We start from the raw sequence: 57,671 nt of genomic DNA, 5'->3' as shown, positions 1-57,671 counted from the left end.
GAGAGATAAAAAAATTGAAAGGTTGGCTGATTTACACGAAAGAGAGAGCCAAAGCAAACGGAAAATTTATCGAATGGTTTTTACAAGAAGCTCGTACACTTGGTATCCAATTAGAGCTCAAGATGAGAGAAGATATTTTAATCGGTGTTCAAGACAATCAATTATATGTTTATCCGGCTTCATTACCCGATTTTGCTGTCGTTCGCTGTATCGATCCCTTGTTTTCTAAACAACTGCAATTGGCAGGCGTAGCTGTTTTTAATCCTCCTGAGGTAGCAGAGATTACGAATGATAAAGCACGAACGCATCAATTACTTGCTGAACATAATATTCCAATGGTAGACACAATCTTTACGACAACTGAAAGATTAGCTCATCATGTGCCGTTAGCATATCCATTCATCGTAAAAGATGTGAATGGCCATGGTGGTAAAAACGTATTTAAAGTTGAGAATAAAATTGATTTGCAAGCAGTTTTTAAAAATTTAACTGGAGATATTATCGTTCAAAAGCTAGCACAACAGGGAAAAGATGTCCGCGTCTATGTTCTAGGTAAGGAAATTATCGGAGCAGTATTACGAAGCTCCTCTAATGATTTTCGCTCCAATTATACGCTAGGCGGTAAAGCTGAGATATATGTGTTAAATGAAAAAGAAAGAGCGTTAATTAAGAAAATTATTTCTTTGTTCGACTTTGGTTTGGTAGGGATAGACTTTATTTTTAACGAGAAAAACAACTTTTTATGTAACGAAATAGAGGATGTTGTTGGATGTCGGACATTAAGTACGTTAACGGATATTAATATTGTTCAGCGCTATCTCATTTGGATAAAAAAGATGCTACATCAATAGGGGGAAAGGGTTGATTTCATTGTGGAAGTGTTATGGGAGAAACTAAAGGAAGTAATAACGGCGGTATTACCAATTACAATTATCGTACTTATATTACATTTTACTTTAACGCCGATGGATATAACATTTATACTCCAGTTTTTAATGGGTGCTGTATTAATCATTATAGGGTTAGCCATTTTTCTTTTAGGGGTCGATGTTAGTATTACACCTGTTGGCAAAGAATTAGGAAAAACAATAGCGAAATCTAACAAGATATGGGTTGTAGTTTTGGCTGGTCTTATACTAGGATTTATAATTTCTATCGCTGAACCAGATCTACATATTTTGGCTGGTCAAGTGGAAAATGTGACTGGCGGAGAGATGACCAAGTTAGCTTTAGTTATTATCGTGTCTGTCGGTATAGCAGTTTTGCTTGCAGTAGGTCTGATTAGAATTGTTTATAATTTTCCCTTGTATAAATTGTTAACAATCCTTTATGGACTCGTCTTTTTGTTAGCTATATTTGTTACACCAGACTTTTTAGCAATTGCCTTTGATGCTTCTGGAGCAACAACAGGAGCGATGACCGTTCCGTTTATATTAGCATTATCTATTGGGATTTCAGCCCTTAAGAAAGATAGTAAAGCATCAGAGAAAGATAGTTTTGGACTAGTTGCGATTGCATCTGTAGGAGCTATAATGAGTGTACTTGTAATGAACATAGTAGCGAAATCTGATAAGCTAACAGGCGGAATACCAGAAAATCCAGCCGAAGAAGCTGTCGCAATTTATGTACCATTTATTCATAGTTTAGGCGAAATATCTAGGGATGTTTTGATAGCGCTTACCCCAATTGTAATCATATTTCTTATCTTTCAAAAAATATCCTTTAAATTATCGAAAAATACAGTTAGGAAGGTAATTACTGGGTTCGTTTTAGCGTTTGGTGGTCTTATTTTGTTCCTAGTGGGGGTAAATGCAGGATTTATGCCATTGGGTACAGAAATTGGTGTCTTAATCGCATCATTGGATAGTATGTCCTATCTAATTTGGATTGGTTTTATTTTGGGAGTAGTAACCATTCTAGCTGAGCCAGCAGTTTATGTACTGACAAAACAGATAGAAGAAGTAACGAGTGGCTATGTACAAAGAAAAGTAGTACTTGTAACACTTGCTATCGCAGTTGGCGCTGCAGTTGCCTTATCGATGGTAAGAATCATAATCCCAGAGTTACAATTGTGGCATTACTTACTTCCAGGATATATTTTAGCAGTCGTTCTTACTTATTTTGTACCAAAATTATTTGTAGGTATGGCTTTTGATTCAGGAGGAGTTGCGTCTGGACCAATGACTGCCACTTTTATTCTCGCATTTACACAAGGTGCTGCCTCTAAAATGGAGGGAGCAGATGTTATTATTGAGGGTTTTGGCATGATAGCGATGGTGGCTTTAACACCGCTCATCACGTTGCAAATTCTAGGATTATTGTTTAAATGGAAGTCAAAAAAGGGAGGGCTTGAACATTGAGTCGTAAGAACGAAGCACCTCAGTTTGAATTAATTCATGTCATTGTCAATGTAGGTATTGGAAGTAAGGTAGTAAAAATCGCAAAAAAATGTGGCATCTCAGGTGGCACCATCTATCTTGGTAGAGGTACTGTTCAGAGCAAACTCCTTAATTTATTTGCTATTTCAGATATACGGAAAGAAATCGTTATTATGCTTGCAAACCCTACTGATACGAGAAAGGCGATGGATGCATTATATCGACAATTACATTTAGAGAAATCGAATCATGGTATCGCATTTACTACGGGTGTCTCAATGATTGCAGGTACAAAGAATATTAATAAAGAAAGTAAAGAAGAAAGTATTCAAAGGAGTGAAGGTACCTCTATGTATCAAAATATTATGATTGTTGTAGACAAGGGGAATGCTGAGAACGTAATAGAAGCAGCGAAAAAGGCTGGTTCGAAGGGTGGCACCATTATAAATGCTCGTGGGTCGGGTATTCATGAAACAGCAAAGCTTTTTGCTATGGATATTGAGCCAGAAAAAGAAATAGTGATGATTTTATCTGAGGAGAAATATACAGAACCAATTGTTGAAAATATACAAATTGAATTGGAAATTGATAAGCCTGGTAACGGTATTATTTTCGTGCAAGATGTGTTGCAGACATATGGGATATACAAATAAGTTGCCTGAAGCAGTGAGGTAGCCACTAAAGATAAATTTACTTGTTTGAGTTCAAAAATGAGTTTGGTAATATGCCGAGCTCATTTACCATTTTCTCTTCCCGCCTTTTGAAAGGTAGGTTTGAATGTTTCCTAAAAATACTCTTTCTCAATACTGACAGGGTTCAATGTTTTTAGTAAACTATTAATGGGAGACAGGGGGAGAAAGAGTTTATGAGAAAAATAAAACAACAATGTAAAGTAATTGTTGAGACTAAAATGTTTACGAGAGTGATTATTGCACTCATCGTTTTAAATGCTATCTTAGTTGGATTAGAGACGTATCCTTCATTTGCGAATCGTTATACAGATTGGATTACGATAGCCGATAAAGTGTTACTGTGGATTTTTACAATTGAAATCGCTATTCGCTTCCTAGGAAGATATTCTATTAAAGGGTTTTTTAAAGACCCGTGGAATTTATTTGATGTCGTTATCGTAATGAGTGGACATTTACTAGCTGGTGCACACTATGTAACCGTACTTCGTGTGCTGAGGGTATTAAGAGTTTTACGTGCTGTATCTGTGATCCCTTCGTTAAGGAAGATGGTCAACGCTCTTATTTTAACCATCCCGTCCATGGGAACAATCATGTTACTGTTAAGTATCTTCTTCTATATTTACGCCGTAATAGGAACGATGTTATACGGCTCTATTGCACCAGAATATTTTGGTACACTACACGATTCTCTATTATCCTTGTTTCAAGTCATCACACTTGAATCGTGGGCGAGTGGGGTAATGCGGCCGATTTTAGATGAGGCACCTTCATCTTGGATTTATTTTGTTACGTTTATAGTCTTTGGAGCTTTTGTCATTATTAACTTATTTGTTGGTGTGATTGTTAATAATGTGGAAGAGGCATTTCATGAGGAAAAGCCTACGCCAACGGATATAAAACTCGATGAGGTACAGAAAGAATTGCAGGAGATAAAGCAGTTATTAGCTGAAAAACAGAAAGAATAGAAAACGATACAGAGAAATATAGCGCTAGCGCCAGGACGCCCCGTCAAGCCTTACTTAAGCTTGTCGGGGGTGAACAGGCGCTTTCGCTTTTCTTATTGTCTAGCTCCTGCGCCTACCCCTCGAGGTCTTAAGTAATGCTATTCTGTGGCAAAAAAACGCCACGTCAAGCCTTACTTAAGCTTGTCGGGGGTGAACAGGCGCTTTCGCTTTTCCTATTGTCTAGCTCCTGCACCTACCCCCTCGAGGTCTTAAGTAATGCTATTCTGTGGCAAAAAACGCCCCGTCAAGCCTTACTTAAGCTTGTCGGGGGTGAACAGGTGCTTTCGCTTTTCTTAGGTTAATTGTTGTTCGGCGAATTCTCGATACAAATCATGAGAAGCTATTAATTCCTGGTGTGTTCCTGTTCCCGTAATTCGTCCCTTCTCTATAAAGATAATCTTATCTGCATCTACAATCGTTGATAAACGATGGGCGATGACTAATGTCGTACGACCTTCCATAAGGCGACTTAATGCTTGTTGCACGATTGCTTCCGATTGACTGTCCAAACTAGCTGTCGCTTCATCCATCATTAAGATTTTCGGATTACGCAAGAACGCTCTAGCAATCGCAATTCGCTGTCGTTGACCCCCAGACAGTTTAACTCCTCGTTCACCAACTTCTGTATCTAGCTGTTCGGGAAATTCCTTAATAAATTGGTCAGCATAAGCCATTTTAGCAACTTCCCAAAGCTCGTCATCTGTTATCGATTCTGGATTTTCCAAACCGTATGTAAGATTATCACGTATCGTACCAGCCATCATCGGACTATCTTGTGATACATAACCTAATTGCGTTCTCCACGAACTTTTCGCTAAATCGGTAATAGGTATATCACCGATCGAAATGTTTCCACTTGTTGGCTCATAATACTGTTCAATTAGGCCGAAGACGGTTGTTTTACCACCACCACTAGGTCCACAAAACGCAATCATTTTCCCTGGCGGTACTGTAAAGCTCATATCTTCAATAACCTTCTCTTCGTCATTATATTGAAACGAAACATTTTGAAAATGAAGAGCTTTGTTTGAAATATCAAGTTCTCTTCCCGCAAATGGTTCTTCATCTAAGTCAAGAATGTCAATAATTCGTTCCGTTGCTCCTTTAGCTTTTTGAAGCTGGGTGAAAAACATCGCGAAGGATGTAATTGGAAATGTAATTTGAACAAGGTATAATAAAAATGCAATTAACGACCCCGTAGACATCGAACCATCTGCAACCCGGATTCCTCCATAGCCAAAAATAACGACAACTACGAGCATGTTTACTAAATACATGAGAGGACCAATCATAGCAAAAATTTTAGCCTCTCTTAATCCAAATAAGAAGAGCTCTTTAATATTGTTGAATCCTTTACTACGCTCATGGTTCTCGGCATGTGATGCCTTCATTAATCGAATCTCGCCCAATGTCTGTTGAACTGCGCCCGAAAAATTAGCTGTTTCATCTTGCAGTCCTCTAGATACGGTAGACATTTTCTTCCCAAGAGGCATCAGCACTGCTACCACGAATGGAACAGCAATCAACATTAATAGTGTCATTTTCCAATCCATAATAAGGAGTATAATAACAGCTCCAATAATGGTAATAATCCCATTAATAAATTGAGGAAAATGCTGAGTAATTAAGTCTTTTACAATACTCGTATCATTCACAATTCGGCTGACCGATTCGCCACTTTTATTTTTATCGTAATAACGGACAGGCAAATGGAGAAATTTTACCCACATTGTCTCCCGTAGACGCTGGACAATGGTTTGCCCTACATAGGCGAGTGAGTATGTCGAGAGCCCATCTACTACTGCCTGAATCAGAAAGACAGCAATGATTCCAATGATAAGACCGATATTGATATTATTAGGGTTAAATCCATCTACTACTTCTCTAGTCAATAGGGGAATGGATAGTCCGACAAATGTTGTCAGAATCGTTCCAACCATTCCGATAATCAAAGGTGTTTTTGGTATTCGTATGGAAAAAATCAAATTAAAAAAGGGATTCTTTTTCATGCTTCTCCTCCACCAATACAATTTAATAAATAACTATATGGGAAAATTATACTAGAGTTATTCATCAATGTATAATACGAATCGGTAAACGTTTAGTTTCATAAAGATAACGAATGGTGGACGGTTATAAATGTGTTTGAATCTCCCAATTCTTTTTCCATTGTGTAAATTCACTTGGTGGTAAAGGACGACTATAGAAAAAGCCTTGCATTATATCACATTCATACTTTTTTAGTAGATCAACATGCTTCTCGGTTTCTACTCCTTCAGCAATAGTCCGCATATTAAACTTCTTTGCTAACATTGTAATAATGGAAATCATATCTTGCCCTTCTTTGTCGTGATCCAGATCACTAATAAAAGACTGGTCAATCTTTAAATAATCGAAAGGAAATTTCTTCAAATGGCTAAGAGAGCTATAGCCTGTCCCAAAATCATCAATAGCAATTTTCACTCCAATATTCTTTAGTTGTTGCAAAACTTTCGTTGCGAATTCTTGATCAATCGCCATTGACTCTGTAATTTCCATATGAAGCAGCGATGGATTAATATCTGTTTTTTGAATGATTTTTTCCACTGATGGTATGAAGTTATGATAATAAAATTGCCGAATAGAAAGGTTGATTGCAATTGGAAGAACGATACCTTCTTCTTTCCAAGATAGAATTTGGTTGCATGCTTGTTTGAGAACCCATTCTCCAATCGGGATAATTAAACCAGTCTCTTCGGCAAGCGGTATAAAAACATTTGGCGAAACAGGTCCCAAATCTCTGGAATGCCAACGAAGTAAAGCTTCTGCACCAACAATTTTATTCGTGGTTGCGTCAATTTGTGGTTGATACATGAGAGAGAATTCGTCTTGTTGAATTCCTTTACGTAAGGAAGAATCCATCCGAATATTTCCTAGGGTTTTTTGTTTAAGAGATTCATGGTGAAATTGATAATTCCCTCTTGCTATACGTTTAACATTGTACATCGCGTTATCGGCTTTGCGAATTAATGTTTCCTCATCAATACCATCTAAGGGGTACACACTAATTCCAATGCTTGGTGTCAAAACGATTTCTAATTGATCAATAACATATGGTTCACTTAATTCTTTAATAATTTGCTCAGCAAGTGATTTCGTTTTTTTGATTGTAGTGTCACGTAATATAATGATAAATTCGTCTCCACCGTATCGATAAACTGTTCCACTATTCGGTATGATAGACTTTAGACGGTACGCTACCTTTTGCAGGAGTGCATCTCCATAGGAATGCCCAAATGAATCATTCACTAATTTGAAACGATCCAAATCAAGGAAAAATAAAGAAAAAAAATAAGGCTGATCACTTTCAATCAGTGCATTTAAATCGTAATGAAATTTATGCGGGTTGGATAGACCAGTTAAATAGTCTTGAAAAATCATGTGTTTTAAGCTCTCTTGAAGGCTATATTGCTCGGTTAAATCTTTGCCGATAGAATGAACACCGATAATTTCTCCATCAATTTTCATAGGAATAAGAGTCACATGGATGTAACGTTCCTCCTCGGCACGATTATACATCACTGTTTCATATTGGATAGATTCACCTTCTAAAGCTTTTTGGAAATATTGAAATATCTTTTCTTGTTGTTCCGGTATAATATGGCGAAGAAAAATACTACCTTTCACTTCCTCAAAAGTATAGCCAAGTAATTTTTCTGCAGCTTCATTCATTTTTAAAAAATTTCCATCAATGTCGAATGTGATAACCGAATCAATATTATTTTCAAATAACGAGCGGTACATTTGCTCACTTTCACGGAGTTTTCTTCTCGTTCGTTTTTCTTCTGTACAATCTCTTGCGATACAAATCATTCCAACGACTTCGTTATGGCTAATAACCGGGAATGCCGTCAAATCTAAATAGACAATTTCATCTTGCTTATTAAGAACTCTCATATCTAATCGAACGCTCTCTTTTCGTAAGACGTGTTCATAATGCGCCAACACTAAAGGAACGTCCTCTTCATACACTCGGTCGATAAAATGTGTCCCGAGCAACTCATCCTGTTTATAACTTAAAATTTGTTCATGAATTGGGTTAACATTCGTAAATTTGCCATCCTGGTCCAATTTAAAAATTAAATCAGGATTATAGTCAAACAGTGATTCCAATTGCTTATCTGTCATTGCAAGTAATGCTTCTATTTCTCGTTGATAGGTAATATCTTTAATCAGTGCAATCATATAGGGAGGTTTGTTGCTGGATTTAACATAACTAAGTGTTAGTCTAGACGGTTTTTTTGTGCCGTCTTTATGTATTTGTGTAACTTCGGTATCTGTATAACGAGCTAGGCGAACTTGTTGAATACATAAGGATAAGCTTTGGAGGGAATTCTCTGTTAATAAACTATCCAAAGCCATTGTTTTTAGCTCTGCAACAGAGTATCCGGTTAGCTTTTCTAGTAAGTCATTCGCTTCCACAATTTCTAAACGATCACCAGAATTTACTTTCATAATCGCCATCGGTTCTGGTATTTGGTTCAGCATGTTTAGCAGGTCATGATAGGAAAGATTTTGGTCTTCAGAACTAGAGAAATCCATAATGTTCACTCCACAGAATACATAGTTAGTTATTATTACCCATTAAAGAAGTGGTATGAAACGTTTTAGAAAGAATTATTATTTTTAGTATGCTCTGAAAGGCTAACAGCTATGCTATTTGTATCATCTATTGTAAGAGAGGTATCGTAATGATTTAACGGGAAAATATAGGTCCATGGCATGCTTGTTTTGCTAGGAAGCTGGAGGGGTAAATCTTCAAATATATTTGTAGCGACTTCTTTAGATTCCTTTTTAATTGTAATCATCACATTTCGTAAATCAATCGATTCATCTTTTGTGTTGTGGATAAGCACGGTACATAGTAAATCTTGACGATGGTTAAAGGCAAGTCGATAGGGGATACAGGTTATTGTTTCGCCCATTTGGTTCCGAGTTTTGTTAAAGAGGTCTATCAATTGTTCTTTATCATCAGGACTAATTTGTCTTTGCCAAGCTTCTTGTAATTGAAAAGATTGCATCGTTTACCTCCTATAGTTACGTGACTATACATATTTTATCAGCAGGAGAACCCGGATAGCAAAAGATTGGAATTTTTACTTTTCATTAGGATTTGTCTACAATGAAGATAATGACAGGAGGAATATACTGTGGATAAAAACATTAAATTAATAGCTTTAGATATGGATGGAACATTGCTGAATAATCAGCATGTAGTCTCGGATAGGAATAAGGAAGCAATCCTAGCTGCACGAGACCAAGGAGTAGAAGTGATAATCTCTACTGGAAGGCATTATCAATCTAGTTTTGAAATTGCACGAGAGCTAGATATTCATTACTTAATCACGGTAAACGGAAGTGAAATTTGGACATTAGATGGTGAATTAATTGCTAGGCAAACTCTTGATTCAGAGATTGTAATGAAGCTAATGGAGTTGAAAGAACAGCATGGTACATGGACTTGGTTAGCGTCCGTAGATGAAGTGTTTAGCAATGAGGCTCCCGAAGATATATTAGCGTATGAATGGCTAAAAGTTGGTTTTGATACAGATAATGATCAAACAAAAGAAGAAATCATCCAAACAATTACCGACTGGGGTAACGTAGAATGGTCGAATTCTAGTCCAACAAATATTGAAATAAACGCATTTGGTGTGAATAAAGCGGCTGCTATAAAGAAGGTCTGTGAGCGATTAAATCTCTCTATGGAGCAAGTGATGGCTGCGGGTGATAGTTTGAACGATATTAAAATGATTGAAAAAGCAGGTCTTGGTGTAGCGATGGGCAATGCACAACAAATCGTTAAAGATAAGGCCGATTATATCACGGACACGAACGCAAACGATGGAGTAGCGAAGGCGATTGAAAAATGGGTACTTCGTAAATAACTAGGGAGATGGAGGAAGTAGAAAAAGAGCGTAACGACTATCATTTTTCTAGCTTCCTCTTAAAATGACGAATTTTCTGAAAACTTTGCTTAATTACTTGCAGTTATGTGTTTGATATTATAACTTATTAGGTGTGATTATTTTTTTCATCTGATAGGTACATTTTATTTTATGGTACAATAGGAATGTCAAAGAATGTTAGTCTTTGAAAAAAAGGAGCGTATTAAAAAATGGCAAAACAGCAATTTGGAGTAGTCGGTCTTGCTGTAATGGGTAAAAACCTTGCGCTAAACGTAGAAAGCAGAGGATACTCAGTAGCAGTATTTAACCGTACATATCAAAAAACGGAAGACTTTTTAAATAATGAAGCAAAAGGTAAAAACTTCGTAGGTGCTAAAACAATCGAAGAATTTGTCGAATCATTAGAAAAACCACGTAAAATTATGTTAATGGTACAAGCTGGTCCAGCAACAGATGCAACGATTGCTTCGCTAAAACCATTACTAGATGAAGGTGACATTTTGATTGATGGTGGTAACACATTATTTACCGATACCATCCGCCGAAATCAAGAATTAGATAAATCAGGCATCCACTTCATTGGTACAGGTGTATCAGGTGGAGAAGAAGGAGCACTAAAAGGACCTTCGATCATGCCTGGTGGACAAAAAGAAGCCTATGAAAAGGTTGCGCCAATCTTTGAAGCTATTTCTGCTAAAGTAGATAACGAAGCATGTGTAACATATATTGGCCCTAATGGAGCTGGTCACTATGTGAAAATGGTTCATAACGGGATTGAATATGGTGACATGCAATTAATCTGTGAAGCTTACTTCATTATGAAGCATGTACTAGGCTCTAGTGCAGACGAGCTTCATGAAGTATTCTCTGACTGGAATAAAGGTGAGCTAGATAGCTACCTTATCGAGATTACTGCAGATATTTTCAAAAAGAAAGATGACGAGACTGGTAAGCCGCTTGTAGACGTTATCCTTGATACTGCTGGTCAAAAAGGAACAGGTAAATGGACGAGCCAAAGCTCTCTAGATCTAGGTGTACCTCTACCTGTTATTACAGAATCTGTATTTGCGCGTTTTATCTCAGCAATGAAGGACGAGCGTGTGAAAGCAAGTAAGGTTCTAAGTGGTCCAACAGCCGAGAGTAATCCTTATGAAGGCGATAAAGATGAGCTAGTAGAAGCGATTCGTAAAGCACTTTACATGAGTAAAATTATCTCTTATGCACAAGGCTTTGCACAAATGCGTGCTGCTTCAGAAGAAAATAACTGGGATCTAAATTATGGAGACCTAGCGATGATCTGGCGTGGAGGATGTATCATCCGTGCTCAATTCTTACAGAAGATTAAAGAAGCGTATGATCGTGATCCACAGCTTGATAACTTATTACTAGATCCATACTTCAAGGATATTGTAGAAGGTTACCAAGATTCTCTGCGTAAAGTTATTTCTCTTGCTATGGAACGTGGAATTCCAGTTCCAGGATTCGCAAGTGCGATTGCTTATTACGATAGCTACCGTACAGAAACGTTACCTGCGAACTTACTACAAGCACAACGTGACTACTTCGGTGCACATACGTACCAACGTATTGATAAAGAAGGAGTTTTCCATACAGAGTGGATGGACGACTAATATAAAAACACACAACCTGGCAGCTGCATACATGCAGTCGTCAGGTTTTTTTTTTGGTATAACATGAGTAGACGCTTACGTTCAGTAGTTATTTTAACTTTATCTGTTGTATTGTTGGCTCTTCTAATACTTTACTTTTATCAACGAGTTACATATTCAAATGAGAAAGAATATTTAAATGAGAAGCTAGAACGTACAAATTTATACTTTTATCAAGTACAGCTTGAGAGTTCATTAAGAACCCTTTTAAACTATGTAACAACTCAATCAGCAGAAGAAGTAGACTGGGACGACCATTTAATACAAGAGACTACTTCTGTTTTCCTTGAGCTCGATAGAGGCATTACTAATATGTCTACTCCCAGTAAAATTGGAATTCCCGATGATAATCGAACAGAACTTGAAAACCTACAAGGAATCATTGGAACTATACTTAGTAGTCTTCAAGACGAACAACCTTTAAATATGGCAACGAAAGAAAGAATGATGAATTTTACGCAATCAATCGAAGAATGTGTACATTTTGCCGAACAAGAGAGCTAGGAGCGAGTCACTTCTGATTTGCAATGTCTTAGCAAAGAAATGAATTAAATAAAATTATTATTTGAATAATCCGGATGGAATAAAGGGGAGTTAGTGTTAAAATTAAACTGTAGGATATGAAGTGTCACTATTTGGAACCTTTCGTTTTCTAATACGTATATGTCGTATGGGTAGGAGGGAGTCTATATATGAAGAAAGTATTTGATGTTACACATGAAGGACACCATATTCAAGTGGTTAATACATGGTTTAATGGTGAAAAGTTATACGTTGATGGTAAATTGCAGGATGAAAATTTAGGTCTCGCATTAAGAGCAACTTTGAGAGGAATTCTTAAAGATAATGATCAAATTACAAAAAGTATTAAAGTAAGCCTCGGTGGTACTTTTACAATAAAATGCAAAATTTTTGTAGATAATGTTTTGGTTCATAGTTAATAGATAGTCTTTTATAACGAATTAAATGAAAGAGTAGCTTTAGCTGAATATGTTTGGCTAAGAACATAGGGGAAGCACGAAGGAATTACGTATATATTTCTTCGTGCTTTGTATTACTGAATATTATGGGAAAGGATTGATTGCCCAGCCTAAAACAAACATAACTGCTACAAAAAGTCCTAAATAGAGGCCCAAGCCTATTCCCCATAAACCGAGTGGCCTACTGTTTTTGTTGATGGTTGAAACTGCTCCAAGAGTTATAGTAATCAAAAACCAAAAAGAGGTGTTGTTACCAATCGGTACATTGTATCCCCATAAAAGAAATATATTTAGAATTGCAAAAGGGATTAGTCCTGTCACAATACTTAGCCAACCAATCCACAGGAAAATTCTTTGTTTTAACGTCCCAAATTCCATAATTTCACCTCACCCAATTTCATGTAACGCACTATATTCGAATCTTCCAATGATGCAATTTTAGTCTTTGGTCCGGTAACAACGACACCATATGTTTTGAATCCATTTTGCTCGATGTAACGAATTCGTTCTTCTAATTCAAGATTTTTATGCGACGAGACTCCTTCTGCTATCTCTTCGTAACGTTCGATTTCTTTTAGCATGTTTAGGAAGGTTTCCTCATGCGAAATAGAATCTCGGAACGGGGACCAGAGTGTTGAATCAGGTTGTACAGGATACCCAATTGGAGAGATAACATTACCTTCTTTGCTGAGCATCGTATCTTCTAATCCCGTATAGATAGCAGCCCAGGAAACATCTATATTTTCCATCTCATTAATCACTTCTTCTACTGAATACAAATCAATTAAAGAAATATAAGCTTCAACAACCGTCTCATCTGGTAAACCAGAAAGGACCCGCCACTCCTTTTTACTATAAAATTCAACCTGTTGTTTCGGATGTGCTAACCATTGATTTGTTTCTGTAGGGTACTTTGGATATATTTTTTCTAACTTAGAATTCGTCTCTTTTTTCACTAGTTTATTCAATATAAATTGTAAATCATAGGTCTTGGAAGGATAAAATTCTTCACCAATCTGTTTGTACGCTTCAAATGATAAGTTCATTGAAAAAAGGGAAAAATCCATATCAAATTCCATTTCTTCTAATGTTGTATTTGGTTCTGTAATGTAGAGGGTCTTACTAGCTACATCCATTAACGTGGTTGATTTAGTTCCAAATGCATAATACATATAGGTCAACATGTAACAAGTCGGTACAATGATTAGAAGGACTGTTAAGGTAGAAAATAGTAACTTCCATTTAGATGAATTAATTGCTTTTTTAATAACTTTTGGTCCTTCGTTTGCATGTTTCAGTTTGTCTTTTTTTGCTTTCTGGATTAACTTTTCATAGGAATCCATTCGTTTCCTCCTCAATTAATATTTTGCGTAACTTCTTTCTCCCACGTGCTAAGTGGCTTTTTATAGTGTTTAAATTCAGATTTAAAATATCTGCAGCTTGCTGATTTGTACAATCATGAAAGTCACATAGTAATATTGCTTGTTTTTCAATCGGTTTAATTTTATCCAAGTATTCCAATAACTCTTCGAAGGAATCCTTTTCGACCAAAACGCTTTCCGGAGTATTCTGATCAACTTGATAGAAATCCTCCGTAAATACATACCTCTTATCTTTCCTAGTCCTGTCGATAAAAGTATAGTACCCCACCTTAAAAAGCCAGGGCTTAATTTCTTTTATGTCATTAGTAAGCAATACAATGTGAGCTTTTGTGAAGGTTTCTTGAATCAAATCCTCTGTTTCTGAATGGTTTCTTGTTAATGAAAATAAATAACGATATAAGTCATGGAAATATAATATATATATTTGTTCAAGGTCCATCACTTCCCACCTTTCAAATTATCCACGTATAAAACTCATAAAGAGTTGCAAAAAAGCAAAATTTTATTTGAACGAATTAGGAAGAGTTATTGCATCAAATTAATTATATAAAAATTGTCATAGATTACTAAGTTCGAATTGGCAAAAGAAAAAGAAGTTAAAGAGTAGGCTATGAAGTATTTACGTGGAATATATTAGGATTAATGATGTGATGGTTTATTATTATACTGAAATGTATTACACATAGGTATGTTGGCGATGATAAGTATTACTTGTATCTACAAGTCACTTTCAAAACCGTGTCTACGTATAAATCCTGGAAGCTCTCTTAAAGTTCCTTGAGACTTCCAATCAAAAAATAGTAATAAAAACATTCCACATCGAAATTAAATGACTAGTTTGTCTCTCCAAAGTTGAAAGTATTTTATAACTAATTCAATATAAAAAGTAATTTTAAGATTGTTAAGGAGGAAATTGTACGTGATCATTTTGATCATTATTTTATTATTTGTTTCATTTTTCTTCTCGGGAAGTGAAACGGCACTAACAGCTACCAACAAGATGAAGCTACAAACCAAGGTTAGTAACAATGATGGAAAGGCTAAAAAACTTCTAGAGTTAGTCTCAAAGCCCAGCGAATTTATTACCACTATTTTAATTGGAAACAATATAGCAAATATCTTACTACCAACACTAGTGACAACACTTGCAATTCAGTATGGATTTAACGTTGGACTTGCTACTGCTATTTTAACCGTTTTGATGATTTTTTTTTCGGAAGTGATTCCCAAATCAGTAGCAGCTACATTTCCAGATCGTATTGCATTTCTTGTATATCCTGTAATTCGATTCTTTGTTACCGTGTTTAAACCTATAACATTTATACTTAATTCACTGACGGGTCTTATTACAAAAGCACTCTCCAAAGGTCAGACTAACGTTACATCGATATCGAAAGAAGAATTACGGGCTATGGTCGATATTGCGGATATAGAGGGAACATTCAATCAGTCGGAATCCCATCGTATTAAGGGTGTACTGGATTTCTATAACTTAAATGTAAAAGATGCCATGAAAACACCAAGGGTAGAGATCGTTGCTTTACCAAGTACTGCTTCTTTTGAAGAAGTAAAAGATGTCATTATGAAAAGTCCCTTCTCCAGATATCCGGTTTATAATGAGGATATTGATGATATTGTTGCTGTCTTTCATTCAAAACAACTCATTTTTTGGTCAATGGAACCTGAGAAACCTTTGAAAGCATTTAGCGATACAGATCCATTATTCGTCCATGAATATAACTCAATTGAATGGGTTTTAAATAGAATGACAAAAGAAAAGAAGCATATGGCCATCGTGTTAGAGGAATATGGTGGAACAGAAGGTATGATAACGCATGAAGATGTCATCGAGGCAATGCTTGGTTTTGAAATTGAGGATGAAACGGATCTGGAGGGTGAATCACTCGTCGAAAAATTAACAGATACCGAAATTATTTGTGATGGTAAAATACCTCTTTATCGTTTAAATACAATTTTTTATACGGATATTCCAGAAGAAGAAGATGTTCTTGCGGGTTACCTACTAAAGGAACTTATTGATTTCCCTGTGGAGGGTCAAGTGATAGAGCTAAATAATTTAACGTTTAAAATATTAAAAATTGAAGACAGATCGATTAGAAAGGTTAAAATTATTAAATAGATTATTGGCATATATTTTTGATTTGTGAATAAATTCAAACAAACTATCGGGCGTTAATCCAACAAGAAGGGTTAACGCTCTTTTTTGTCGAATTTATAGTATATAGGAATACTTATAAACAATACCTTCTGACGGATCTACAGGCAGAGTCTCTGAGAATCTTTAAACGAGAAGAGGCTAGTATAATGCGAGATAGAGGTTCGGTAATAATCATAGAAAATGGCAAGGTTGCGTTAATTAGAAGAATTAGAGATGGTTCTGTTTATTATGTTTTTCCTGGTGGAATAGAAAAGGGAGAAACACCGAAAGAAGGAGCTAAAAGAGAAGCATTTGAGGAATTGGGAGTAGAAGTGAGGATCAACGAGTGTATAGCGACAGTAGAATTTAATGGAACTCAATACTTTTTCTTATCTGATATCATAAATGGAACGTTTGGAAGTGGACATGGTGAAGAGTATGCAGATAAAAAGAGAAATAGAGGAACGTATTGGCCAATGTGGGTAGATATAAAAAGATTATCTTCTATTGATGTTAAACCAAGAGAGATTGCTTTAAAAGTTCAATCTTTATTCAAAAGTCCATTTAAAAACTCCAATCTCTAATTTACTTGAGAATGGAGTTATAATTTTTCGGTATGTTCTCTGATAGTTGAAACTATTTCCTCGAACGTGTATTTATGATTAACTACATCTACAGTGAAGTCTTGTTCTTCTTCAATTCCCATTGTCCATTCATAATGATTTATCTTTAAGAAAATGATTAATGAAGCTAAAGCCGTTCGCTTGTTAGCATTGTAAAAGGCATGGTTTTTTGCTATTGATTCAAAAAGTGCAGCTGCTTTTTCATAAATGGAAGGATAAGCATCATCACCAAACACTGACTGTTTTGGGCGATTAATAGCTGATTCAAGCAAATTCGGTTCTTTAACACCCATTGGTTCTTTAGGAGAGTATAGTCGAATTTGTACCGTATTAATAGCAATCACCTGGTTCGTTGTGAGATAGATAACGTTATCCATTATCTGTCCACTAACCCTTTAAACGCTTTATCATGCTCCTTAATGACATCATTTAAGATGTCCATGAATTCAGCATCAACACCTTCAGGAAGTGTGATGTGCTCTTTTTTTCTCAAAACAATATTCCCATCTTTAACTTCAACTTGAACATCGTCACCATGCGCTAATCCAACTTGCTTTAGTATCTCAATAGGAAGAGTAATCCCAAAACTATTTCCTACTCTCATAACTTTTCTCTCAAATTGCTCCAAATAATCACACCCTTGTTATTACTGTTATAACGATTATAACACATCAATAATCTTAGTAAAACCAATAATCACCTTAAACTGGTAAGTGTTGAATTTCATGAACCATATGCGAAATTTAAATAAGTGCACCTTTAGATAGTATCCATTTTTTTGTATTTCTAATTGTTTTCTATTATTGAATCGATAACAAGGAGCTTACTAATGAAACAATATCTCAAACTAATAATTTGTTGCATATTTTTAATCACAGCATGCTCGAACGATTATGAAGAAGTATCAAGAAAGGCGATTTTGAAAAATTCTCCTGATGCTGATTTAATAGAATTAGAAGATGGTACAATTTATTCACATGGTATTGATTGGGTTGAAGAAAGGGAATTCACTAAAGGTGAAAAATTAGGAGTTGTCAAGGAAGGAATGGCAACCAAACTACCTAACGGGGCGATTATTTATAATGTAAAAGAATCCTATCCCGTTATTATTGTGGAATATGAAGATAAAATGAAAAAATATCTAATGAACCAAGGAGAATGATTCCCATTGACCTAAACTAATAGTATTGTTTAATTAGAAGGGATAATAAAATTAATAATAATTACTAATTGCATGTAACTTTGGGAGGTAAAATTGGGTACTGCATTATCGTTTTTATGTATTATATTAGTGGCTTCTGTTCTGCAAACAAGTACAGGTTTTGGATTTTCTATAATGGCGACACCTTTTTTACTAATGTTATTTTTACCGCAAGAAGCTATACAAATAAATATTATTTTATCTTTATTAATTTCAATCTCATTAATATGGAAAATAAGGACAGATATTGATTTCACAATTGTAAAGAAATTGATTATCGGAAGTATAGTGGGGGTACCTTTTGGTATATTAATTTTTATTTCTATTAATATTAATGCTTTCAAAATGGGAGTTAGTATACTACTCCTTGTGTTAACGCTACTATTAATATTAAACTTTAGAGTAAAGCCAACTCCTAATAGGGATTTCATAGTTGGTGGGTTATCCGGTCTCTTAACAACAAGCATCGGGATGCCGGGTCCTCCTTTGTTACTTTATTTTACAGGAACGGATACTGAAAAAGGGAAGCTAAGAGCAACTACTTTAGCATTTTATTTATTTATATATTTTATCAGTCTAATAACTCAAATAACCTTTACAGGTACTAACAAATTAATATGGGAATCAAGTCTATATGCAATTCCTATCGTATTTTTGGGATTGTTTTTAGGTCAAATTATTTTCAGATGGCTTAACCAACGAATTTTCAAAATACTTACATTTATCCTCTTGAGTTTTACAGGTATTTATCTTCTTATCGAAACGCTGAATTCATAATATTGTCATTCTCATACAAATAAAGCAATTAATGTGGAGTAATATCATTAAGAAGAGAGAGGGTTTTGATATTGAAAATGGGTGCAGGTTTATATAAATAGGAGATGGTACTATGGAGACAATTATAGAATGTTTAGGATGCAGATTAGCAAATAAGATCCAACCAAGTAATGTCGTATATGAAAATGATTATGTAATTTGTTTTTTAGACCATGCTCCTTTTAATGAAGGACACACATTAATTTTACCTAAACAACATTTTTTAGATGTAGATGAACTTGACAAAGAAACGGCAAGTGCGATTATGAGTGCTTTTATTCTACTATCAAAAGCGCTGAAGCAGTTATACAAACCTGACGGGATTACAGTTACACAAAATGGTGGTATTTTTAATGAGTTAACTCACTACCATATGCATGTTGTTCCAAGATATAAAAACCAATCGTTTTCAAATTTTTACAATGTAGAAGCAGTATTAGACGAAAATATAAGAGGGCTATCAGATACAAAGAAATTTCTAAAGGATGTAATTAATGAGTTGAAATAGACCTCTTCGCATAAAGGGTGCGTTAATCTATGAAGGGTTAACGTACTTTTAGTATGACCTATTGTAAAGTAGTAAATTTCATAACGATAATTAATAAAGAGGCTAATGAAGGTGGTGAGATCAATGGGAATGTCTGACTACTATAAAAAGCTCCGAGCAAAAATCAGTCATGAGCTAATATTTATGCCAAGCGTAGCAGGAGTTGTGCGAAATGACTTTGGGGAAGTTTTACTACAAAAGAAAGAAAACCACGAGGAATGGAGTCTCCCTGCTGGTGCTATTGAGCTTGGAGAAGCGCCAGCCGAAGCGGTTGTGCGTGAGGTTTGGGAAGAAACGGGATTATTTGTTTTACCGAAACAGTTATTAGGCGTTTTTGGAGGCAAAGAATTTCGTTATCAATATCCTAATGGTGATCAGGTTGAGTATAACGTATTTATGTTTGAGTGCATTATCCAAAGTGGTGAATTAAACCCAATTGACAATGAAACTATTGAACTTCAATATTTTAGTCCAAGTAATATGCCGAGGCTCGCTTTACCTTACCCTAGAGAGATATTTTTACATAAAGAAGATAGTGAATTGTATTTTCAGTGGAATGAGGAATGGTTGAACAATAGAATAGACAAATAACTTTTTCTTATCTTACTAAAGATAGCGCTAATCCAGAAAAAGGGTTAACGCTCTTTTTGTCGAACTTACGTAGTAGATAGATTAGTTCAAGAAGGAAGAATCATAGTGGGAGGATAATTACAGTATGTCTTATAAGAGGTATCACAGAGCTTTTGGAGTTTATGGTATATACGTAGAAGACGGGAAACTATTAGTTATAAATAAGAATGCTGGTCCTTACAGAAATCGATTTGACCTTCCTGGTGGTGGATTAGAAGAGGGTGAAACCTTATCAGAAGCTATGAAAAGAGAATTTCTTGAAGAAACAGGGTTTCAGATTGAAATCGAAGAAAATATAGGGATTAAGGATTTTAAATTACCTTGGTTATGGAATGGGTATACAGATGTTCATCATATTGCGGTCTATTATTCTGTTAGAAAGATTGGTGGGGCTATTAAACTACCTGAACAAATTGAAGGCCAAGACTCATTGGGAGCCGTATGGGTGAGTGAAAGTGATATATCAAAAGATAATGCCTCTCCTTTGCTTTTGAAAGCATTTGATTGGTTAAAGACAAAGGATTTTGGTATAGACGCTGATATATATAATGAATGGAAAGTATTAGGGTGATTTTTTTATGCTAACAGTTGAACTTACATTCCCAATTCAAAAGCAAGGAAAGGATTGGAAAATCATCGTTGGACAAGATTTTTAGTTGGAAAATTGGTTGTACTTGATCAATTAACGGGTACTTTACCACAATAACGTGCTCGTCAATATGGCGGTATACTTACTCAAGATCCAGCTATGTCTTAATGAAAATTGCCCCATGAAAGCACGGATGCTTGTAGGGGCATTTTAAATTCTTGAATAGAAAGCTAGACCAAGACCTTAAGGATTAATTACTTCATTATCTACTTCGCATGAAAAAGAATAACTTAAAGATAATAAATCCATTTTCACTTTAGCTGTTCCACCTATTTCATAACATTTATCCGTTGCAAGCTCAATCTCTTTGTTATTGAAATAGGATTGGGTACCAATTAAAAATAATACAGTGACTAGTGTTAGGATGCCAATCAATATAAACATTTTTGTTTTTGTCTTCATAAAGCTTATCTCCTTCTAGTCTAACAGTTTACTAGATAAAAAAGTCAACCCTGCATGATACAAGATTGACTTTTAAAGTTTTAATTTATTCTTTCGGAGAAACGTCCCACCAGCTATAGCCATCGTTTAGGAGTAGCTCATCTGCTGCTTTTGGTCCGTTAGAACCTGATTCATAATTTGGAAACTCTGCTTTTTTATTATTCCAAACGTTCGCAATTACATCAACGAATTTCCATGATAACGCAACTTCATTCCAATGTGTAAAGTTAGTAGAATCGCCACGCATACAATCATAGATCAATGTCTCATACGCTTCTGGTGTGTTCATTTTATCCGTTGAATTGTCATACGTTAATGCGACTGGGGTAGATGTAGCGTTCGCATCTCCTTTTTTCGCATTCATATGTAAGGTAATCCCTTCATATGGTTGGATATGGATTACGAGAAGGTTAGGCTTTTTATCTTCTTCATTACCATAATAAAGATTAATCGGTAAGTCTTTAAATTCTACAACAATTTCAGTCGACTTTTGCTTCATACGTTTACCAGTACGAATATAGAAAGGAACTCCAGACCAACGGAAGTTGTCAATCATCAGTTTCGCAGCAACGTAAGTTTCTGTGTTTGAATCTTCATCGACACCGGTACCTTCGCGGTATGAGTTTACTTCTTCTCCATCGATAATTCCTTTATCATACTGTCCACGAACGACATATTCGTCTACTTCATTTTCTTCAAATACACGTAAGGCACGTAAAACTTTTACTTTCTCACTTCGTATTTCTTCAGGTGTGAGTTTAATAGGTGGTTCCATTGCGATAAGCGCAAGCATTTGGAGCATATGATTCTGAACCATATCTTTTAGTGCACCTGCACCATCATAGTAACGGCCACGTTCCTCAACACCGAGGACTTCACTAGACGTAATTTGAATGTTAGAAATATATTTATTATTCCACAGTGGTTCAAATAATGCATTAGCAAAACGCATTACTTCTATATTCTGTACCATTTCTTTCCCTAAGTAATGGTCGATTCGATAGATTTGGTCTTCTGTAAATGCAGAACGGATTTGATCGTTTAGTTTTTTCGCTGATTCATAGTCATGACCAAATGGCTTCTCAATAACAAGGCGTGTCCATCCTTCTGTTTGAGTAAGCCCTTGTGATTTCAGATTATCTGCTAAAGTACCAAAGAAATTCGGCGCCATAGAGAAATAGAACAAACGGTTACCATCTGTTTGATGCTTCTCATCTAATTCTGTAATACGCTTCTCTAGTCCTTGGTAATGAGTTAAGTCTTGAATATCAAACGGGTTATAGTGAAAGTGACTTGCAAACTCATCTTTGTCGATATGCGGATCATCAAAATCTTCAATAGATTTTTTTACATTATTACGGAAATCTTCATTGGTAAGAGGACGTCTTGCTACACCAATTACCGCGAAGTTATCTGATATTTTTTTATTTCTATATAAACGATAAATGGATGGGAATAGCTTGCGGTTTGCAAGGTCTCCTGTTGCACCAAAAATCACCATTACTGCTTTTGGATTATTGACTGTCATCGACTTTAACTACCTTTCTTCTCAATATATTTGCAATTTGCTGCATAGATGTACGTGTATGCTATAATCGTATAATGGCAAATGTCTTAGTTATCTTATCATATTTGCTAAAATATTAACATACATGGACTTTTCATAAATATATACTAACACGTATTAGTGAAATGACAAATGAAATACATTGAATTTTCTAAAAATTTGGAGGAATAAATGATGCAAAGATATAGTGGTTTTTTGATTGATTTAGATGGAACGATGTATAAAGGGACTGAAAAAATCGATGCTGCAGTAGGATTTGTGAATGAGCTGAAGGAGCGCAATGTGCCATATCTTTTTCTAACGAATAATTCAACAAAGCATCCGAGGGACGTGGCAGAGCACCTAAAGAGCATGGGAGTAGAGTGCACAGAGAACGATGTCTTCACTACGAGTATGGCAACAGCAAAATACATAAAGGATACGATGGAGAATGGGAAGGTGTACATGATTGGAGAAGAAGGTCTCCGTTTTGCTCTAGAGGATAGTGGTTTGCAGATTGTAGAAGAGGATGCCGACTTAGTTGTTATGGGATTAGATCGCGACATTACGTATGAAAAGCTAGCAAAAGCTGCGCTCGAAATTCGCAAAGGCGCAACATTCATCGCAACGAATGGCGATGTAGCGTTGCCGACAGAGCGAGGATTCCTTCCGGGAGCAGGTTCACTTGTTTCGGTATTGTCTGTGTCAACAGGTGTACAGCCTAAATTTATTGGAAAGCCTGAGCCAATTATTGTGGAGCAAGCGTTAGAAGTACTTGGTACGCCAAAAGATGAAACCGTGATGGTTGGAGATAATTACAATACAGATATTTTAGCTGGGATAAATGCAGGAATCGACTCACTGCTCGTGTATACAGGGGTTACGACAAAGGAAGAGTTGGAATTAATCGAAAGGAAACCAACACATGCTATTGATAGCCTCGCAGAGTGGACACTAGAATAAAAGTAAAATCGTTAATCAACGCTTGATGGTTGATTAACGATTTTTTAACATAATAGCAGATATCCAATGTTTAAGGTATGCAATCTGATGTTGAAAGTTTAGAATCTAATGTTTATTGTGACTATCGAATCTTGAGACTGAGTTATCTGATGTTAAGAAGTGTTATCTGATATTGACAGGAAGTAATCCGATATTCGTCATCTGTTATCTAATTTTGAAGGTCTATTTTTTTGATTGCATTTTATTCGTAATCCATACACCTGATATAACGAGCGCTGTTCCGGCGATTTGTAGCCATGTTGCTTTTTCATTTAGGAATACTACGGCACCGATTAACGTAAATACAGGTACTAAGTTAAGAAATACGGAAGCCCGTGTTGGTCCTAGCTCACGAACACCAATATTAAATGCAATCAGTGCTAGTAAAGATGGGAATATACCTAAATATAAAACGCCAGCGATAATCGAAGGACTCCAGCTAATGGTTTTAATTTGATCCCATTCCAAAGCAAGCATAGGAGTAAATAATACGAGCGATACAATGAAGAGAGCCATTAATACTCCGTAAGCTGGAAATTTCCACATGTGTTGTCTAATTAAAATGGAATAAAAAGACCAGGAAATCATCGCAGCTAACATGAAAATATCGCCTCTATTAAATTCTAATCCCGTAATGATTGCGAGCGAGCCTTTTGTAACAATCAAAACAACTCCTATAAGGGAGCTGGCGATTCCAATAAATTGTCGTCGTTGCACAGATTCTTTTAGTAGAATAATAGATAAAAGCAATGTAAAAACAGGCGTAGACGCTTCCATAATTCCTGCATTAATGGCCGACGTATATTGTAAAGCAGTATAAACAAAGATATTGAACAATACGATACCTGTAACGGATAGTCCAATAATAGCCTTCCACTCTTTTACAAAAAGACTTCGATGTTGATTAAACTCACGTAGTCCTATTGGCAATACAACAAGTAATGAAATAATATAGCGAATAAAAGATAGAAAAATAGGTGGAATTTCACTTGTAACAGGTTTTCCAACTACTAAATTACCTGCATAAAAGAGTGCAGTTAACATTAATAATATGTAAGCCTTCAATGATGTCACCCCCCACTATAGGATGATACCATATAAAAAAAGAACTGTAAGTGTTGCAGACATCATAATCGTTTAATTAGTCAGGCTATAAAGAATGAAAAAAGACTGCATTCACTAGGAATGCAATCCTTAAGTTATCTAGCTTTCTTTTGTAGTTTTTGAATCATTTTTAACGATTTCCCGGTACCAATTGCGGCAGCTTCTAAAGGATTTGGCGAAACGTGAACAGGAACTTGTACTTCCGTCTCTAACCACGCTTTCATACCTTTCAACAGTGCGCCACCGCCTGTTAATGTAATACCACGATCTACAATATCTCCACTTAGTTCAGGTGGACAATTTTCAAGTGTTTCTGTAATCGCATGTAAGATGGATTCAAGCACTTCACGAAGCGCCTTTTGAATTTCTTTAGAGCTAATGGTAACGACTTTTGGTAAACCTGAGACTAAATCACGACCACGAACCTCTAACGTCACTTCATCATGATCGACTAAAGCATAACCGATTTCTATTTTTACTTTCTCGGCTGTACTGGAACCGATTAAAATATTGTATTGTTTCTTAATATATTGCATAATTTCCTCGTCCATTTGGTCCCCACCTATTCTAGCGGAGCGACTAGCGACGACACCACCGAAGGAAATAATCCCAACTTCACTTGTCCCGCCACCGATATCTACAATCATACTTGCGCTCGGTTCAGCAACAGGAAGATCGGCACCGATAGCGGCTGCTACTGTTTCTTCTATAATATGGACTTCTTTTGCACCGAAACTCTTAACGGCATTTTCAATAGCACGTTTTTCAACAGATGTACTACCAGATGGAGCACATACAACCACGTCTGGTTTACGAAGTGAAATACCTGCTTTTTTACTAACCTTTTTTAAAAAATGTTGTAGCATTTGAGCTGTCATGTCAAAGTCGGCGATAACCCCATCTTTGAGAGGACGAACAGCCGCAATGTGTCTCGGTGTTTTCCCAATCATTTCCTTCGCCTCACTACCAACTGCCACAACCTCATTTGTTCTTATATCAACGGCAACCACAGCCGGTTCATTCAGAATAATCCCTTTATTTTTCGTGTAAAATAATATATTTGCAGTTCCAAGATCGATTCCAATTTCTCCATTTGAAAACATGGTGTATAACCTCCAACTTTAAAGTCACGTACATATGTATAGTTGTTCTACCTTTCCAGATAAAATATGACGGTTTCTGATTGTATTTCTATTTTACAATTAGATTACAAAGAAAATTATCAAGTTTATAAGAAAAATGATGCAAATTGTTGTATAATGATACATAAGAATTATTGGTAGCTTACAAAGGTGGTACAAATGGACCTTTTTTCACAGTTGGCAGAAGAAAGAATCAAAGAAGCTATACGCAATGGTGACCTGGATAACCTGAAAGGCAAAGGAAAGCCATTAAAGCAAGATGAGCTCCGCCATGTGCCAGATGACCTTAGAATGGGTTATCGGATTTTGAAAAATGGTGGGTACTTACCGGAAGAAGCATCTTTAGCTAAAGAACAAGCAACATTAAAAGAATTAATTGATGCATGTAAGGATCCCGACGAAAAGGAACAATTAACGAAACAGCTTACAGAAAAAGAACTCCACTATAGGCTTCTTATGGAAAAAAGAAACTGGAAAAGAAATCGTACTTTTAATAAATACGGTGCTAAGATAGCCAAATTATTTTAACCATTGTGAAGTTTTTTCATACTATAACGAAAATACAGGTGACGATTATGCGACGCGATTTTCTTATGGACATGCTAGACACAGAAAATGATACGAGCTTTAATTCTGACGATTTTCAAGTGTTATTAAAGCAGAATATATTAATAGCAAAGGCAAATAGTGACCTAATTATTACTTCTATTAATGCTTTCTCACGTCTAATTCCCGAGAATTGGATAGGTAAAACAATTACTGAACTATTTGATTTAGAAAAATTTCATAATGAGTGGTTACTCTTATCGGAAGGCGATACATGGAGAGGACAAGGCGAGTTACGATTAGAACTCCCAATCCAATTAAACCTAACGTTAACAAAAGTCGCAGAAGATACATATATCGTGTTTGGAATGGATGTTACAGAAGTAATTGAAACAATCGAAGAAGATGTAGAAGCGGAATATAAGCAAAAATTACAGCATACGCTTAATGGAATATTTACTGCGACGAAACCCAATGAACATTATTTACTCTCTGTAATTGGTGGGAAATTATTAGACAAGCTTCAAATTTCGAGTTCCGTCTATGTGATGGATGGTTCACTTGAATGGATGGACGACAAATCATATTCTACTTTTACATATAAACTAGATGAAGCCTTTAAAGGAAATGAACAAGTTTTTAAGCATACATACGATGGAGTAGATATATATACGTTACTGTCCCCCATTGAAAAGGATGGAGAAATCGTTGAAGTACTTGGTACATTGATGGATATAACGTCTTTTGAAGAATCACAAAAGCAAGTAAGCTATCTCGCTACCCATGACGCTTTAACAGGCCTTCCGAATCGTCTGAAATTACTAAGTGATTTAGAAAACTTTATCAATGAGGATTTACGCAGTAACTTATCCGCAGTTATTATATGTGATTTAGATCGATTAAAAACAATTAACGACACATACGGTCAGTTAATCGGGGATCAAGTCATTGAAATAGCTGCTAGACGATTAAAGGAAATAGTAAGCGAGCCATCTATTCTTTATAGACTTGGTGGAGATGAATTCGTTATTATTTATCGAGGCACCGACGGAAAAGTTGAGGAACTGTTAGAAGAGATGTTGCATTATATACGTCAGCCTATTTTTATACAAAACAAAGATTTATACATCACAGCTACAGCAGGTGTGTATTATTACGATCATATCGAAAAGCGTTCTGATGAATTGATTAACCGTGCAAGTATTGCTGTGCATTATGGGAAAATTAAAGGTGGAAATAATATTTTCCGTTACAATGACACAATGTCGAAAAAATATAATGAGTTATTGTTAGTGGAATCAGATTTGCGGAAAGCATTTCAATTAAACGAATTTAGACTTCATTACCAACCTAAAGTAGATGTTGATACGAATAAAATAGTCGGCGTCGAAGCTTTAATTAGGTGGAATCATGGGAAAAAGGGTAATATTCCTCCGTCTTTATTTATCCCAGTCGCCGAAGAAATCGGAATGATTCAAGATATAGATGAATGGGTTTTAGAAGAGGCTTGTAATCAGTTTAATCGATGGGTTTCAAGTGGTGTAGAACCGATTATGATAGCAGTGAATGTGTCTGCAACAGAATTGCAACAGGCTGATTTCCTCGATCGAGTGAGAAATATTATTGAGAAAACGGGGATGGATCCTAACTATTTAGAAATTGAAATAACCGAAAATAGTATCTTATACAATACAGAGGAATGTATAGACCGTATGCGTCAGTTACGAGAGATGGGAATCTCTCTAGCTATTGATGATTTTGGGACAGGATACTCGTCGATGGGCTATTTACCAAAGTTCCCAATTAACTTCTTAAAAATTGACCAGTCTTTTATAAGAGATATATGTAATGAAACTGGAAACGAAGAGATTATTAAAGCAATGATTCAGTTAGCACATACATTTGGATTGAAGGTAGTGGCTGAAGGTGTTGAACAAGAGACAGCATTATCTTTTATTAAAAATGAAAAATGCGATTATTATCAAGGATACTTCTTTAGTAGACCACTAGAAGCAGAAGTATTAGAGCAACAATTATTGTTAAATTAGTATAAATGAGAAAATCCACTACAATTTCACCAAGAGGACACCGTAATGCCGCTCTAACAACCTTTTTGCGGCTTACAGGACTTGTGGAATCGAAGTGGATTTTACCATATATGGAAAGTTCAATATAAAATGAAGGGTTAAATAGAAGGATAGGGTGGTAATATATGATTAAAGTATTATTTGTTTGTTTAGGGAACATTTGTAGATCGCCGATGGCAGAAGCAATTTTCAAGAAAATCGTAAAGGAAAATGGTTTAAGTGACCAAATAGAAATTGATTCAGCTGGGACAGGAGACTGGCATATTGGTAAACCCCCTCATATTGGAACGAGAAACAAATTGGATGAAATGAAAATATCGTATGAAGGACAGAAAGCAAGACAAGTCCAAGACGGAGATCTAGAGAATTTTGATTATGTAATTGGCATGGATGCATCCAATTTAGAGAATCTTCGTCCGTTTAAACGAGGACCTAACACAGTAGTAAAAAGACTAATGGACTTTGTAGAAGATGCAAAAGAAGATGTTCCAGACCCGTACTATACGAATAATTTTGATTATACGTATGAACTTGTGGAAGAGGGCTGTGAACAATTACTCAGAAACATAGTAGAAAAACATCAATTATCGATAAGAAAAAGCTAGTAAAGGATGAAGTGGGAATGGGAAAAAAGAAGCTCATTAAAGGAATAGCAGTAGGAGCTGTTATCGGAGGCTTAATTACGATTACAGCAGATAAGGAAACACGTCAATATGTACAAGGAAAATTGAAAGACGGTTGTTCTCTAACAGCTTTCTATGCGAAAAATCCTGCGTATGCAGTGAATCGATTAAATGAGGGGTACCAAAAGCGGTCAAAGCAAGTTTCGCAAGGAATAACCAGTGCCTTAGAGCTTCTTAATGAATTAGAAGACATGACAAGTAAACTGGAGCAACAAACAAAGGATGAATAAAAAAGCTATCCTGGATTCGTCCTTTGCGAAATTTATTAAACGATTGATCGCAAGAATTATGGATGATAATGTGCCAGGCTTAGCTGCTCAGCTTGCTTATTTCTTTTTACTGTCGCTCTTTCCTTTTTTGATTTTTCTTGTTACGTTAGTTGGCTATTTGCCGTACTCTGACTTAGGAATATTAAATTTTATTTCCGATTACGCACCATCAGAAACAATGGTGCTTCTCGAAGAAAATTTGGCGCAGATAATGGAAAATCGAAATGGCGGTTTACTATCGATTGGTATTATTGGAACGCTATGGTCCGCGTCAAATGGAATCAATGCACTTATGCGTTCTTTAAACGCTGCATATGCTATTGAGGAAGAGCGAAAGTTTATCATTGCACGAGGAATATCTATTTTTTTAACGATTGCCATGTTTTTTGTGATTATAATGGCATTTTTACTACCAATTTTCGGGAAAATGATTGGCGAATATGTATTTTCCTTCTTTGGTCTGTCAGATGACTTTTTAGAAGTATGGAATGCGATAAGATGGGTCATTTCTTCATTAATTTTCTTTATCGTTCTTTTATTCCTTTACCGTTTAGCACCAAGTAAAAAGGTATATTTTCGCCATGTATACGTGGGAGCCATCTTCGCTACAATTGGTTGGCAACTCACGTCGTTAGCCTTCTCTTATTATGTATCATCGATGGGTAACTACTCTACAACGTATGGGAGTCTTGGTGGAGTTATTATCTTGATGATTTGGTTTTATCTTTCCGGTATTATTATTATCACTGGCGGAGAGATCAATGCTCAAATTGAAGAAATGAGTGAAGAACGAAAGAAGCAAGGTGCATATCAAAAGGAGAGATGATCAATGGAGTTTCATCTGACAGAGGGCGGAATTAGAACAAAGCTAGAATATGGAGAACTAGCGATTGCTGGAAATGATGACCACGGTTATCGCCCGTTTCAGTTAATGATTGCATCGATTGCGGGATGCAGTGCCTCGGTCTTTCGAAAAGTTCTAGCTAAGAAAAAAATCAATATAGATGATTTGAAGATTAGAACAGAAACAGTAAGAGATATGCATGATGCGAATCGTATTTTGGAAATAAAACTCCATTTTGTAGTAAAAGGAACTCGATTAAATATCGAAACGCTAGAGAAGAGTCTCGAAATAGCACATCGAAATTGTCCAATGGTTCGTTCGGTGGAAAATAGTATACAGGTAAAAGAAACGTTGGAATTAATCAATTTAGTTGATTAAAGAGAAGATGAATGTATAAAATTACCGCTCCTTCATTAAACTAAGGAAAAAATGAAGGAGTATTTTTATGGAAAAATTAGGTTTATCAATTGTGTTAGCCTTTATGTTGCTGTCTATTCCTTTAATCGCACAGCAGAAGGAAAATGCAATTCCTGATAATGTCATCTCCATTGAAAAGGAAAATACAAAGCAGATTTCTGATAATAATGAGGAAACGACAGAACCGAATAAAGAAGTCAAAGAATTATTGGAAACGAGCGATATTGACATTGAAAACCCTGCGTTAATACAGTTATTAAACGAGACGTCTATTAAGCCAACACCGTTCTCTATTGGATATCGAGCAGAGGTATTTTTAGGTAATTGGCCATTACATTATAAAATAAAAGACCAAAAGACAGAATGGCAGTTCCAGCAAATCAATGCAAATGAATATAACAATCAAGGTGGAGAGAAGAAAGAGAGTATCTATTATCATCAATTGGAAGAGAGCCGGGTTGTCGGTGCACTTACAACAAAAGTAAAAGGGACCGACCAACTTCAACAAATGATTGTAGCAAAAGTAAAAGAGAAAGAGGATTTACCTGTTAGCTTTAGTGCAACTGTCGGGAAGGGAACACGTCTTAGTAATACGTATGATGTCCCGGTTGGAAAAAAGGGAACATTAAAGGCTTATATGCCAGCAGTAAAAGCAACAGGTGAGGCAACGTATGGAGAAGTTTATATCCAATTAAAAGGGACAAAGAAGCAAATTGTTATTAAGAATGTAACAAAGCAAGAAGTTAATGCATTTTTACCGATATCGAATCATTTATATTTCCAATACACACAAACGGACAGCTAATGTCCGTTTGTTCTATTCCCAGAAGAAAACGACTAAGGATAGAACAAGTATGACTGTCGATAGAAGGAAATGACTAAGGATAGAGCAAGCACGACTGTCGATAGAAGAAAACGACTAAGGATAGAGCAAGCACGACTGTCGATAGAAGGAAATGACTAAGGATAGAACAAGTATGACTGTCGATAGCAGGAAATGACTAAGGATAGAGCAAGCACGACTGTCGATAGAAGGAAATGACTAAGGATAGAGCAAGCACGACTGTCGATAGAAGGAAATGACTAAGGATAGAACAAGTATGACTGTCGATAGGAGGAAATGACTAAGGATAGAGCAAGCACGACTTTCGATAGAAGAAAACGACTAAGGATAGAGCAAGCACGACTGTTGATAGCCGGAAACGACTAACGATAGAACGAGTATGACAGTCGAAACATTCCTTCACAATTCTCTGTCTCATTTAATGCTAGACAACTCTCAGCCTATACCTTAGGATGAGAAATGAAGACAAAGAAGGGAGAGAGAAATGATGGAATGGGTCGTCCTTATTGCAGTTTTAGTTATGTTAGCGTTAAGCCTTTTGCGTATTCATGTTATTTTTGCCATTATAATAGCTGCAATTGTAGCTGGACTTATGGCTGGAATGAATGTGCAAGATACCGTATCTCTTCTAATTGAAGGAATGGGCGGTCAAGCAAGCACAGCGTTAAGCTATATATTGCTCGGTATTTTTGCTGCAATGATTAGTTACACAGGAATTACGGGTATTCTTGTTCAATCCTTAATCCGAATATTAACCGGGAAAAAGACAATGCTAGTGCTAGTAATTGGTGGAATTGCATGTTTATCTCAGAATATAGTGCCAGTACATATCGCATTTATACCAATACTTATTCCTCCGTTATTAAAAGTGTTCGATGAAATGAAACTGGATCGAAGAGCAGTTGCAACTGCCTTAACATTCGGTTTAAAGACACCTTATGTGATGATTCCTGTAGGATATGGATTAATCTTTCATGAAACAATTCAAAAAGGTATGGAGAATAGTGGTGTTGCGATAGAGATAAGCGATAGTGCATTCTCTATGTTAATACCGGGAGCTGGAATGATTCTTGGTTTCTTAATTGCAACCTTTATATCCTATCGAAAGGATCGTGTTGCAATTCAAAGACTTGATGTTAATGCGTTAGTAGAGACAAATCAAGAAAAAATTACGTTCCAATTTAAGCATGGTTTAACAATCGTAGCGATTTTAGTTGCTTTAATTATTCAAATTATAACGAGTAGCCTTGTGCTTGGAGCGTTATCAGGAATTATAATCATGGTATTATTCCTCGCAGTACCTTTCAAAAAAGGCGATGACTTTGTTCAAAAAGGTGTTGCAATGATGGGAACAATTGCGTTTGTAATGCTTGTTGCATCAGGGTTTGCGCATATTTTAAAAGAAACAGGAGCGGTAGATGCATTGGTTGATCATTCGCAGGCAATTTTAGGTGACAATAAAGTCGTCATCGCATTTATTTTATTACTAGTAGGTTTAATTGTAACTCTTGGAATTGGTTCTTCGTTTGGTACCATTCCGATACTTGCTGCTTTATACGTTCCGATCTGCTTAGCTGCAGGATTTTCACCAATGGCGACAGCTGCTTTAATTGGAACTGCTGCAGCATTAGGTGACGCAGGTAGTCCAGCATCTGATAGTACGCTTGGACCTACTTCGGGGTTAAATGCAGATGGCAAGCATCATCATATTTGGGATACGTGTGTTCCTACATTTCTACACTTTAATATACCTCTACTCATTTTTGGGTGGATTGCCAGCATTATTTTATAAAATATAAGGATAGACTTTCTCATTAGAGTCACAATAAAAGAAAAAAAGGTGATCTCTATGAAGAAACGGATGATTTTGTTCCTGGCTATAGTGATGTTTTTGGTTCCAATCAATTTGTCTGCTGCAGGCTATGGATGGGGTTATAAGAAGAACTCCAATAACGAACCGCCAGAAGTGGGAAAATACGGACAGATTTTAGAAGAACATGGTGGATTTTACATGGACCCTTCAGGAGATAAACATGTCTATCTCACGTTTGATAACGGGTACGAGGCTGGATTTACTGAGCAAGTGTTAGATGTATTGAAAGAAAAAGATGTACCAGCCACTTTCTTTTTAACCGGTCATTACGTAGATGATCAACCGGCGCTAGTAAAAAGAATGATTAAGGACGGTCACATTATCGGAAATCATTCCGATGATCATATTGATTTTACTACAGCGTCGAAAGAGAAATTCACGGAAGATGTAGAACGTCTAACCGAAAAGATTATAAAAACTGCACCAGAAGCAACAGTGCAATATATTCGTCCACCAAAAGGCACATTTAATGAGAATTCTTTAAAATGGGCAAATGAATTAGGGTATATCCATATGTTTTGGTCTGTTGCATTTGTCGACTGGAACGAAGGTGAGGAAAAAGGTTGGGAACATGCTTATCAACAAGTAATGGACCAAATACATCCTGGGGCGATTGTCTTAATGCATACAGTGTCACGGGACAATGCGGAATCGCTGGAGCATTTGATCGATGAATTAAGAAAACAAGGATATACATTTAAAAGTTTAGATGATTTAATGTTAAAGCAGCTTTTACCCGATATACACGATTTATTTTAGAGCGGAGGGATTTCCTTCTGCTTTTTCTTTTTGTTAACCGGTCACAGTATAGTTGCTCTAGTTGTCCAAGAAGATAGCCCTGTTCCTTTGTGTTAAAATAGATAAAAATACGGAGAGGGTGGAATTTTATGTGGCAGGAAACGTTACAATTAAGTACGCCATACGATTTTGATTATATTTTACTTCGATTACAGATGGATCAATTAAACTATTCAGATGTAAAGGAAAGAAAAATATATGTTCCTTTGCGTATTGGACAAGAAAAAACGATTGCAACGGTAACATCACTTGGTACGACAGATACTCCTATCTTTCAAATAGAGGGAAAAACAGTAGAACATAAGCAGTTAGTAATGAAAAGGATAGAGGAGATATTTGGTTGGGAACAAGATTTAATCGGAATCCAGTCTTATTTTTTACAGACAAATTTAGCTGATTTATTCACTACGTATCCAGCTACACCTTTAGTTAGAGAGTTTGATTCTTTTGGTAACTTAACGAAAACAATCATTCATCAACAGTTAAACATGGCGTTTGCCCAGACATTGACGTTACGATTTGTTCAGACTTACGGAGATCAAATGGAGGGTTTATGGTTTTTCCCAACGCCGGAAAGAGTAGCGGAAATTCCTTATGAAGAGCTTCAGGCTTTACAATTTAGTAGAAGGAAAGCCGAGTATGTGGTAGATACGGCAAAGAAAATAGTCAGTGGTGAAACGGATTTATCTTCATTAGACGAGACATCGGATGAAGACATAATGAAGAGCTTAACCAAGTTAAGAGGGGTGGGGCCTTGGACGGTACAAAATTGGCTAATGTTCTCGCTTGGGAGACCGGATTTGTTCCCAATAGCGGATATTGGTATTCAAAATGCGCTAAAGATTTATTTTGGTATGGAGAAAAAGCCTACCATCGAGCAAATGGAAGACTGGATGCAGGCATGGAAACCGTATCGTTCTTATGCTGCCATGACATTATGGCGAAGTATAGAAGAGCCAGAGTTTTAATAAGTAGAGGATACCTATCTTTGGCGATAGGTATTTTTTGTTGGTCAACTGGAAGGAAGATATATTTTTAATTTTTTGAGCAAAGAGGTTGAATGTCAAAAAAGGTCAGAGTATAATATAATCAGAAGGTCAAAGATAGTCAAAGTCAAGACTGATCACGACCTAATTTTATTCTACTGAAGGAGGAATGTTTGATGAAATGTTCACAGTGTAATGATCGTCAAGCAACAATTAATATAAACCTTCTCTTAAATGGTCAACAACAATCTATGCATTTATGTGATACATGTTATCAAGATATAAAAGAACAAATGAAACAGCCTTTCGGATTCTTTGGAGGTAACCAAGAGGATTTTGAAAAGTTCTTTGCAAACCAAGGAAATAGCGCTGGAAAAACAGGTGCTCGTACGTATACGAAGAAAGACAAAAAAGGGAAAGGTATTCTTGATCAATTAGGGAAAAACCTTTCCGATGCAGCACAGGCTGGTTTAATTGATCCGGTTATTGGTAGAGATCATGAAGTAAGGCGTGTGATTCAAACGCTGAACCGCCGAACAAAAAACAACCCTGTTTTGATTGGTGAACCTGGTGTAGGTAAGACAGCGATTGCGGAAGGACTAGCATTGAAAATAGTGGAAGGTAATGTTCCTTCTAAGTTGCTGAACAAAACGATTTATATTTTAGATGTAGCCTCATTAGTAGCAAATACAGGAATTCGCGGTCAATTTGAGGAACGAATGAAGCAAGTAATACAAGAGCTTCAAGAACGTCAAGATGTTATTCTTTTCGTAGATGAAATCCATTTATTAGTCGGAGCAGGTACGGCAGAAGGATCTCAGATGGATGCAGGAAATATCCTCAAGCCAGCGTTAGCTAGAGGGGAATTGCAATTAATCGGAGCAACTACGATGAAGGAATACCGCCAAATTGAGAAAGATTCTGCATTGGAACGTCGTTTACAACCAATTACGGTGAAAGAGCCGACTGAGGAAGAAGCGATTCAAATTTTACAAGGATTAAAGGATCGTTATGAGAGCTTCCACAAGGTTAACTATTCAGACGAAGTAATTGAACAGTCTGTTAGATTATCGAAACGTTATATACAAGACCGATTCCTTCCAGACAAAGCAATCGACTTGATTGATGAAGCTGGTGCAAGGTTAAACCTTGAAGTATCTGAATCCGACAGTGAAACGTTAGAAAAGCGCTTAGCTGAAATTGCAAACGAAAAAATGGCTGCTGCAGAACAAGAAGATTATGAGCGCGCTGCAAATTTACGCCATCAAGAAATCAAATTAGAGAAGAAATTAGAGGAAATAAAAGACACTCCGAAAGCGGATGTTAAGTTAGAGGATATTCAGCAAATTATTGAAGAAAAAACGGGTATACCTGTTCAAAAGCTTCAAGCTGATGAGCAAATGAAGATGAAAAACTTGCAAGAAGAGCTAGCGAAGAAAGTAATTGGACAAGAAGTAGCGGTCGAAAAAGTAGCAAAAGCTATTCGACGCAGTCGTGCAGGCTTGAAAGCAAAAACAAGACCAATTGGTTCATTCCTATTTGTTGGACCAACAGGTGTTGGTAAAACCGAGCTAACTAAAGTGTTAGCGGAAGAATTGTTTGGTACAAAAGATGCGATGATTCGATTGGATATGAGTGAATACATGGAGAAACATGCCGTATCAAAAATTATCGGGTCACCACCAGGATATGTTGGTCATGAAGAAGCGGGACAACTTACAGAGAAGGTAAGACGGAACCCTTACAGTATTATTTTGTTAGACGAAATCGAAAAAGCGCATCCGGACGTTCAGCATATGTTCCTTCAAATAATGGAGGACGGTCAGTTAACGGATAGTCATGGACGTACTGTTAGCTTTAAAGACACGGTCATTATTATGACAAGTAATGCTGGTACTGGTTCGAAACAAATCACAGTTGGATTTAATAATGATAATAATGAAGCAGTATCCACACTAGAAATGCTAAGTGACTACTTTAAACCAGAATTCTTGAACCGTTTCGATGCGATTATTCCATTCAACGAATTATCACAAAATAACATCCTACACATTGTCGATATAATGCTTGACGAGTTAAATGAACAAGTGAAGGAACAAGGTATTGAAGTGATTATTAGTGATGAAGCGAAGGAATTTTTAGCGGAGAAAGGGTATGATCCACGATTTGGAGCACGACCATTGCGCCGCGTTATCCAAGATAAAGTGGAAGATGGTATCACAGATGTTCTATTAGAAGAAGAAAAAGTGGAGAAAATAGAAGTAATATGTGAGAATAAGGATATCATGGTCCGTAAAGTATAAAGAATAGCCAGCCGTGTGCTGGCTATTTTGATTAAATTACTCGCAATAGGGTATTTTAAGAAGTAGATTTCAGATTTCAATGAAAATACATAGAGAAGGGGCTCTTCATATGGCGCTACAAAAAAATGAGTATAGCACCCTAAAGCAAGTGATTGTCTGTCCACCTACCTATATGGAAATTACAACAATCATTAATGAAACGCAAAAACATTTTATAGACGAAAATATCGATAAAGTGAAAGCAGACAAGCAACACGATCGTTTTACTGAGATTCTTCGTGAGCATAATGTTGAGACGATTAGCTTAGACGCTAAAAAGCATTTAAATGAACAAGTATTCACAAGAGATATTGGCTTTACGATTGATGAAACGGTATTTATTTCACAGATGGCACGTGATATTCGGAAAGAGGAAGTCCATATCCTTGAAGATTACCTTAATCAAAATGAAATTCCGTCTATTCGTTTACAGGAGCACTCGATTGAAGGTGGAGATATAATTGTACATGAAGATGTAATTTATGTCGGTATAAGTAAACGAACGACACCTAAGGCAGTGGAAGAACTACAAAATCATGTAAGCGATAAACAAATCATAAGCTTGCCAATACGGGAGGATGTTCTTCATTTAGATTGTGCATTTAACATTATTAGTAATGAACATGCACTTATTTATACACCAGCTTTTCAACAGGAAGATGTTGAGCAACTTGAACAACAGTTTACGCTAATTGAGACGCCAGAAGACGAACAACTAAGTTTAGCAACGAATGTTTTTTCGATTGGTAACAAAACAGTTATCTCGCTTCCAGAAAATAAGAAAACAAATCAAGCACTCCGAAATAGGGGTTATCAAGTAATTGAAACAGACTTCTCAGAAATTATTAAATCTGGTGGATCGTTTCGTTGCTGTACGATGCCTATCCAACGTCAAAAGTAAACGGGATTTTTCCTGTTTGCTTTTTTGTTTATTATGAAAATGAATGAAACATATTCGTTGTAGTATCGTATATATAGTGAGGTGATAAAAATGGAAGAAATAACATCAATGCTACCGATTATAGCTCCGCTCATTGTGATTCAGCTTGTACTAATGATAATTGCACTTATTTCTCTCATAAAAGCTGAACGTACTAATGGCCATAAAGCATTATGGGCTGTCCTAATTATTTGTTTAGGATATATCGGGCCAATTTTATTCTTTATTATTGGAAGGAGGCAGGATTAAATGGCTGTCGTAGAGGTACGTCAATTAGAGAAGTCTTTTAAAGGAAAAGAAGCAGTAAAAGGATTAGATTTTGAACTACAACGTGGTAAGGTTATCGCGTTACTAGGTCCGAATGGAGCCGGTAAAACAACAACGTTACGCATGCTTTCTGGGTTATTAAAGCCGACAAAAGGTACAATTCGTTTTTCCGAAACGAACGAAAATGAAGATATCCGAAACCATATTGGTTTTCTACCTCAATACCCGTCGTTTCATTCTTGGATGACGGGAAAGGAATTTCTTATCTATGTTGGCCAACTTGCCCATTTATCGAAAGATGAAGCACAGGAGCGAGCAAACGAATTACTTGAAAAGGTTGGAATAGCGAACGCGGCTAATCAACGTATTGGAAAGTATTCAGGAGGTATGAAACAAAGGCTTGGGATTGCGCAAGCGATGATTCATCAGCCGCAATTACTGATGCTCGATGAACCTGTATCATCACTAGATCCAATTGGACGTAGAGAAGTTTTGCAATTGATGGAAGAACTTAAAGAGCAAACGACCATACTTTTTTCTACGCATATTCTCGGCGACGCAGAAGAGATATGTGATGATCTATTATTAATGCATAATGGAAAAATATTAGAATCAGGACCGATTAAAGAGCTTCAAATAAAACATCAAACATCTCTATTAGAAATCATCATCGAAGAAAATCCAGAAACGTACATAGATCGATTAAAAGCTTTTGAGTCAATTGAAGACTGTAAGTTAGAAAAAGGGAAATTACTTGTGGCAGTAAACGATATGGACAAAGCTAGAACTCAAATATTACAAGCTGCACTACAAGAGAAGTGGCCATTAATTAAATTTGAGTTACGACGTACAACCCTAGAAGAAATGTTTATGAAAGTGGTGAGCGGATAATGCAGTGGATGACAATTTTTAAAAAGGAATTGTTGGGTGATTGGAGAAGCATGAAATGGATTTGGGTTCCGCTAGTATTTATTTTACTCTGTATTATGGATCCGTTAATGACATATTTCATGCCGAGGATTCTTGATTCAGTAGGTGGAATGCCAGAAGGTGCAGTAATTGAATTTCCAGAAGTACCACCAACAGAAGCAATTATGATGAGTTTAACAGAACTAAGTATGTTTGGAAGTCTATTGATTGCTGCGATAACAATGTCTGTTATTGCAGGCGAGAGAAAAAGTGGCGTTGCAGAATTAATACTCGTTAAACCTGTCAATTATTTCTCTTATATAACGAGTAAATGGGCCGCAAAACTGTTTCTTATATTTATATCCTACTCGTTAGGAATGCTAGCTAGCTGGTATTATGTTGATTTACTTTTTGGAGGCTTATCAGCAGAGCGATTTTTTGGACTGTTTATTTTTTATTTCATCTGGTTAATTTTCACCGTTACAGTTGCTATCTTCTACAACACGATTTTTAAGCGTCCTGGTATCGTATTGGCTGCATCAGTCGGTACTTATATCGCATTAAGTATTTTAGCTCAAGTTTTCGCGAACCGATCTCCGTGGTTCCCGAATAATATTTCTAGTCATATTCGGTCACTAATGGCATCAGGAGAAGTATCGTCAGACCTATGGATAGCTGCAGGAGTTACAGTCGGTATTTCGATTATTCTATTGATCGCTTCTAACTTCAGCTTAAGAAAAGCAGAATTAGCAGAATAAAGGTAGTTGATAAAAGTTGAGTCGTGGTTTAGAGGCTCAACTTTTTTCCTTATTACAGGGTGTGAAAATGGGATTGTTTAATTTAATGCTGGATTCTAGCTGTACAACATTAGATTTTTCGATTTAATATTCGATTGTTGCTGGTGAACATCGGATAACTCCAGTTAAAATTAGATTCTAGATATGTAACATCAGATTCTCACAATTATTAGAATTTTTAGGTGTTGGGTGAGTCATATCCGATATTGAAAGGTAGTAATCTAATGTTGGGTGGCCACATCTGATATTGTGAGGTAATTATCTAATGTTGACCGGCCATATCCGATATTAAAAGGTAATTATCTAATGTTAGTCATCATTCTATCTGATATTGCCTAAGAGATTCATTTCACTTTGCTTGACTAAGTAGTTATCCATCATATAATAAATGTATACTCAAATTTTTGATGGGGCTATAGTATAGCGGGAATACGCCACAATGGCATTGTGGAATCAGGGGTTCGATTCCCCTTAGCTCCATACCAGAAGAACAGCGGAAGCAAACGCTGTCTTTTTTTATTTTAAAAAGTAGAAAATCTCCCTCTTAAGATAGCGGGAGATTTTTTTATTATTGATAAATAGCCAATTCTTCTTCAATGGCTGCACGGATCTTATCTAATGTCTCTTCTGGTGTTTTACCGTGAATACGTCGGTTGTTAACCAGAGCATACGGCTTTAATCTACAAAGACCACAATAATTCAAGCAGTCATTTATCAGAACGGCTACTTCAGGGTATTCTGATTCGATAATGGACTCAACATCTAACGTATTTAACAAATTGCTATCGCATATTTCTACGACGACAATTCCCATGAAGCATCACCTTTCCAATCTGTCCTGCTAATACGTACATATATCTTAACGCATACTAGCATTACTCTTATTGTAGCAAATAGAGTATGTCTGAGTATAGTGTTGTCAACTTGCTCGGTTTTAGACAGATTAACGAGTCATTTTAAAAAATACGCTTCTAGTAATGAATTGTCAAATACGCTGTTTCTATGACATGAAAACTATTTTCGTTATCCACAACATAAATCCTTTTGTTTTAAGTAATCAACAGGTTTATCCACATTATCCACAAAAATAAGCAAAAAACCAGTGCAAAAACCAAGTCTTGCCCAATAAGAATCCACAGATGTTATTCACAGTATTCACAACTTTGTGGATAACCTCTGTGGGTAATTAAATAACTTGCTCATTCTCTTTACACGTTTCTTGATACGCAAAGTAATTGTCTTTCGTAATAACATACAAATCATAAATTGGATCTTCTTGTGAATCGATGTTGATTTTTTCATAAGCCTCTTGAAAACGATCATTCCCATATGCGACATACGGTATTTTTAAAATAGCTTTCAATGAGCGTATATTTGATTTTCTAATTTTTATAAAAATGGCATCCAAATTTATTTCATAGAATAATTCATGGAAAAAAGCGTCTTTCGCTAACTTATTATAACCTTTACCATGGTAATCCTTACCTATCCAAGTAGCAAGATAACCAGCGTTATTTTCTATGTCAAATAAGTTAATGGTTCCAATTGGATTATATTGTTCATCTACTATTGTTCTGGAAATCAGTTCTCCTTGCTCTTCTGCCTCGATGGTCTTTTTCGTTAAGAAATAGAATTCATCTGTGGAGTACGCTTTATGTCTAACGTAAGGAAACACGTCTGGGTGCTTCATTAAATCATAAAGAATGGGAGCTTCCGTTACATCTCGTTTTTTAAGCATAAAAAATCCCTCCTACACATTAATTGGAGGGTGAAAATACGGGCAGAACTGTAGAGCTGACCCCTCACCCTCGAATTTTTATCAAACTGCTAACAAAAATTCGGGGTGGGAATCGAACCCACTAGGACCAGCATTTAAGCTGGTGGCTCACCATTTGCCTTCCCAGAAATAATGATTAGGTATCATTGAAGTATCTATATATTACACAATTCAATAATCGTTGTAAATAGGAAAAACGAAAATTTTTTATGAAATTTTTGCCGTAATATGAAGTTATGTAAAGTATTATTCATTTATCGTAAATATATCATTACAAAACCGCTTATATTGGTTAATATACGTTAATTTAAAGGAATATGACTGATTTTAAAAATATTTTATTTAGGTAGAAGAACGTTTGTTTGTGTGGTAAGATAGTACCGAGGTGATAGAAATGCACGTCATAGCAAAAATCTCCGTACAGAAACGGAATAGTGAACGTTACAATGTATTCTTGTTAGAGAATGGAAAAGAGGTTTACCGTTTTAGTGTAGATGAAAAGACGCTTATCGATTTTAATTTGCGTAAAGGTATGACACTTGAAAATAAGACAATCGAAGCAATTCAACAGAAGGATGACCAATCCCGAGCGTATAATATGTCAATACGATACTTAAGCTATCGCATGCGCACGAAAAAAGAAATGAGCGATTATTTAGAAAAAAAAGAAATAGATGAAGAGACGATACAACCGATTATTGAAAAGTTGGAAATAGAAGGTTTGTTGGATGATGGTGCATTTGCGGATGCGTTTGTTTCAACGAGAATAAATACATCGACAAAGGGACCTCAATTTATAAAGAGGGAATTAATGCAAAAAGGTGTAACTGCATCTGATGCAGAGGCTGCAATAACGAAGTACACATATGAGAAACAATTAGACAAGCTTATTAAATGGGTAAGTAAAAACTTTCGTCCAACTAGTAAAAAGTCGTTTCAAGATCAAGTGCGTTCTATGAAAACGTCACTTATGCAAAAAGGATTTAGCCAAGATGTGATTCAAGAAGCTATTAAGGAAGCAGATCTAGAGAAGGACGAAGATCACGAATATGAAGCCTTACGAATACAAGGAGAGAAATTTGCGCGGAAATATAGTAAGAAGGATAGTGGATATCTATTACAACAAAAAGTAAAAGCAGCTTTATTTCGAAAAGGATTTGATTCCGCGCTCATTGATCGATTTCTCAATGAGCACTTGGAATCGTAAATTATAGAGCGGAGACTTTCTGTGTTACAAGTTCTACCGCTTCTTTCACACTATCTACTACATATGTTGCGTGGTTTTGAACCTCTTTTGGTGCTGTAGCCATTGCGAAGCTATGAGGCGTCATTTGGAACATTGGTAAATCATTAAACGAATCTCCGATTACTGCTATTTCAGTCGGATCTATTTGTAAATGTTCGGCTAATTTGCGCAATCCAAGTGATTTACTAACACCTTTAGGTACAATATCCAAGCAATGAGGATCTGAAATGTACGTTTCGGCTACGTCAGCTATATCTTGCATGATATTCTTTTGATAGGCAACAAGTTCATCTGTTTCACCGAAAAGCATAAATTTACTAGGAAGAAACGAGTCACCATATTTATCAAGAAAGTCGACACCTTCTTTTAATGGAAAGAAAAGCTCTCCCTCTAAATGTTTGAGATCTTCTGTTATTTTCGAAACAAAAATTTCATCCGCTGTAGAGATACAGTAAGGATTTGGAAAGTCCATCACCTCTAGATGGATTTTTTTGCTTGTATTGATATCAAATGTCTTTTGATAAATAAGCTCACTTTTATTAGTCAGGGTAAATGCGCCATTCTGACTAACTCGATGCCCGTTTAATTTGATTTGTTCATTAATCACCATAATTTCTCTATCCATTCTGCCTGTTGCAATCGCAAAATCGATATGATGATCTTCCAATGTATGAAGTGCTGCAATATCATCTGGGGCAATATGTCTCCCTTTTTTGAGCAAAGTTCCATCCAAGTCAGTTGCAAATAATTTAACCATTGTGATGTCCTTTCTTTTGTGTAATTCCATCACTTATAGTATATCGTTCAAGGATAAATGAAAGCAACCGAATCAACCCAGCCCTATGTAGAGTATTGAAGGGAGGGGTGAAAACTAAGTACTGCTTCTACGCGTTGTTGTCGTATCATTTCACGATAGTCTCGATAGACAGGAATAAATGGATAATATGCTTGAACTTCTTCCATTACGCGAGAATCCGGAATATAAATGGCTACGACTTGTACCTCTTGAATTAAACCATCTTCAATAAAAGATATATATGCCTTTACTTCAGCATTCCACCCAACTATCCCTAATCTTAAATTTCGCATGGACTACATTCCACCCTTTCTTATAATTAGTTGTTACTGAGGGTTAAACTCTAGGTCGAGTAGACGGATGACCAATCTGAAAAATCTCTAATCGTTTCTTTCTATATTCTTTAGGAGAAATTCCTAGTTTCCCTTTAAAATAGCGACTAAAGTGAGAGGCATTTTCAAATCCACTCTCATAGGCAACTTCTTCAATTGGCATTTTCGCCTTAGCTTCTAATAAATATCGCGCATGTCTAAGACGAGTATGCATAACGTATTCCATAATGGTGTAACCAGTCATTTCTTTGAATACGTGTGAAACATAAGATTTGTGAAAACATAGATGGTCCGCAATATCTGCGATAGTAAAATAAGATGAGAAATTTTCTTGGATATAAACAGCGATTTTTTCTGCATGCTCCATTTTTATACTCGAGTGTACATGTTGAATCGCTTCATCTGTTCGTGATAAATGGCTGATTTGCACGAGTAATTGAGCCAATAAGAAATGGAGCTCCCATTCTTTTTCGGCTTGCTTATATGTGTGAGATAGAGATACTTCACTCATTCGATTAAAGACGGAATCTACGGAATGAAGAACCGCGCTATTATCAGAGCGAATTAGGCAGTGTTGATTTTGAAACATGTCTAATAGCTTCTCAGCTTTCACAGCTTCTAAAGTCCTTAAGATAGAATCAGGATGAAAATGAACATGACTACGGATATAGGAAGTACCCTCCAAAATATTTGGTCGATGAAGAACAAGTCCGCTTATTAGCAATATATCCCCAGGTTCCAAATCGTAAATTTGATTGTTTACAAAATAACGACAGACACCTTCGTGAAACATAAATATTTCAAAATCTTCATGTGAATGAAATTGATTTAATTTTGGATTTCCATCGATACGATATTTTACAGAAAGGACGTGGTCCATTTACTTTCCCACCTTTAGCCTATCTTAGTTTTATTTTAATGTACTATAGCATAACTTAACATAACTAACAGTGTGTGTTTCCAATGAAAAATGTACTAGAACTGCTCTTCCATTAAAAGCTCAAATTCGAATTACTTCTATGAGCGACATCTTATGTTAAAATAAACGTAATAACTATGGTTGGGGTGGCATAATGGAAAGAAGATATAGCACGTATACGGTAGGGGAACTTCGTAAAGAGATAAGCAAGTTGAAGGAACAAGCACAGAAAGCGGAGCAGTTAGGAAATGTAAGTGAGTATGAAATCATCGTCCGAAAAATGCAAATGGCTGCTGCCTATATGGTGAACCCGGATGAATTTAAAAAAGGGGAGCGCTATGAATTGTTAGGGGATCCTGGTCATACATTCGAAATCACTTATAAGAAAGGTGTTTTTGCATGGGGACACCGTATTAACCTATTGAATCAAAAAGTCGAGACAGAGGAAGCTATTCCAATGTCATTATTAGGACAAAAAGTAGAGGCTTAAAGAATGCGTTTCATTGACTTTACCTATATTCAAATGTAAACTATAATGGATATAACTATTGATATAATCATTATTATGAGGTGACAATATGGCTCAAGCAACGGTAATCATTTGGGCAGTGTTAACTGTACTTGTTGTAATTTTAAATGTAGTTTTTGGGAAAGCAAAACCTGCAAAAAGCTTTGCAACCTATATACCAGGTGCGGTTGTTTTCTTTGTTGGCCTAGTGTTTTTAACACTATCTAGCTCTATGAGCCGAGTAGAGATTCTCGGTGCTGGATTTGGCGGATGGGGAATTGCATGTTTGATGGCTGCAACAACAGCATTATTAATTACGGCAGTTTATGATTCAAACCGCCACCAAAGTGCGTAATAAAAAAGCCTGTAACAACCAATGTTGATTACAGGCTTTTTTACGTTTATTAATTGTTTTATTCATATGGTTAAACCATTCGTTCTCCGGTATTCAGTTTGTTCTGCAGTTTTCGTTCAGAGTAAACCCATCCGGTAAAAGAATTCATAATACAGTTATTATCGTCAATGTGAACGACAGCGATAAACGGATAATGACCGTCATTTCGATAGCGTAAATCATAAAGACGAAGCTCGTTAAAGTCATCATAATAATTTATTTCCCATCGATAAATTGGGGAAAAAGATAAAAAGGCGGATATATTTTTATCTTGTTTTGCTATCTGTACAAAGGGAGTATCAGGTAACGGCTCTCGTTTAAACCGATCCATCATTTTAATATGACCATCTTCTACTCGTCCTACATAATAGGCATCTTCTGTTGTAAGAGCGATGCGCCATATGTTTTGCTTCGTAGTAGGTGATGTGGCGATAAATTCTACGTGGTCAAAATGTTGTTTAATTAATTTCACAATTTCTCGTTTATCTAAATACCTTTTTATATAGTAAAGAAAAATAATGAAATATATGGTAAGCCATGTATAGCCAGGGTTGGCACCAAGTATCCACGCAATAATACCAATAACATGGAAGTTAAAGATATAAGGATCGAAGGTACTGATAAATCCATGGGCTACCCATTTATTCGAAAATGGACGATATGCTTGCGTACCGTAGGCGTTAAATATATCAACGAATACGTGTAAAATCACAGCTAAAAACGTCCATAACCATAAATGAAGAAAGTTTACATCAGGAACAAAAAAGTAAATGATACTTGATATAAATAGACCCCAGAAAACGACTGCAGGGATCGAATGTGTAATGCCGCGATGGTTACGTATATATGCTGCATTATTTCGCAGTTTTAGTACCGTATCGAAATCAGGTGCATGGGAACCAGCAATCGTTCCGACCATAACTGCAGTAAATAAGGTAGTATCGCTTTGGACAACAGGATCAAGTGTAGCTAATCCACCTAAAGCAATTCCCATTGTAATATGAGTAGCGGTATCCATTATTTTCGTGGCTCCTTTCTGCAGGTGTTTTACCATTTTAACAAAAGGATGATATAAGTGAAAGGGACAGACAATCTAGCCTCTTCTATTAATATACCCAAATTTCAAGAAGACTTAATATCTTGGTTTGAAAAAGAACAAAGAGTACTCCCTTGGAGAGAAAATCAAGATCCTTATCGAGTTTGGGTTTCAGAAATTATGTTACAACAAACAAAAGTCGATACTGTAATTCCATATTATCTCCGTTTTATGGAGAAATTTCCGACTCTTGAAGCTTTAGCTTACGCAGAAGAACAGGATGTACTAAAAGCTTGGGAAGGTCTTGGTTACTATTCCCGTGCTCGTAATTTACAAACAGCAGTGCGAGAAGTAGTAGAAGTATATGACGCTAAAGTACCCGATAATCCATCGGAAATTGGCTCGCTTAAAGGAATTGGACCGTATACTCAAGGAGCGATACTCAGCATTGCCTATAACAAGCCAGAACCAGCTGTAGATGGAAATGTGATGAGAGTGTTATCAAGAATTTTACTCATTAGGGAAGATATCGCAAAGCCAAAAACACGAAAGCTATTTGAACAAGCAGTGAGAGAGCTTATTTCTGAATCCAATCCATCCTACTTCAATCAAGGCATGATGGAACTCGGTGCATTAATATGTACTCCAAGAAAACCAAGCTGTCTCCTATGTCCAGTCCAAGAACATTGTGTAGCATTCGAAAAAGGTGTTCAAGAGGAGCTTCCAGTAAAAGTTAAGAAAATAAAAAAGACGACACATTCCTATTTTGCGCTAATCCTAGAAGATAATGCTGGCAATATATTGATCGAGAAACGTCCAGATGAAGGTTTGTTAGCGCAGTTATGGCAATTTCCAATGATCGATAAAAAGAAAGTAGATCAGCAACATCTCCAAACTTTTATCGAAAATAAGTTCGAGACCAAAATAGAATCAATGGAAGTAAAGGAACCAGTGAAGCATATATTTTCCCATCTTGTTTGGCAGCTAGATGTCATATATGTAAAGCTTAAGCAGAGTATTAAAGTAGAAGAGAATACGACGCTAGTAACGAAGGAAGGGATAAGTACCTTTCCATTACCTGTTTCTCATCAAAAAATCCACAAGCAAATCCCGGATACTGAGTAAAAAAATTTAGGATAAAAATATTTAGACTGGGTATATTAATGCTCGTGGAGGTGATATTGATGGCTAAGAAAAACAATGCGAGTAAAACGAACGCACAAGAGGTAAGACGTCAAAATCAGCAAGCAGCGCAAGGAAACTCTAAATACGGTACAGAGTTCGCTAGTGAAACAAATGCAGAAGAGGTAAGACAACAAAATCAAAAATCTCAGCAAAACAAAAAATAAGTAAGGTTTGCCAAAACATAGCAATTGTCAAGCTATGACGTGCTCCCGAAGCTTAATCCTTATCATCTGATAGGGGTTAAGCTTTTTATTTTATAATCCATTTAACTTGTTAAAAAAGAATTTAAACCAAGTTATCCGATAGGTTTTTACCGATAATACATGTAGTTTGAAATGTTTTCTTTTGCATTCTATACCCGTTATAATAAGTAATATAACTACGCGCTGTTATATTAATAGCATAACAAACAATAAAAGAGAGGAAAATATGCATGGATGGCCTGGAGCCCGGTAAGAACATTCAAATCCAAAGCTATAAGCATAATGGTCAACTCCACCGCGTTTGGGAAACAACTACCATTTTAAAAGGGACAAGCAATAAAGTAATCGGAGCAAATGATAAAACTCTTGTAACTGAAAGCGACGGTAGGACATGGATTACAAGAGAGCCAGCAATTTGCTTTTTTCATGCAAAATACTGGTTTAATATTATTGGAATGCTTCGCGAAGATGGTATTTATTATTACTGCAATATTAGCTCTCCCTTCGTTTATGAGGATGGAGCAGTAAAATATATTGACTATGATTTGGATGTTAAAGTGTTCCCGGATATGACATATACACTTTTGGATGAAGATGAGTATGAGCTTCACAAAGTAAGAATGAATTATCCGAAAGTATTAGATAAAATCCTAAAGAACAATATGGAACAATTACTTCATTGGATCAGACAGCGAAAAGGTCCGTTCGCTCCTGACTTCGTGGATTCGTGGTATGAAATTTACTTGACCTATCGATAAAAGGAGAGTTGATATTTTTGGACAGTATAAAACGGTATTTAGCTTTCGTGTATCCCTATAAGTGGAAGATTCTATTAACGATTGTCATAGGGATTGTGAAATTCTCTATACCGCTTTTAATTCCGTTAATCGTAAAATATGTAATTGATAATATAATTGGTGCAGAAGCATTAACAACGAGTGAAAAGCTTTCTGAGCTCTTTTGGTTGATGGGTCTTGCAGCAATTATATTTGTTGTTTTAAGACCTCCCGTAGAGTACTATCGCCAATATTTAGCTCAGTGGGTAGGTAATAAAATTTTATATGATATACGTGACAAGTTATTTGATCATATTCAAAGATTGAGCTTGAAGTTTTATGCACGAACGAAAACAGGAGAGATTATCTCTCGAGTAATTCATGATGTAGAACAGACGAAGAACTTTGTTATAACCGGATTAATGAATATATGGTTAGACGTGATTACAATATTTATTGCGATCGGCATCATGCTTACGTTAGACGTCTGGCTTACGATTGTTGCTATTATATTGTTTCCTGTTTATGGCGCCTCTGTTAAACTCTTTTACGGTAGATTACGTGAACTTACTAGAAATAGATCTCAAGCACTTGCACAAGTTCAAGGACACTTACATGAACGAGTTCAAGGTATTCCTGTGACGAGAAGTTTTGCTTTAGAAGATTATGAAGGACGCGAATTTGATAAGCAAAATAAAAATTTCCTTCAGCGTGCAATCGACCATACAGAGTGGAATGCAAGGACTTTTGCTGTGATGAATACAATCACGGACGTAGCACCACTATTAGTGATTGGGTTTGCAGGGTATTTCGCGATTACTTCTGGTTTAACGGTTGGAACAATTGCCGCTTTTGTCGGATATATGGATCTTGTATATAATCCGCTTCGTCGTTTAATTAGTTCATCCACTGTCCTCGTTCAATCTATCGCTTCGATGGATCGTGTATTTGAATTTGTAGATGAGGACTATGATATTAAGGATAAAGACGATGCGAAACGCTTAGATGTTGTTCATGGAGATGTAAAATTCGACCAAGTTAGCTTTCGTTATGAAGATGAGGAAGATATCGTCCTGAAAAATATAAACCTTGATATTCGAAGAGGGGAAACCATCGCACTCGTTGGGATGAGTGGTGGGGGTAAATCCACAATTATTAGCTTGATTCCGCGCTTTTACGATGTAACCTCTGGTCAAATTCTAATAGATGGAATGGATATTCGCGATATGAAGGTTCGTTCACTGCGAGATAAAATTGGTATGGTTTTACAAGATAACATCTTATTCAGTGAATCGATTGCTTTCAATATCCGAATGGGTAATCCAGAGGCATCTGATGAAGAAGTGATTGCAGCAGCAAAAGCAGCAAACGCCCATGAATTTATTACTGGTTTGTCCAAAGGTTACGATACACTAGTTGGGGAACGTGGTGTGAAGTTATCTGGTGGACAGAAACAGAGAATTGCGATCGCGCGAGTGTTCTTAAAGAATCCACCAATTCTTATTTTGGATGAGGCGACATCTGCACTAGATTTGGAGAGCGAGAGCCTTATCCAAGATGCACTAGAAAAACTAGCATCAGAACGAACAACATTTATTGTAGCTCACCGTTTATCAACTATTACACATGCCGACCGTATCATTTTGATTGAAAACGGAGAGGTAATGGAAGAAGGAACACATCGAGAGCTAATGGATAAAAAGGGAGCTTACTACGACTTATATCAAGTACAAGAATTAGATGATTAATCAAAAGGGAGCCTGGCGTAATTGTCAGGTTCTTTTTCGTTTCTATTTGTAACATCAGATATATACTCTCCAAAATCGGATACCAGCAATTAACATTAGATAACTCCTCCTCAAAATCAGAAAACAGCAACCAACATTAGATAACTCCTCCTCAAAATCGGATAACCACCCTCGAATATCAGATTACAACAAAAAGTAGACTTTCCTACACATTTACATAGTTTGAACAAATAAAAAGTGGGAATATAATAAGTTGCCTAGATGATTCAATTGGTATGTAAATCAACTACTAAATGAACATTAAAGGGAAATGAATCCAATTAACATTTAAAACGTATGTATAAGTAGAATGAATTTGAAGGAGGTACTTTATGAATAAATATAATGATATAAAAGAATGTCCAAAGTGCGGTGAGAAGGAATTAGGTGTAGGTATTCAGAATGGCTATGCAGCCATATTTCCAAAAGGTACAATGAGTTTCGGAGCTAATATTGAACACATTATTTGTACGGAATGCGGATTACTCATTGAAACATATGTTATGAAGCCAGATAAATTTAAGAATACGATGTTTTAAAAATATCTTCGAATAACTGAATCGTTCATCTAAATGAAGCTGTATCCCCATAGTTGTTTTGAAAACAACGGCGGAGGTGCAGTTTTTTTATTATATAAATGAGTACAAAAATCTGAAAAACACTAGTTATCTGCCCCATTTTCCGTTATGATAATAGTAATTGCTTTTAACCTAATCGATTAAGTAAAAGGTGGTGTTATAAATAAAGTTTCACAGACTTAAAACTTTTTTTAATAACATCAAGCTTAGGAATAAATTATTTATTTCCTTTGTAGTGGTCGTGTTCTTGCCAGTTTTAATCGTAGGTGGTTATTTAACGAATGAGCTACGAAAGGTGGCTATCAAGGAGGCAGAAGAACAACAATCAGCTAACTTAGAACGAGTAAAAGATCGGTTGATGGAGTTGTTTGTTGTGCCAATTGAGTTGTCCAATCATGTAATGGTCGATTATCGGCTAGAAAATATTATTAATCAAGAGTACGAATCGGTCTATCAGGTAGTAGACGAATATTGGAAATATCAAACATTACGGGATTATGTAAGGATGTACAATACGGAGATATCCAATTTGCGTTTTTATACGGATAATTCCACATTGCTTAATAATTGGGAAATCATTCCCCTTACTGAGGAAATCGCTAAAGAGCATTGGTATAAGCAAGCTATAGCTAATCCAGGTTCATTAAATTGGCAGTATATCGAGGATGAAACGAAAAATAATCAACATTTTCTTAGTTTAGTAAGAAGGATTGATTTTACTCCATTCCATACCAGTGGTGTCTTGGTCGTCAATGTGAATCCAAATACGTTGCATACGATCGTTTCACAAGAGACGTCGTTAGTTATGTTGGTTGATGATAATCAGAATATCATCTCTTCGAATAATAACAATCAAATTGGAAAGAAACTTAATAAGTATATCCAGCTTAAAGAAGTACTCGCAGGAAAGATAGGGAGCTTTCAAGAATTGAATGGTGGAGATGCTAGGAGAGTATATGTTCAGGAGGTCCCACTCCAAAATACTAATAATCAATTGCGAATTATATCAGTCGTCGACGAAGATAAGATTATAAGTAATGCCAAGTATTTCGGGGAGATGGGAATCATACTTATCTCGATTACCATTAGTTTCGCGCTTATCATCATTTACATTGTGTCGCGATTATTATCAAGTCGTCTCGTTTTTCTTAGTAAAAAAATAAAAGAAGTTTCTCAGGGGAATTTTAATGTGCGAACGATTATCGATGGAGAGGACGAAATAGGCATACTATCTCGACACCTCGATAGTATGATTCGAAACACGAAGGAATTAATTAATAAAGTTAATAAGACAAACCAACAAAAAAGTCTGTTAGAGAGAAGACAAAGTGAGATGAAATTTAAAATGTTAGCGTCTCAAATTAATCCGCACTTTTTATTTAACTCCTTAGAATCTTTAAGGATGGAAGCACATTCCTTAGGAGCGGAAGAACTTGCAAATACAATTAAATCATTGGGGAAATTTATTAGAAATAACTTAGAGGTAACTTCCGAGCAGATAACGCTCGAGCAGGAATTAGAATTAGTAAAGCTGTATTTAGAAATTCAGAAATTCCGCTTTGATAATCGCTTGCGATATGTTTTTCGGGTGGATCCCGACAGTCTTGAGACTCTTATTCCTCCTTTAATTATTCAGCCCTTAGTAGAAAATAGTGTTATCCATGGATTAGAAGGATTGATGGAAGGAGGGATAGTGGAAGTGAAAATTGAGCTTAATCAACATATACTTGATGTAAAAGTCACAGATAATGGCGTAGGAATGGATGAACAAACACTAGCGAAAATTCAGACTATGATGAATGAAGAAGATGAGGAAAAAGTGACAAGGTTAGGTTTGCGAAATATTCATCAGCGACTACAGATTATTTATGGAAACAAAAGTGGGTTGCGTATTAGTAGTAAGCAAGGAGAAGGTACTAGTATATCTTTTTCAGTGAAAGTGGGAGGGGAATCGATTGTATAAAGTTATTGTTGTGGACGATGAACGCCGGACTAGAATTGGTATTACGACTATTATAGATTGGAAACAAAGTGGATTTAAGATTGTCGATACAGCTGCTAATGGGTTTGATGCGTTAACGAAGTACGAGGAGCACATTCCGGATCTTTTTATAGTTGATATCAAAATGCCTGGAATGAATGGAATGGAGCTGGTCGAAAGATTAAAAGAAAAAAATAAACACATAAAAATCATCTTTTTGAGTGGGTTTGCAGAATTCGAATACGCACAACAAGCGATACGATTTCAAGCTGCTGGTTATTTATTAAAGCCACTAGAAGAAGGTGAATTAATGAAATTACTAGCAAAGGTAAAAGGTGAACTCGATAAAGAAAGGCAAGTTTCTCAAACTATTAAATGGAAAGTGGAGGAAGAAAACAATCGTCTCATTGCGACAACGCTAAAAGGAACAATAACTGAAGAGGCAAAGCAATTTTTTCAATACCATTTAGACTGGAATCGATACACTCTTTTGCTCATCAAAATTGCGAATTTACATGAAGTAGATACTACATCAGTTGTTCACGAGTTACGACTTATTTGTAATGAAGAAGGTATAGTATTTCATTGTGAAGGAAACTACGGTTTAATGACGAACTACGAATTGACCAGTAGGAGATGGACCGAATTATGTCGTAAAGTAAAGAATATTATGGATAAAAGCGGGTTAATTTTTTGCTGCGCTATCTCAACCTCAGCGAACACCATACAGGATATACCGAAGAGCTACCAAGAGGCAGAGTATTTATTAGAAGACAGCTTTTATTATGAGAAGGAATTTATCACAATAGACACATCCTCATGGTGTGAACGTAAAATGGATCACTCACATTCGGTTGGATTTATGAAAGATAAATTAGCCTACGCTACTGAGTTATCAGATAAAGGATCTATTTCAAAAACTGTAGAAGAAATGATAATCCTATATGCTAAACAACGTGTATCGTCGACTGTTGTAAAAAAACAGATAAGTCAGATGCTGTTGGAAATTACAGATAGACTTTCCGATATGTATCCCGGAGTGAAATGTCAATTTAAACGAAATCAATTAAATTCTGGTCGACTATTAACTATCCTTCAAGCAAAAGACATCATCCCTTTCGCAACCGAGTATTTAGTGGAATTGGCTAGATGTATTAATCAAGACAATCAACAATTGATTGTAAAGAAAATGAAGCATTTCATTGAAAACCACTATCACGAAAATATTAGATTAAGCATGCTAGCAGACTTATTAAATTATCATAAAGGTTATTTAGGGAAAATTTTTAAAGATAATACTGGAGAGTATTTCAACACGTATGTCGATAAGCTTCGTATAAGTAAAAGTAAGATATTACTCAAGCAAGGTTATAAAGTGTATGAGGTAGCGGTACTGGTTGGGTATCATAATGCAGATTATTTTTATAATAAATTTAAAAAATACGAAAGTGTCTCGCCATCAAAGTATCGAAAAAACCATATGTCAATCCAAGATAGGAAGGGAGAAACCGCTATAAATTGAAAGCGGTTTCTTTATTTGTGTAGGAATTTACAGTTAATTTACCATGTATTTCTCTTTAGGCTTATTCGTTACAATTAGAAAACAAGAAGGGAGTGGAGGAAATGCAATTAGCCAAAAAACAGTCCAAAGCAAAGGTAGGTAAATGGCAATCCTTTTGGAAAGTAACTAAAAATCAAAAAATATTATATGCCATGTCACTTCCGTTTGTATTATGGGTTTTTGTTTTTAATTATTTGCCCGTATGGGGTTGGACGATGGCCTTCCAAAATTACGTCCCTGGAAAAGCATTTTTAGATCAAGAGTGGGTAGGCTTACAGCATTTCATTCAATTATTTCAAGATGAGCGCTTCTTTTTAGTTATGAGAAATACACTAGCGATGAGTTTTTTAGGGTTAATCTTTGGATTCACGATCCCTATTATTTTCGCTATTTTGCTGAATGAAGTGAGAAACACACTCTTTAAAAGGATAACGCAAACTGTTACGTATCTTCCTCACTTTGTTTCTTGGGTAGTTGTAGCAGGGATTGTAACGAAAATGCTATCAACCGATGGTGGAGTAGTAAATGATATTTTAGTAGGTTTAGGAATACTAAATCAGCCATATCAATTCATGGCGGACGGCCGATTGTTTTGGGGAATCGTCACTGTCTCTGATATATGGAAGGAGATGGGTTGGAATGCAATTATCTTTTTAGCTGCTATTGCTGGATTAGATCCTCAGTTGTACGAAGCAGCAAAAGTAGATGGTGCGAATCGTTTTCGGCAAATTTGGCATATTACGTTGCCGGGGATTCGGCCTACAATTCTGATTGTACTGATTTTAAATATTGGTCATTTGATTCAAATAGGTTTTGAAAAACAAATGCTCCTTGGGAATCCTCTAGTTCTGGAATATGCAGAAGTATTGGAATTATATGCATTGAACTACGGAATTGGATTGGGGCAATTCTCATACGGTACGGCCATTGGTATATTTAATTCCGTTGTTAGTATTACATTGCTATTGCTGGCAAACGGTATCTTTAAACGATATTCCAACCAAAGTGTTATGTAGGAGGGGTGGAAATGAAATTAGGTGTAGATAAGTTAACGGCAGGAGATCGTATTTTTGAGATTATAAATTATCTTTTTCTCAGTTTCATTATTGTGGTAACTTTGTATCCATTTTTGAATGTTTTAGCCATCTCATTAAACGATTCGACAGATACTGTAAGGGGTGGCATTTACATATGGCCACGAGAATTCACAATGTCTAATTACATGGAAATTTTTAAATACGATAATCTCGTAACAGGATTTACCAACTCCGTGTTAAGAACGATAATCGGTACAGTGCTTGGCCTTTTTATACAAGCAATGGTTGCGTTCACCTTAAGCAGAGCAGATTTTCAGGGAAGAAAATTTGTTTCAACTGCAATTGTATTAACGATGTATTTTTCAGGTGGATTAATTCCAGGTTATATGCTTATTCGTGATTTAGGATTAATCAATTCTTTTTGGGTGTATATTTTGCCAGGATTAGTAAGCGCCTTCAACATCATCATCATTCGTTCATTTATGGACAGTTTACCTATCTCTTTACAAGAATCAGCAAAAATGGATGGAGCAAATGATTTCGTCATCTTTTATCGAGTTATCCTGCCGTTGTGTAAGCCTGTATTGGCTACTATCGCCCTCTTTATTGCGGTCGGTCAATGGAATTCTTGGTTTGATACGTATTTATACAACAGCATGAATGAAAATCTAACGACGCTTCAATACGAGTTAATGAAAATTTTAGAAAACACTTCTATAGGTGGAAGTCAAGATGCCAATATGATGCGGCCTAATAGTGAGGAACAAGTAGCTAGAGTTTCGCCACAATCTATTAAGATGGCGATAACGATGGTTACCATTCTACCAATTATGATGGTATATCCATTCTTGCAGCGCTACTTTATTCAAGGGATGACCTTAGGTGCTGTGAAGCAATAATTTTTGGTATGTACAGGTAATTCCTGTTTATACAATAAATCAATATAGGAGCATTCCTGTAATGAAGAAATTTGAGGGTTGAACGAAAGAGAGCCCCCTTGGTATGATACGAGGTGTCCAAAGCTTCGAAGCAAAAAGGAC

The 57,671-nt window shown here is 36.1% G+C and carries 62 protein-coding genes and 1 tRNA gene (1 of these 63 running past the window's edge); 45 read left to right on the top strand and 18 right to left on the bottom strand.

The features are described 5' to 3' along the window. From GGQ92_RS11760 to GGQ92_RS11740, 5 genes are all read left to right on the top strand, one after another. Positions 1 to 9: the 3' portion of a RimK family alpha-L-glutamate ligase gene (locus tag GGQ92_RS11760; protein ID WP_184248990.1), read on the top strand. 873 nt of this gene lie to the left of the window's left edge; only the last 9 of its 882 coding nucleotides appear in the window; the start codon falls outside the window, past its left edge; it ends in the stop codon at positions 7 to 9. A 5-nt stretch (positions 10 to 14) separates the two neighbouring features. Then, a complete protein-coding gene (locus GGQ92_RS11755; RefSeq protein ID WP_184248987.1) occupies positions 15 to 851 on the top strand; it encodes an ATP-grasp domain-containing protein in 837 nt (278 codons plus the stop codon). A gap of 21 nt (positions 852 to 872) precedes the next feature. Continuing rightward, complete coding sequence (locus tag GGQ92_RS16610; protein ID WP_184248984.1) at positions 873 to 2,360, top strand: DUF1538 family protein; 1,488 nt, start codon at positions 873 to 875, stop codon at positions 2,358 to 2,360. Continuing rightward, on the top strand, positions 2,357 to 3,031 hold the full coding sequence (locus tag GGQ92_RS11745) for a P-II family nitrogen regulator (protein WP_184248981.1): 675 nt from the start codon (positions 2,357 to 2,359) through the stop codon (positions 3,029 to 3,031). Before GGQ92_RS16610 ends, GGQ92_RS11745 begins: the two co-directional genes overlap by 4 nt. Before the next feature lie 212 nt (positions 3,032 to 3,243). Then, on the top strand, positions 3,244 to 4,035 hold the full coding sequence (locus tag GGQ92_RS11740) for an ion transporter (RefSeq protein ID WP_184248978.1): 792 nt from the start codon (positions 3,244 to 3,246) through the stop codon (positions 4,033 to 4,035). A gap of 332 nt (positions 4,036 to 4,367) precedes the next feature. Here GGQ92_RS11740 and GGQ92_RS11735 read toward each other — a convergent pair whose 3' ends face one another. From GGQ92_RS11735 to GGQ92_RS11725, 3 genes are all read right to left on the bottom strand, one after another. Beyond that, entirely contained in the window at positions 4,368 to 6,083 is a 1,716-nt protein-coding gene (locus GGQ92_RS11735) for an ABC transporter ATP-binding protein (protein ID WP_184248975.1), read from the bottom strand. Between the two features lie 124 nt (positions 6,084 to 6,207). After that, on the bottom strand, positions 6,208 to 8,655 hold the full coding sequence (locus GGQ92_RS11730) for a sensor domain-containing protein (RefSeq protein ID WP_184248971.1): 2,448 nt from the start codon (positions 8,653 to 8,655) through the stop codon (positions 6,208 to 6,210). Positions 8,656 to 8,720: 65 nt separating this feature from the next. Further along, complete coding sequence (locus GGQ92_RS11725) at positions 8,721 to 9,134, bottom strand: SLAP domain-containing protein (protein ID WP_184248968.1); 414 nt, start codon at positions 9,132 to 9,134, stop codon at positions 8,721 to 8,723. Positions 9,135 to 9,263: 129 nt separating this feature from the next. Here GGQ92_RS11725 and GGQ92_RS11720 point away from each other — a divergent pair, with 129 nt between their 5' ends. From GGQ92_RS11720 to GGQ92_RS11705, 4 genes are all read left to right on the top strand, one after another. Further along, positions 9,264 to 10,001 (top strand): HAD-IIB family hydrolase, encoded by a 738-nt coding sequence (locus tag GGQ92_RS11720; protein ID WP_184248964.1) that lies wholly within the window; start codon positions 9,264 to 9,266, stop codon positions 9,999 to 10,001. Between the two features lie 230 nt (positions 10,002 to 10,231). Continuing rightward, on the top strand, positions 10,232 to 11,653 hold the full coding sequence (gene gndA / locus GGQ92_RS11715; RefSeq protein WP_184248961.1) for an NADP-dependent phosphogluconate dehydrogenase: 1,422 nt from the start codon (positions 10,232 to 10,234) through the stop codon (positions 11,651 to 11,653). A 63-nt stretch (positions 11,654 to 11,716) separates the two neighbouring features. Next, complete coding sequence (locus GGQ92_RS11710) at positions 11,717 to 12,196, top strand: hypothetical protein (RefSeq protein WP_184248958.1); 480 nt, start codon at positions 11,717 to 11,719, stop codon at positions 12,194 to 12,196. A gap of 188 nt (positions 12,197 to 12,384) precedes the next feature. Continuing rightward, positions 12,385 to 12,633 (top strand): hypothetical protein, encoded by a 249-nt coding sequence (locus GGQ92_RS11705; RefSeq protein ID WP_184248955.1) that lies wholly within the window; start codon positions 12,385 to 12,387, stop codon positions 12,631 to 12,633. A gap of 123 nt (positions 12,634 to 12,756) precedes the next feature. Here the strand turns inward: GGQ92_RS11705 and GGQ92_RS11700 are convergent, their stop codons facing one another. From GGQ92_RS11700 to GGQ92_RS11690, 3 genes are read right to left on the bottom strand one after another with little or no spacing between them, the layout of a single operon-like run. Further along, positions 12,757 to 13,050: a hypothetical protein gene (locus GGQ92_RS11700; protein ID WP_184248953.1), complete on the bottom strand. Its 294-nt coding sequence runs from the start codon at positions 13,048 to 13,050 to the stop codon at positions 12,757 to 12,759. After that, positions 13,032 to 14,015 carry an anti-sigma factor gene (locus GGQ92_RS11695; protein WP_184248950.1) on the bottom strand — a complete coding sequence of 328 codons (984 nt, stop codon included), beginning with the start codon at positions 14,013 to 14,015 and terminating at the stop codon, positions 13,032 to 13,034. Before GGQ92_RS11695 ends, GGQ92_RS11700 begins: the two co-directional genes overlap by 19 nt. Further along, positions 14,002 to 14,493: a sigma-70 family RNA polymerase sigma factor gene (locus GGQ92_RS11690; RefSeq protein WP_184248948.1), complete on the bottom strand. Its 492-nt coding sequence runs from the start codon at positions 14,491 to 14,493 to the stop codon at positions 14,002 to 14,004. Before GGQ92_RS11690 ends, GGQ92_RS11695 begins: the two co-directional genes overlap by 14 nt. A gap of 480 nt (positions 14,494 to 14,973) precedes the next feature. Between GGQ92_RS11690 and GGQ92_RS11685 the strand changes: the two genes are divergently transcribed. Further along, positions 14,974 to 16,194 (top strand): CNNM domain-containing protein, encoded by a 1,221-nt coding sequence (locus GGQ92_RS11685; RefSeq protein WP_184248945.1) that lies wholly within the window; start codon positions 14,974 to 14,976, stop codon positions 16,192 to 16,194. Between the two features lie 185 nt (positions 16,195 to 16,379). Beyond that, complete coding sequence (locus tag GGQ92_RS11680) at positions 16,380 to 16,796, top strand: NUDIX hydrolase (RefSeq protein WP_184248942.1); 417 nt, start codon at positions 16,380 to 16,382, stop codon at positions 16,794 to 16,796. A 17-nt stretch (positions 16,797 to 16,813) separates the two neighbouring features. On the opposite strand, the gene GGQ92_RS11675 is transcribed toward GGQ92_RS11680, so the two are convergent. Next, positions 16,814 to 17,212 carry a type II toxin-antitoxin system death-on-curing family toxin gene (locus GGQ92_RS11675; RefSeq protein WP_184248938.1) on the bottom strand — a complete coding sequence of 133 codons (399 nt, stop codon included), beginning with the start codon at positions 17,210 to 17,212 and terminating at the stop codon, positions 16,814 to 16,816. Beyond that, the gene (locus tag GGQ92_RS11670; RefSeq protein ID WP_246384398.1) at positions 17,212 to 17,463 is read right to left on the bottom strand and encodes an AbrB/MazE/SpoVT family DNA-binding domain-containing protein; all 252 of its coding nucleotides are present in this window, start codon (positions 17,461 to 17,463) and stop codon (positions 17,212 to 17,214) included. The genes GGQ92_RS11675 and GGQ92_RS11670 overlap by 1 nt, the downstream gene beginning before the upstream one ends. 201 nt (positions 17,464 to 17,664) lie before the next feature. On the opposite strand from GGQ92_RS11670, the gene GGQ92_RS11665 reads away from it, so the two are divergent. From GGQ92_RS11665 to GGQ92_RS11645, 5 genes are all read left to right on the top strand, one after another. After that, a complete protein-coding gene (locus GGQ92_RS11665; protein WP_184248935.1) occupies positions 17,665 to 17,997 on the top strand; it encodes a hypothetical protein in 333 nt (110 codons plus the stop codon). A 93-nt stretch (positions 17,998 to 18,090) separates the two neighbouring features. Beyond that, a complete protein-coding gene (locus GGQ92_RS11660) occupies positions 18,091 to 18,813 on the top strand; it encodes a sulfite exporter TauE/SafE family protein (RefSeq protein ID WP_184248932.1) in 723 nt (240 codons plus the stop codon). A 112-nt stretch (positions 18,814 to 18,925) separates the two neighbouring features. Beyond that, positions 18,926 to 19,360, top strand: a complete 435-nt coding sequence (locus GGQ92_RS11655) for an HIT family protein (RefSeq protein WP_184248929.1) — start codon at positions 18,926 to 18,928, stop codon at positions 19,358 to 19,360. Positions 19,361 to 19,483: 123 nt separating this feature from the next. Next, positions 19,484 to 19,990, top strand: a complete 507-nt coding sequence (locus tag GGQ92_RS11650; protein ID WP_184249031.1) for an NUDIX hydrolase — start codon at positions 19,484 to 19,486, stop codon at positions 19,988 to 19,990. A gap of 124 nt (positions 19,991 to 20,114) precedes the next feature. Then, positions 20,115 to 20,600: an NUDIX hydrolase gene (locus GGQ92_RS11645; protein WP_184248926.1), complete on the top strand. Its 486-nt coding sequence runs from the start codon at positions 20,115 to 20,117 to the stop codon at positions 20,598 to 20,600. Positions 20,601 to 20,861: 261 nt separating this feature from the next. On the opposite strand, the gene GGQ92_RS11640 is transcribed toward GGQ92_RS11645, so the two are convergent. Continuing rightward, the gene (locus tag GGQ92_RS11640) at positions 20,862 to 21,080 is read right to left on the bottom strand and encodes a hypothetical protein (protein ID WP_184248924.1); all 219 of its coding nucleotides are present in this window, start codon (positions 21,078 to 21,080) and stop codon (positions 20,862 to 20,864) included. A gap of 85 nt (positions 21,081 to 21,165) precedes the next feature. Beyond that, positions 21,166 to 22,647: a glucose-6-phosphate dehydrogenase gene (gene zwf, locus GGQ92_RS11635; RefSeq protein ID WP_184248921.1), complete on the bottom strand. Its 1,482-nt coding sequence runs from the start codon at positions 22,645 to 22,647 to the stop codon at positions 21,166 to 21,168. Positions 22,648 to 22,860: 213 nt separating this feature from the next. Here zwf and GGQ92_RS11630 point away from each other — a divergent pair, with 213 nt between their 5' ends. Next, positions 22,861 to 23,628 carry a TIGR01457 family HAD-type hydrolase gene (locus GGQ92_RS11630; protein ID WP_184248918.1) on the top strand — a complete coding sequence of 256 codons (768 nt, stop codon included), beginning with the start codon at positions 22,861 to 22,863 and terminating at the stop codon, positions 23,626 to 23,628. Between the two features lie 222 nt (positions 23,629 to 23,850). Here GGQ92_RS11630 and GGQ92_RS11625 read toward each other — a convergent pair whose 3' ends face one another. Then, positions 23,851 to 24,741: a DMT family transporter gene (locus GGQ92_RS11625; protein WP_343068820.1), complete on the bottom strand. Its 891-nt coding sequence runs from the start codon at positions 24,739 to 24,741 to the stop codon at positions 23,851 to 23,853. A 125-nt stretch (positions 24,742 to 24,866) separates the two neighbouring features. Further along, positions 24,867 to 25,874 carry a rod-share determining protein MreBH gene (gene mreBH, locus GGQ92_RS11620; protein ID WP_184248912.1) on the bottom strand — a complete coding sequence of 336 codons (1,008 nt, stop codon included), beginning with the start codon at positions 25,872 to 25,874 and terminating at the stop codon, positions 24,867 to 24,869. A 198-nt stretch (positions 25,875 to 26,072) separates the two neighbouring features. Between mreBH and GGQ92_RS11615 the strand changes: the two genes are divergently transcribed. The 16 genes from GGQ92_RS11615 to GGQ92_RS11540 all read left to right on the top strand — a co-directional run bounded on the left by GGQ92_RS11615 (position 26,073) and on the right by GGQ92_RS11540 (position 40,995). Then, the gene (locus tag GGQ92_RS11615; protein ID WP_184248909.1) at positions 26,073 to 26,441 is read left to right on the top strand and encodes a DnaJ family domain-containing protein; all 369 of its coding nucleotides are present in this window, start codon (positions 26,073 to 26,075) and stop codon (positions 26,439 to 26,441) included. A 47-nt stretch (positions 26,442 to 26,488) separates the two neighbouring features. Further along, positions 26,489 to 28,507, top strand: coding sequence for a putative bifunctional diguanylate cyclase/phosphodiesterase (locus tag GGQ92_RS11610; RefSeq protein ID WP_246384395.1), 2,019 nt, complete (start codon positions 26,489 to 26,491; stop codon positions 28,505 to 28,507). Between the two features lie 164 nt (positions 28,508 to 28,671). Next, complete coding sequence (locus GGQ92_RS11605; protein WP_184248906.1) at positions 28,672 to 29,151, top strand: low molecular weight protein-tyrosine-phosphatase; 480 nt, start codon at positions 28,672 to 28,674, stop codon at positions 29,149 to 29,151. Positions 29,152 to 29,168: 17 nt separating this feature from the next. Further along, on the top strand, positions 29,169 to 29,459 hold the full coding sequence (locus tag GGQ92_RS11600; RefSeq protein ID WP_184248903.1) for a hypothetical protein: 291 nt from the start codon (positions 29,169 to 29,171) through the stop codon (positions 29,457 to 29,459). Then, a complete protein-coding gene (locus GGQ92_RS11595) occupies positions 29,452 to 30,324 on the top strand; it encodes a YihY/virulence factor BrkB family protein (RefSeq protein WP_184248901.1) in 873 nt (290 codons plus the stop codon). The genes GGQ92_RS11600 and GGQ92_RS11595 overlap by 8 nt, the downstream gene beginning before the upstream one ends. Before the next feature lie 3 nt (positions 30,325 to 30,327). Further along, entirely contained in the window at positions 30,328 to 30,720 is a 393-nt protein-coding gene (locus tag GGQ92_RS11590; RefSeq protein ID WP_184248898.1) for an OsmC family protein, read from the top strand. Between the two features lie 67 nt (positions 30,721 to 30,787). Then, a complete protein-coding gene (locus GGQ92_RS11585) occupies positions 30,788 to 31,564 on the top strand; it encodes a YfkD family protein (protein ID WP_184248895.1) in 777 nt (258 codons plus the stop codon). A 526-nt stretch (positions 31,565 to 32,090) separates the two neighbouring features. Further along, on the top strand, positions 32,091 to 33,395 hold the full coding sequence (locus GGQ92_RS11580) for a Na+/H+ antiporter family protein (protein ID WP_184248892.1): 1,305 nt from the start codon (positions 32,091 to 32,093) through the stop codon (positions 33,393 to 33,395). 57 nt (positions 33,396 to 33,452) lie between these two features. Next, positions 33,453 to 34,235: a delta-lactam-biosynthetic de-N-acetylase gene (gene pdaA, locus GGQ92_RS11575; RefSeq protein ID WP_184248889.1), complete on the top strand. Its 783-nt coding sequence runs from the start codon at positions 33,453 to 33,455 to the stop codon at positions 34,233 to 34,235. 128 nt (positions 34,236 to 34,363) lie between these two features. Further along, positions 34,364 to 35,242 (top strand): DNA-3-methyladenine glycosylase family protein, encoded by an 879-nt coding sequence (locus tag GGQ92_RS11570; protein WP_184248885.1) that lies wholly within the window; start codon positions 34,364 to 34,366, stop codon positions 35,240 to 35,242. Between the two features lie 194 nt (positions 35,243 to 35,436). Next, complete coding sequence (locus tag GGQ92_RS11565; protein ID WP_184248882.1) at positions 35,437 to 37,563, top strand: ATP-dependent Clp protease ATP-binding subunit; 2,127 nt, start codon at positions 35,437 to 35,439, stop codon at positions 37,561 to 37,563. Positions 37,564 to 37,672: 109 nt separating this feature from the next. Then, positions 37,673 to 38,503 (top strand): dimethylarginine dimethylaminohydrolase family protein, encoded by an 831-nt coding sequence (locus GGQ92_RS11560; RefSeq protein WP_184248879.1) that lies wholly within the window; start codon positions 37,673 to 37,675, stop codon positions 38,501 to 38,503. Positions 38,504 to 38,593: 90 nt separating this feature from the next. Continuing rightward, a complete protein-coding gene (locus tag GGQ92_RS11555) occupies positions 38,594 to 38,791 on the top strand; it encodes a PLD nuclease N-terminal domain-containing protein (RefSeq protein WP_184248876.1) in 198 nt (65 codons plus the stop codon). Next, on the top strand, positions 38,792 to 39,700 hold the full coding sequence (locus GGQ92_RS11550) for an ABC transporter ATP-binding protein (RefSeq protein ID WP_184248873.1): 909 nt from the start codon (positions 38,792 to 38,794) through the stop codon (positions 39,698 to 39,700). Beyond that, positions 39,700 to 40,476, top strand: a complete 777-nt coding sequence (locus tag GGQ92_RS11545) for an ABC transporter permease (protein WP_184248870.1) — start codon at positions 39,700 to 39,702, stop codon at positions 40,474 to 40,476. Before GGQ92_RS11550 ends, GGQ92_RS11545 begins: the two co-directional genes overlap by 1 nt. A gap of 448 nt (positions 40,477 to 40,924) precedes the next feature. Continuing rightward, positions 40,925 to 40,995 (top strand) — tRNA-Ala (locus tag GGQ92_RS11540). An 88-nt stretch (positions 40,996 to 41,083) separates the two neighbouring features. Here the strand turns inward: GGQ92_RS11540 and GGQ92_RS11535 are convergent. Both GGQ92_RS11535 and GGQ92_RS11530 read right to left on the bottom strand, forming a co-directional pair. After that, positions 41,084 to 41,329, bottom strand: a complete 246-nt coding sequence (locus tag GGQ92_RS11535) for a YuzB family protein (RefSeq protein WP_184248867.1) — start codon at positions 41,327 to 41,329, stop codon at positions 41,084 to 41,086. 372 nt (positions 41,330 to 41,701) lie between these two features. Beyond that, positions 41,702 to 42,253 (bottom strand): GNAT family N-acetyltransferase, encoded by a 552-nt coding sequence (locus GGQ92_RS11530; protein ID WP_184248864.1) that lies wholly within the window; start codon positions 42,251 to 42,253, stop codon positions 41,702 to 41,704. Between the two features lie 433 nt (positions 42,254 to 42,686). Here GGQ92_RS11530 and recX point away from each other — a divergent pair, with 433 nt between their 5' ends. Further along, a complete protein-coding gene (recX, locus tag GGQ92_RS11525) occupies positions 42,687 to 43,499 on the top strand; it encodes a recombination regulator RecX (protein ID WP_184248861.1) in 813 nt (270 codons plus the stop codon). Between the two features lies 1 nt (position 43,500). Here the strand turns inward: recX and GGQ92_RS11520 are convergent, their stop codons facing one another. From GGQ92_RS11520 to GGQ92_RS11510, 3 genes are all read right to left on the bottom strand, one after another. After that, the gene (locus GGQ92_RS11520) at positions 43,501 to 44,295 is read right to left on the bottom strand and encodes an HAD family hydrolase (protein ID WP_184248858.1); all 795 of its coding nucleotides are present in this window, start codon (positions 44,293 to 44,295) and stop codon (positions 43,501 to 43,503) included. A gap of 83 nt (positions 44,296 to 44,378) precedes the next feature. Next, positions 44,379 to 44,627 (bottom strand): Gfo/Idh/MocA family oxidoreductase, encoded by a 249-nt coding sequence (locus GGQ92_RS11515; protein WP_184248855.1) that lies wholly within the window; start codon positions 44,625 to 44,627, stop codon positions 44,379 to 44,381. A 43-nt stretch (positions 44,628 to 44,670) separates the two neighbouring features. Beyond that, positions 44,671 to 45,546 (bottom strand): AraC family transcriptional regulator, encoded by an 876-nt coding sequence (locus GGQ92_RS11510; protein ID WP_184248852.1) that lies wholly within the window; start codon positions 45,544 to 45,546, stop codon positions 44,671 to 44,673. A gap of 193 nt (positions 45,547 to 45,739) precedes the next feature. Here GGQ92_RS11510 and GGQ92_RS11505 point away from each other — a divergent pair, with 193 nt between their 5' ends. Next, positions 45,740 to 46,075, top strand: a complete 336-nt coding sequence (locus GGQ92_RS11505) for a YfhH family protein (protein ID WP_184248849.1) — start codon at positions 45,740 to 45,742, stop codon at positions 46,073 to 46,075. A gap of 88 nt (positions 46,076 to 46,163) precedes the next feature. Then, positions 46,164 to 46,448: a hypothetical protein gene (locus GGQ92_RS11500; RefSeq protein WP_184248846.1), complete on the top strand. Its 285-nt coding sequence runs from the start codon at positions 46,164 to 46,166 to the stop codon at positions 46,446 to 46,448. 70 nt (positions 46,449 to 46,518) lie between these two features. Here the strand turns inward: GGQ92_RS11500 and GGQ92_RS11495 are convergent, their stop codons facing one another. Continuing rightward, positions 46,519 to 47,505, bottom strand: coding sequence for a metal-dependent hydrolase (locus tag GGQ92_RS11495; RefSeq protein WP_184248843.1), 987 nt, complete (start codon positions 47,503 to 47,505; stop codon positions 46,519 to 46,521). Positions 47,506 to 47,562: 57 nt separating this feature from the next. On the opposite strand from GGQ92_RS11495, the gene mutY reads away from it, so the two are divergent. The 9 genes from mutY to GGQ92_RS11450 all read left to right on the top strand — a co-directional run bounded on the left by mutY (position 47,563) and on the right by GGQ92_RS11450 (position 57,530). Then, positions 47,563 to 48,648 (top strand): A/G-specific adenine glycosylase, encoded by a 1,086-nt coding sequence (mutY, locus tag GGQ92_RS11490; RefSeq protein WP_184248840.1) that lies wholly within the window; start codon positions 47,563 to 47,565, stop codon positions 48,646 to 48,648. 59 nt (positions 48,649 to 48,707) lie between these two features. Continuing rightward, positions 48,708 to 48,872 (top strand): gamma-type small acid-soluble spore protein, encoded by a 165-nt coding sequence (locus tag GGQ92_RS11485; protein WP_184248837.1) that lies wholly within the window; start codon positions 48,708 to 48,710, stop codon positions 48,870 to 48,872. Between the two features lie 269 nt (positions 48,873 to 49,141). Beyond that, a complete protein-coding gene (gene ntdP / locus GGQ92_RS11480) occupies positions 49,142 to 49,669 on the top strand; it encodes a nucleoside tri-diphosphate phosphatase (RefSeq protein WP_184248835.1) in 528 nt (175 codons plus the stop codon). A gap of 17 nt (positions 49,670 to 49,686) precedes the next feature. Beyond that, on the top strand, positions 49,687 to 51,435 hold the full coding sequence (locus tag GGQ92_RS11475) for an ABC transporter ATP-binding protein (RefSeq protein ID WP_184248832.1): 1,749 nt from the start codon (positions 49,687 to 49,689) through the stop codon (positions 51,433 to 51,435). Between the two features lie 371 nt (positions 51,436 to 51,806). Then, positions 51,807 to 52,013 (top strand): transcription initiation factor TFIIIB, encoded by a 207-nt coding sequence (locus GGQ92_RS11470; RefSeq protein WP_184248829.1) that lies wholly within the window; start codon positions 51,807 to 51,809, stop codon positions 52,011 to 52,013. A gap of 286 nt (positions 52,014 to 52,299) precedes the next feature. Continuing rightward, positions 52,300 to 54,015 (top strand): sensor histidine kinase, encoded by a 1,716-nt coding sequence (locus tag GGQ92_RS11465; RefSeq protein ID WP_184248826.1) that lies wholly within the window; start codon positions 52,300 to 52,302, stop codon positions 54,013 to 54,015. Further along, entirely contained in the window at positions 54,008 to 55,555 is a 1,548-nt protein-coding gene (locus GGQ92_RS11460; RefSeq protein ID WP_184248823.1) for a response regulator transcription factor, read from the top strand. Before GGQ92_RS11465 ends, GGQ92_RS11460 begins: the two co-directional genes overlap by 8 nt. 101 nt (positions 55,556 to 55,656) lie before the next feature. After that, on the top strand, positions 55,657 to 56,610 hold the full coding sequence (locus tag GGQ92_RS11455; RefSeq protein ID WP_184248820.1) for an ABC transporter permease: 954 nt from the start codon (positions 55,657 to 55,659) through the stop codon (positions 56,608 to 56,610). A gap of 11 nt (positions 56,611 to 56,621) precedes the next feature. Next, positions 56,622 to 57,530 carry a carbohydrate ABC transporter permease gene (locus GGQ92_RS11450; protein WP_184248817.1) on the top strand — a complete coding sequence of 303 codons (909 nt, stop codon included), beginning with the start codon at positions 56,622 to 56,624 and terminating at the stop codon, positions 57,528 to 57,530. Positions 57,531 to 57,671 lie beyond the last annotated feature (141 nt).

Origin of the sequence: Gracilibacillus halotolerans (assembly GCF_014206945.1) — a bacterium.
Lineage (GTDB): Bacteria > Bacillota > Bacilli > Bacillales > Amphibacillaceae > Gracilibacillus > Gracilibacillus halotolerans.
Note: the sequence above shows the minus strand (reverse complement) of the source record. Positions and strands in the feature narration are given on the sequence as shown.

Bases quoted from the DNA above. Each gene is read 5' to 3' on its own strand.
- GGQ92_RS11740 (WP_184248978.1), top strand. From the start codon at position 3,244: ATGAGAAAAATAAAACAACAATGTAAAGTAATTGTTGAGACTAAAATG.
- GGQ92_RS11735 (WP_184248975.1), bottom strand. From the start codon at position 6,083: ATGAAAAAGAATCCCTTTTTTAATTTGATTTTTTCCATACGAATACCA.
- GGQ92_RS11730 (WP_184248971.1), bottom strand. From the start codon at position 8,655: ATGGATTTCTCTAGTTCTGAAGACCAAAATCTTTCCTATCATGACCTG.
- GGQ92_RS11725 (WP_184248968.1), bottom strand. From the start codon at position 9,134: ATGCAATCTTTTCAATTACAAGAAGCTTGGCAAAGACAAATTAGTCCT.
- gndA (WP_184248961.1), top strand. From the start codon at position 10,232: ATGGCAAAACAGCAATTTGGAGTAGTCGGTCTTGCTGTAATGGGTAAA.
- GGQ92_RS11710 (WP_184248958.1), top strand. From the start codon at position 11,717: ATGAGTAGACGCTTACGTTCAGTAGTTATTTTAACTTTATCTGTTGTA.
- GGQ92_RS11705 (WP_184248955.1), top strand. From the start codon at position 12,385: ATGAAGAAAGTATTTGATGTTACACATGAAGGACACCATATTCAAGTG.
- GGQ92_RS11700 (WP_184248953.1), bottom strand. From the start codon at position 13,050: ATGGAATTTGGGACGTTAAAACAAAGAATTTTCCTGTGGATTGGTTGG.
- GGQ92_RS11695 (WP_184248950.1), bottom strand. From the start codon at position 14,015: ATGGATTCCTATGAAAAGTTAATCCAGAAAGCAAAAAAAGACAAACTG.
- GGQ92_RS11690 (WP_184248948.1), bottom strand. From the start codon at position 14,493: ATGGACCTTGAACAAATATATATATTATATTTCCATGACTTATATCGT.
- GGQ92_RS11680 (WP_184248942.1), top strand. From the start codon at position 16,380: ATGCGAGATAGAGGTTCGGTAATAATCATAGAAAATGGCAAGGTTGCG.
- GGQ92_RS11675 (WP_184248938.1), bottom strand. From the start codon at position 17,212: ATGGATAACGTTATCTATCTCACAACGAACCAGGTGATTGCTATTAAT.
- GGQ92_RS11665 (WP_184248935.1), top strand. From the start codon at position 17,665: ATGAAACAATATCTCAAACTAATAATTTGTTGCATATTTTTAATCACA.
- GGQ92_RS11655 (WP_184248929.1), top strand. From the start codon at position 18,926: ATGGAGACAATTATAGAATGTTTAGGATGCAGATTAGCAAATAAGATC.
- GGQ92_RS11650 (WP_184249031.1), top strand. From the start codon at position 19,484: ATGGGAATGTCTGACTACTATAAAAAGCTCCGAGCAAAAATCAGTCAT.
- GGQ92_RS11645 (WP_184248926.1), top strand. From the start codon at position 20,115: ATGTCTTATAAGAGGTATCACAGAGCTTTTGGAGTTTATGGTATATAC.
- GGQ92_RS11640 (WP_184248924.1), bottom strand. From the start codon at position 21,080: ATGAAGACAAAAACAAAAATGTTTATATTGATTGGCATCCTAACACTA.
- zwf (WP_184248921.1), bottom strand. From the start codon at position 22,647: ATGACAGTCAATAATCCAAAAGCAGTAATGGTGATTTTTGGTGCAACA.
- GGQ92_RS11630 (WP_184248918.1), top strand. From the start codon at position 22,861: ATGCAAAGATATAGTGGTTTTTTGATTGATTTAGATGGAACGATGTAT.
- mreBH (WP_184248912.1), bottom strand. From the start codon at position 25,874: ATGTTTTCAAATGGAGAAATTGGAATCGATCTTGGAACTGCAAATATA.
- GGQ92_RS11615 (WP_184248909.1), top strand. From the start codon at position 26,073: ATGGACCTTTTTTCACAGTTGGCAGAAGAAAGAATCAAAGAAGCTATA.
- GGQ92_RS11610 (WP_246384395.1), top strand. From the start codon at position 26,489: ATGCGACGCGATTTTCTTATGGACATGCTAGACACAGAAAATGATACG.
- GGQ92_RS11605 (WP_184248906.1), top strand. From the start codon at position 28,672: ATGATTAAAGTATTATTTGTTTGTTTAGGGAACATTTGTAGATCGCCG.
- GGQ92_RS11600 (WP_184248903.1), top strand. From the start codon at position 29,169: ATGGGAAAAAAGAAGCTCATTAAAGGAATAGCAGTAGGAGCTGTTATC.
- GGQ92_RS11595 (WP_184248901.1), top strand. From the start codon at position 29,452: ATGAATAAAAAAGCTATCCTGGATTCGTCCTTTGCGAAATTTATTAAA.
- GGQ92_RS11590 (WP_184248898.1), top strand. From the start codon at position 30,328: ATGGAGTTTCATCTGACAGAGGGCGGAATTAGAACAAAGCTAGAATAT.
- GGQ92_RS11585 (WP_184248895.1), top strand. From the start codon at position 30,788: ATGGAAAAATTAGGTTTATCAATTGTGTTAGCCTTTATGTTGCTGTCT.
- GGQ92_RS11580 (WP_184248892.1), top strand. From the start codon at position 32,091: ATGGAATGGGTCGTCCTTATTGCAGTTTTAGTTATGTTAGCGTTAAGC.
- pdaA (WP_184248889.1), top strand. From the start codon at position 33,453: ATGAAGAAACGGATGATTTTGTTCCTGGCTATAGTGATGTTTTTGGTT.
- GGQ92_RS11570 (WP_184248885.1), top strand. From the start codon at position 34,364: ATGTGGCAGGAAACGTTACAATTAAGTACGCCATACGATTTTGATTAT.
- GGQ92_RS11565 (WP_184248882.1), top strand. From the start codon at position 35,437: ATGAAATGTTCACAGTGTAATGATCGTCAAGCAACAATTAATATAAAC.
- GGQ92_RS11560 (WP_184248879.1), top strand. From the start codon at position 37,673: ATGGCGCTACAAAAAAATGAGTATAGCACCCTAAAGCAAGTGATTGTC.
- GGQ92_RS11555 (WP_184248876.1), top strand. From the start codon at position 38,594: ATGGAAGAAATAACATCAATGCTACCGATTATAGCTCCGCTCATTGTG.
- GGQ92_RS11550 (WP_184248873.1), top strand. From the start codon at position 38,792: ATGGCTGTCGTAGAGGTACGTCAATTAGAGAAGTCTTTTAAAGGAAAA.
- GGQ92_RS11545 (WP_184248870.1), top strand. From the start codon at position 39,700: ATGCAGTGGATGACAATTTTTAAAAAGGAATTGTTGGGTGATTGGAGA.
- GGQ92_RS11535 (WP_184248867.1), bottom strand. From the start codon at position 41,329: ATGGGAATTGTCGTCGTAGAAATATGCGATAGCAATTTGTTAAATACG.
- GGQ92_RS11530 (WP_184248864.1), bottom strand. From the start codon at position 42,253: ATGCTTAAAAAACGAGATGTAACGGAAGCTCCCATTCTTTATGATTTA.
- recX (WP_184248861.1), top strand. From the start codon at position 42,687: ATGCACGTCATAGCAAAAATCTCCGTACAGAAACGGAATAGTGAACGT.
- GGQ92_RS11520 (WP_184248858.1), bottom strand. From the start codon at position 44,295: ATGGTTAAATTATTTGCAACTGACTTGGATGGAACTTTGCTCAAAAAA.
- GGQ92_RS11515 (WP_184248855.1), bottom strand. From the start codon at position 44,627: ATGCGAAATTTAAGATTAGGGATAGTTGGGTGGAATGCTGAAGTAAAG.
- GGQ92_RS11510 (WP_184248852.1), bottom strand. From the start codon at position 45,546: ATGGACCACGTCCTTTCTGTAAAATATCGTATCGATGGAAATCCAAAA.
- GGQ92_RS11505 (WP_184248849.1), top strand. From the start codon at position 45,740: ATGGAAAGAAGATATAGCACGTATACGGTAGGGGAACTTCGTAAAGAG.
- GGQ92_RS11500 (WP_184248846.1), top strand. From the start codon at position 46,164: ATGGCTCAAGCAACGGTAATCATTTGGGCAGTGTTAACTGTACTTGTT.
- GGQ92_RS11495 (WP_184248843.1), bottom strand. From the start codon at position 47,505: ATGGATACCGCTACTCATATTACAATGGGAATTGCTTTAGGTGGATTA.
- GGQ92_RS11485 (WP_184248837.1), top strand. From the start codon at position 48,708: ATGGCTAAGAAAAACAATGCGAGTAAAACGAACGCACAAGAGGTAAGA.
- ntdP (WP_184248835.1), top strand. From the start codon at position 49,142: ATGGATGGCCTGGAGCCCGGTAAGAACATTCAAATCCAAAGCTATAAG.
- GGQ92_RS11470 (WP_184248829.1), top strand. From the start codon at position 51,807: ATGAATAAATATAATGATATAAAAGAATGTCCAAAGTGCGGTGAGAAG.
- GGQ92_RS11455 (WP_184248820.1), top strand. From the start codon at position 55,657: ATGCAATTAGCCAAAAAACAGTCCAAAGCAAAGGTAGGTAAATGGCAA.
- GGQ92_RS11450 (WP_184248817.1), top strand. From the start codon at position 56,622: ATGAAATTAGGTGTAGATAAGTTAACGGCAGGAGATCGTATTTTTGAG.